We start from the raw sequence: 55539 nt of genomic DNA, 5'->3' as shown, positions 1-55539 counted from the left end.
AACCTGAAGGCCTACGGCGAATTCGCCAATGAAAATCGGCCAGCGGGCTGGAACATCTGGCTGACGTTCAATCTTTCGCCTGCGGCGCCAACGCCGCCCACGCCCTCAAGGCCCAGGTTCACGAAGTAGAAGTGCCGGCGCCAACGTCACGGCGACGAAGGCGGCGAATTCAGGCGATCGGGATTTTTCGCGAGTGTGTCCCGAGGAGACAGCGGAGAGCAATGCCTTCTAGTTAAATGTAGAAGCGACGCCGCAATCAAGCTCGACGTGCAAGCCTGTCGGCACCTGCGGCGATCGCCCGCGCGATGGTCCGCTCCTGGTCGACGCGCAGCAGCCGAAGCCCAGGCCCGGGAGCTGCATTCCCGTGTATCCGAGGATTGGGCGGTGTCCCGCTGGTGCAACGCAGCGAAGCAATGTCCGCTTTGCCCCTGGAGCGACTCGGTTACCTTTTGACAGCGAAACGACGCGATGGGCCACGTGTGGACGGCTCCTGGTTGGCAAGTAGAATCTTCACCTTGCGGCGTTGGTCGGAGCGGCCATGTGTTCGGCCTGTTTTCGCGGTTCACATGACCGCTGGCCATAATGCCCTCCGCGGATCAGGTCCCGGTCAAAAGCACGCATTCGAAGATGCTGTGGCCCTAGTGGGTTGTCCTGATCGCCGGATCGACCGGCGCTGCATTAAGTGCTGTTCGCCTTCCCAACCGTTACGTCACACCGGATATCCGGTGTAATCTCGTCTGGTCACACCGCGAGAGCGGCGGGTTCATTGTAACATTCGCCCTTCGCCATCATTGCCCAAGCCATCCGGGCGAGTTTGTTGGCGAGCGCAATGGCTGCAATCTTCGTGGGGCGCCGGGTCAACAGTCGAGTGAGCCAGGGCCGATGATCGGTGCCATGGATCTTGGCATAGCGGATCACAGCGAGCGCGCCGGCCGTGAACAGGCTGCGCAAATAGCGATCGCCTCGTTTGCTGATACTACCAAGCTTGTCCTTGCCCCCGCTCGAGTTCTGCTTCGGCACGAGCCCAACCCAAGCCGAGAAGTCTCGTCCCGATCGGAAGGCCCTGGGATCAGCGATGCTGGCGACCAGAGCTGTTGCCAGCGCCGGCCCGACGCCGGGGATTGCGTCCAGCCGTTTGCTCGTCGCGCTTGATCGATGCCAGGCGATGATGCGTCGGTCGAACTCCAGGATTTGGGCCTTCAATGCCCGTAATTGACTGCCGAGAGCAGCAAGACAAGCACGGGCCACCTCGGGGAGGCGGTGGTTGGCTTTATCGGCGACGACTTCCAGCAGTTGCTCGACACCCCTGCGCCCGACAGGGGCGACAATCCCGAACTCAGCGAGATAGGCGCGGATTGAGTTGATTACCGCAGTCTGCTGGCGAATGAAGAGATGGCGCGCTCGATGAAGCATCAGACAGCTCTGTTGCTCGACTGTCTTGGTCGGCACGAACCGCATGTTAGGCCTTGTGACCGCCTCGCAAATTGCCTCCGCGTCAGTGGCATCATTCTTCTGCCGCTTGACCTAGGGCTTCACATAAGCCGGATGCATTAATCGCACCGTATGCCCTAACGCCTGTAGCTCGCGGGACCAATGGTGCGATGATGCGCAAGCCTCGATCCCCACCAGGCACGGCGGCAGTTTCTGGAAAAATGCCAGGACGTGGCGGCGCCTCAACTGACGGCGCAGGACCACTTGGCCCGCTGCGTCAACACCGTGCGCTTGGAAGACCGACTTCGCAATATCCAGACCGATCGTCGAAATTGACTGCATAGGCTGCTCCTCCGAATCGTGGGAGCTCAAAACGGCGCCCAATCCTTGGCACCCTCGTGCCGGTGGAGGAGCCGTCCACAGCATCAAAAGGCGACACTCAACCCACCTTTCCAGCACCCCTGCGGGAGCCGATCAAACGGTCTCAAAAAGGGCTCCAACAAGGTGGTCTGCAAGCAAAAAAGTCGCGCCGACAGGAGTGGGCGCGACTCGGCATCGCCAGAATTCGATCAGGAATGAGGCCGTCGACTACTTCTCTTTGATAACGGTCGTGCTGCTAGTGCCGCTAGTGCTACCAACAGTGCCTTCATCGCAGACCTTGGTCTGCTTGATGCGGTCTTCAGCTTCCACGCGGCTCGTGAAGGCCATTGGACCGATCTGCGTCACGACTTCCTTGTCCGCGGGGCGCGTGGTGGTAATCGTGCAGTGACGGCTGGGTCCTTGTACGACGTAATACTCATCAGCCAGTGCTGGGGCGGCGCATCCGATGATTAGCGCGCCAGCAAGAAGAAGGGGTGCTTTCATTGTCGCCTCTCTATTCAAGTACTGGCCGAATAAAGGACGAGCGCGGTGAACAGAAATCCGCGTGCTACTGCGAACTCGACTAGATTGCCGCTCATCGTTCAATCCTCTCGGCGGTTCTGTAACTCGCCCGACGGTTTGGAGTTCCGAGATTTCTGGTGCAATGTAGGCCAGCACCAAACCAGCTGAATTTGGTTGCAATGGTACAAAGACCCTGAGTTCTGCTCCGGGTCTTGGTTGTGTAAAAACGCGGCGGCGACCGAATTGCGGAGAAAAGCATTCCTTCAGACGCTTCTTCAGAGTGTGCAAGGAGCATACTTGGCTGCAACGCGAGTTCACTTGAGAAGCAAATTCTCCACGCTTTGCATGATCCGACGTTTTCACACAGCCAGGGTCAAAAGCGTCGCTTGGGAAGTAGCTCCGTCACTTCCGGTCTACCCCGATAAGCGGACCATCTCAGGGCCCGGCTGGACTTCGCAAAAGGGCCAGATGCGGGACAAGCACCGCCTCGCTTGGGGACGGCATGGGCCGCCGAAAAGCACATCAAAGCGCATTATTTTCGAGGCGGGTGGACGCCGCCGCAATATTATAGCTTCCAGCCCCGACCTTCCCGAACAGGGGCACTTCTGGTGACGGCCCCCCATGATTGATACGCGAATCCAGTGGCTCAAAGAGCTTGAGCGTTTAAGCAGCATTGTCCGTGGCTATGGTCTGAGTGGAACGCAGAAGGACTCGATTTACGTCACGCGACAGGGAGGACAGTCGATCTTCCACGACAGTGATGCGTTTAATGTTGCGAATTCAGCGCCGCACAATGCGATTGTCGTGGATGCCGTCGATGCTTTGCAAGGTAAGATGCCAGAACCTGCCATCCGCGCTTTGTTGGGCGAACTCACCTACCGCAAGACTTATGGCGCATTCAGCGAGGTGATGGCTTACAAATGGTTTGGGGATGCGGGGGCTGCTTTCGTAGCCCAGGTCCCGTTAACGAAATTGGATGTGGTCAATCCGAACGGTTCGACACTCGATGGGCAGGTCACACTCGCAGGGGACAAAATCGCCTATTTCGACGTCAAAGGTTTTGGATTTGTTGCGCACAAAATCAAGCTCTTGCAGGAGCGGTTGGAAGCCCAGCTTCCGGGCCAGAGCGTCCTCATCGAAGGCGATTGGAACGTGTCCATCGATATGCTTCAGGATTTGCTCGACTATAACGGGTTCTCCAAGCTCCTGGGCGAGTTGCAAGTCACGCGCCGGGCCACGCGCGGTTCGCTTGAATTCCGTGCGCAGCAACAGCAGCGCGTCACGATTTCGGGCCACGCCAGCGACCCTCTGTCGCTCGCCCGGGAAAACCGCGATTATCCGTTGCGGTTCGCGGGGCAGTATGCGCGTAACAAGCCGTTTTTGCTGGCCTTCGTCATTCACCCATGGTTTAGCCAGGGCCAGCTCCATCAGAATTTCGGTGGATTCGTCGATGCCTTTACCGAAGAGTTGTCCAGGCTCGCCTTCGCGTCTTTCGCAAAGGACCAAACGCAATTGCTAGGTATGTCGCACGCCGAGTTGACGCGGCTGCTTTCAGGTCTCGTCTTCCTCAACGGTTGGCCGGTCGCCGGGACCGACGCGCCACGCCCCAATCCCTCTTGCCGAATCTATCTCAATGGAAATGCCAAGCATAAGCTGAGGGTCTCACATTTTGCGAAGTTTAAGAAGGCGTTAGGCGATGGTCTTGTCGTGAAACAAATTTCACGGTCGCGCTGGTCAAGTCCGCTCATGGCCGCGATAGCATTGCTAGCCATCGTCACAATCGGATCTATTGGCGCGTATCTCGCTTTCGGCCGTTGAATCGTATTGCCTTAGTCCGCTAATGGAATGGTCCGGCCGTGCTCCGGCCCTGCCAGTACGAGAAGCTGGCCAGGGGCGCTCAAGACAAGGAGCCCGCCATGTCTCGGAAACTCCACGCAGCAATCGCCGTGATCGGCATCGATATCGGCAAGAACTCATTCCACATCGTAGGTCATGATCACCGCGGTGCGATCGTGCTGCGGCAGAAGTGGTTACGCGGCCAGGTCGAAACGCGGCTTGCCAACCTGCCGCCGTGCTTGATCGGGATGGAGGCCTGCGTCGGCGCCCATCATCTCAGTCGCAGGCTCCAAATGCTTGGCCACGACGCGCGCCTGATGCCGGCGAAATATGTGCGCCCCTATTCGAAGGGACAGAAGAATGACTTCCGAGATGCGGAAGCCATCGCCGAGGCTGTCCAACGCCCGACCATGAAGTTCGTCGCAACCAAGACCGCCGATCAGCTCGACCTTCAGGCGCTGCACCGCGTCCGCGATCGATTGGTCGGTCAGCGGACCGGCGTCATCAATCAGATCCGTGCGTTCCTGCTGGAGCGGGGCATCGCCGTGCGGCAAGGCCCGCATTCCCTGCGGTCCGAGTTGCCAGGTATCCTCGCGACGCGCGCCGATGTGCTCTCGCCTCGCATGTTGCGCATCATCGAGGATCTGGCGGGAGACTGGCGCCGGCTGGATGCGCGTATCGAGGGTCTATCTGGCGAAATCGAAACACTGGCCCGTCAAGATAACGCCTGCGAGCGACTGATGACGGTGCCTGGCATTGGCCCGCTGATCTCGAGCGCAATGGTGGCCGCGATCGGCACCGGAGACGTGTTCTCGAAAGGCCGCGACTTCGGCGCCTGGCTTGGACTGGTGCCGAAGCAGATCTCGACCGGCGACCGCACCATCCTCGGCAAGATATCAAGGCGTGGCAACCGCTACCTGCGCGCGCTGTTCGTGCAAGCCGCGTGGGTCGTGCTGGTCAAGGTCAAGTGTTGGGAGCGCTATGGCCTCAAATCCTGGATCGAAACCGCCAAGAAACGATTGCACCACAACGTGCTGGCGATTGCGCTCGCCAACAAGCTCGCCCGGATCGCCTGGGCGGTTCTTCACAAGGGACGCGCCTTCGACTGCGTCAAGACGGAGGAGACGGCGTCCCGACCTGCTTGATCCTCGCGCCGTGCTCGGGCCGTCAAGGCGCGGCCTGGCAGCGGGAGAGCAAGACGTCCGGACAGCACGACGGCCGGCCTTGACGGCCCTTGCGCGCGGCGCGTCTGCGGGCGCAGGTCGGGACGAAGGAACGACCGCCAGGCACGAACAAAGGAACAGCGCGAAGTGAGGAGAGAGCTATCGATGACGTAACCAACATCCCTTACCCGCCGAGGTCTGCGAGAGGATGAGACGACGATGGAGGATCGGTCTTCCCGGCGCATGCGAACACTGGTGACCCAAATGGCCCCGTTCGAGGCCTGTCCGCTAATCAGCGCGCATGCGCGCTGATATCCATGATGGCTCGGAGCACCAGACGCTCCAATCAGAGGCCGGATACATTGATGCAAGACCGTATCTGCCAGGTTCACGAAACCTCTTGCAACGCGCGGCCGGACCATACATTTGGGTCAAAATCCGAAGAACTCGCTTTGAGCACAATTGGTCTGCTGTGCTCCCGGAAGCGGACTTCACATCCGGTTTAAGGCGGCCTTTCTTTTTGTGTGCACCCCCAGCGGCTTCTCGGGTCCCTTGGGAGCCTGAAGAACTGCGGCGACTTGGCGGCCTTGAGTTCAGATCGCGCAAATTGCGGGATTTGGAAACTCTAAAGAAACTGGAGCTATAAGAAGGTAATGGGCTCCGTAATTCCATTTCGCCGCCGGTCGAAATTGCCGATTGTCCTCGGGGCTATCAGTGCGGTGGTGTTCGCCTTTGCCACGACCATGACATTCCTGAACTGGCGAAGCAGTCCCGGTCACGAAGCGGCTAACGTCGAAATTATTCGCCCCGCTCCGAAGCCGGCCGGTCCAATCGAGGCGATTGACGGCGATACCGTGCGCATGAACGGCACCGTCTATCGATTGACAGGGTTCGATACGCCAGAGCGCGGCGACAAGGCGCAATGCGATGACGAGCGCCGCCGCGCCGAAGCCGCCACCGCACGCCTCCGGACTCTTCTTAGCAGCGGCAATGCAAGCCTGGAGCGCGTTGCGTGCGCCTGCCGTCCGGGACAGGAGGGCACCCCGAATTGTAATTACGGGCGGCTGTGTGGATCGCTAACGATCGGCGGGCGTGATGTCGGGCAAATCCTGATCGGGGAAGGTCTCGCACATCCCTACGTCTGCGGCGCGACGAGTTGCCCGAAACGTCGCGCTTGGTGCGGATAGCGGTGGTCCGCAAAGTTTGCGAGTTTGCCGAGATCGACGAACCGGAACATTCCGTCACCATGACGGATGACAGGTTTATTCCAGAACCTCGTATTCGAATGCGACGCCTTCCGGGTCGTTTTGCTCGAACCACCTCAGCAGCGTCCGCATTCGCGAACACCTTGATGTGGTCCTTGTCCCCGACCTGCTTGCTGGTGTCGACGTAAACAAAGACGGTCATTGGTCCCTCTTCAGCTTGCGGCGTCCCAATGATGGTCCTTTCGCGCCGGATTGAACGGTCGAACATGGTGACGGTTCAAGGCGGGCATCATGCCGATCCGGGCGAACATCGTCGGGCCATCGAGCTCGACCACCAGCATGAGCGCCTCGATTGCAGCCTGCCACTCCGGCGCCTTGGCTTCATTCTCGGGAAGGGCGGTGATGTAGTTCGCAGCGTCGCGCAGGGAGATGGTAGGCGTTCCAAGGCTCAGTGAACCATATCTCGATGGGAAATTGTGCCCGCCATACTGGCCAGACCATAAAATAGGCCGCCAGCGCGCCAAGCACGCACAGGTGCAGTGCACCCCGTTTAGAGACAACTTCGCCCGCCATGCGCGCTATCGAGCGTACGTGGTGGTTAAGCAAATAGAGGCTGCCGACCTCATCCAGTCATTGAAAATTTGTAAGGCTGTTTTTGGTAACGTCTTCTCGCGAGAAACGCTGCCACTGCCACGGCTACTACGGTGAACGATCCATGCCAATCCTTAAGAACCCCAAACATGAGCGCGTTGCCCAGGAGCTTGCCAAAGGACGCTCTGCTGCTCAGGCGCACATAGAGGCAGGCTACAAAGCCAATAGGCACAACGCCTCGGCTCTAGCCCGCACGCAACCCATTAAAACCCGGGTATCTGAACTGCTTGAGAAGCGCGAAAGGGCGGATGCGAAAGCCACCGACAAGGCCGTGGAGAAGCTGGCGCTGACCAAAGAGTGGGTCATGGGCAAGCTAATCGAGAACGTTGAGCGTGCGCTGCAAGCCCGGCGCGTGCGTGGCGAAGCGGGGGAAGAGCAGGGGGAATACCAGTACGAGGGAAGTGTTGCGAACCGCGCGCTGGAGCTACTTGGTAAAGAATTGGGCATGTTCATTAACCGCAAGGAGGTCGGCAAGCCGGGCGAATTCGAGGGTATGACGGACGAAGAACTCGATGCGCAAATTGAAGAGCTTCTCTCGCGCGGAACAACTGGCGAGGGCGCTCAGGGAACGGGAGCTACGCGGCCCAAAAAAGGAATACTGAAGCCTCACTGAGTTCTGAGGCAAGCGTCCCATGAGCCCAACGATGTCGGCCCCACCCTATCGCGCATGCGCAACGGGGTGAGGCGCTAGCGAGACTAGTCGCCTTCAGTCGTTGTCGGCATGCTGGTCGTGACCCCCGCCAGGCGGCAAGGTGCGGCCCGTCAACGTGTCCCAGAAGTCGCATTGGTGGGCCGTCTCGAAGTTCGTTACCGTGATCGGAGATGGTGGCACGAGCGACAGGTACACCTGATGGTTGCGACGAAAGCGGGGCCAGTGCGGTTGCCCGTGCCCGTTGGGATCGCCGCCCCTGGCGAATTCCGTCCAGTAGCCGACCATGCGGTCCGACAGCTTGTGCTGATTGGCGTCGAGCGGCGTCTGCGGGAGATTCAAACCAAATCCCGACGGGTTGGCGACCGGGAAGAGATACTGGATCTCCGAGGCGTGCGATGAGCCGTATGGGATGCTCATGGGCGGCAGGAAGTTCTGCGGCGCGTTCTCGTCGTTGAACTCGTACGCGAAGGTCGCGACGAACTGAGACGCAAGCTCATCCACGAACCGTGCCGGACAGGCGTAGTTCGTGTCCGTTCCCACCGCGCCGACCGCATGATCGAAGCTTGGGAATTGCGCAGGGACCTGATAATGGCTGGCCACCTGCGGCGCCGCCGCCGCGTTGCCGATCGTCGCTGCGATCGCCGACACATAGGTGGCGGCGGTGACCGGACCGCCGGCGAGGTCGAAGCCCGAGCCCACAAACAGGCGCCACTCGTCACGGTTCGTACCGTTCATCAGCGGTACGCGGTTGAATTGCCCCGAAGCGAGCGCGGCTCCGACCGACTGGGTCAGCACCTTGCCGTCGACGTTGGGTGGCGCCCCGCTGCCCAACAGTGTGAGAGACTGGTTGGCGAGAATGGTGGAAACCGAAAGGCCGCGCAGGCACGTAAGCACATCGGTGGGGTTCGGCTGATTGCACCCGACGGCCGCCGCGAACCTGGCTCCCCTCGCCTCGGTCTGCGCCAGCGTCGGCTGCGTCTGCATATAGGCGCCGCTCTCGACGATCGCGCGATGGAACAGCCCATGGGCCGTGGGCGACACGAGGTTGACGAACGTGCTAAGCCCACCCGCCGATTCGCCGAATATCGTTACCTTGTCCGGGTCGCCGCCGAACGCCCTGATGTTCCGGCGCACCCACTTCAGGGCCGCCTGCTGATCCTGGATGCCGTAGTTGCCGGATACGTGATCGGGAGAGTCGCCGGTCAGGGCCGGATGGGCCAGGAATCCGAGTGCCCCGAGCCGATAGTTGATGGTCACCACGACCACGCCGCGCTGCACAAGCTTGCTCGCATCGTATATGTCGCTCTCGCCGACCACGAGCGAGCCGCCGTGGATCCACACCATCACCGGGTGCGCGTCTTTGTCATCGTTGCCGCGCCCGCGGTCGTGGTCGCCGTTGCTGTTTGGAGCAAAGACGTTGAGGAACAGGCAGTCTTCGGTCGACGTCGGATTGCCGTACGCCCCCGCCGTCTGTGGACAATGGTTGCCGAATTGAGTCGCGTCCTGCGTGGCGACCGAAGGCCTCACCGGTTGCGGCGCCTTCCAGCGCAGGTTCCCGGTCACCGGCTGGGCATAGCGGATGCCGAGGAATTCCCGCATCGTACCCGTCGTGTCGAATTTACCCTCGAACGTGCCGTCCGGCGCCGTCACCCGCGCTGGTGCAGCGAGCAGCGGCGCGGCCCACGCCGCGGCGATGCCGAGCACAAGCGTCGAGCAGAGTACGTTCCACAGTGGCAGTCGCGGCCGCGCCGATTCTTGCGGCCGTTGAACGGAAACGAGTTTCTCTTTGAGCATTGTCTTCCTCCTACTGCATCCGCGTTCTTCTTTGCCCGAGCCTCGCAGAACGGACATGTCGCGGCATGGTTCTTGTTATGCGGAGTGTTCAACCGCAGATTGATCGTAAGAGGGAGCGACGACCAAGGTGTGACAGTCTAGCGAAAACGCCGATGCGCATCGGACGGATCACGCTGTAAATCCAGGGCTTGATGAAGCGGGCGAGCGGGGCGGCTTATTTCCGATTCGAGCGTTAAGCTCGACGTCGGAAGTGGCCCATCGCGTCACTTCGCGGCGAGGAGCAGACTTCGGCTGCGCAATAGGGAGCCGCTTGTCTAGCCGGCCGCGAGCCGCCACGTTCCTAGCTCCGGAAAATGACCTTGGTGTCCAACGAGACGCGCCTGTACAGGTCCTCGACGCCGTCATTGGCCAGGCGAATGCATCCAGTCGTAACGAGGTGACCGATCGTCTTCGGCGAGTTGGTACCGTTGATGAGCAGCCCAGGTTGATCGAGCAAGGAGCGCTCTCGCTCCGAGCGGATTGCCCCGGCCGCCCGCTTAATGCGGGGAGAGGCTCGGTCCCTCGATCCCGTGTGCGTCTAGGGCGTGTACAGATGTCGGCTTTTTGGAGCTAAGCAGAAATCTTCTGCTTGATCCGCGCATTGCCGGTTTTGACCCAAGTCGGACATCGGAGGCAGAGACAATGAGTGACTGCTTATCTGTTTGGCGGTCTGCGAACGGCCGAACTAGTGCATCGCAACCTTGATCATCGCGGGCGCGCTCGGCGGGAAGTGCATAGGCAGGCATGCCATTTTCTGGTATGTTTTTGCGAGGCGGATGCGCTCGCCGTGTGCGGTCGTAGAGGGTGGAGAGTTGATGGGCTAAACCAAGGGAGAACGACCATGAAACTTGCCACGATAGCATTGGCTTCAGCGTTCGCACTCTCAAGCACCTTCGCACTCGCCGGGACAAGTCAACATAAGCACCATAAGTACAAGTCGGGCGCCAGGACTTACCAAGGTACGGTCGGCATGGGTTCGACCCGGACAAATAACGGTTTGGGTCGGTATGGCGGCAGCCCAAACGACCGTGGAGGCCTGGTTGGCGGCGCCGACCCCGGCACCTACAAGCCCTAAGAGTAGCGCCGCGTCTCTGCGCCGTAGTGCGCTCTTCGACTGAAGTAGCGCTGTCCCTTACGTGCGCCCTGAAAAGAAACTGACGTTTGACGCGCCATTTCCGGTGGGCCTGACAAACAAGCCCATCGGAAGTGCTTCCGATGGGTTGGCTGCGGAACGCGCGCTGGCCCTGTCTTGTCGGCTTATGGCCCGTCAGCGAAGTGGTGGCACCTGCAATTGAGGTCCGCTTTGCGGGCCAATAGCGGACCAGATTTGCTCGTGCTGAGTTTTTCTCATTTAGACCCACAGCGGTCCAAAGCAGGTCGGACTGAAAGGCGGCTAGCCTGAGCCGCATTGATCTAGCTCAAGCTTGCACAGCGCAATTGGTCGCACTTTCGCTTCGGGTAGCGGAATCGTAACAGAACACGCGGAGGTGCCGATCGATTGATTTGGGATACCTTGCTGATTTGCCTACCGTTTTCTCCATCAGACCCTTGTAGTTCAAATGAAAGGACTGACCATGAGAAATGGACACGCGTTATGGCGTGGGCTGCTGGCTAGTGTTGCCGCGTTCGCGGTGACGAGCCTGCCCGCATCCGCACAACAGCAAAAGCGACCCAACGTCGTCATGCTGATGACAGACGACACTGGCTGGAACGATTTCGGTGCCTATAGCGGGGGTGGCGCTGCTCTCGGCCATCCAACCCCAAACATCGACCGGATCGCCAAGGAAGGCGCGACGTTCACGAACTGGTACGGTCAAGCAAGCTGCACGGCAGGCCGCGCGTCGTTCATTACCGGACGCATTCCGATCCGCTCAGCCCTCTCCATCGTGGTTGCCCCGGGCGACGAGAATGCGCTCAAAAAGGAGACGCCGACCATAGCCGAGTTTTTTCAGAAGAACGGCTACATGACTTACTTTTCCGGCAAGTGGCATCTCGGTGACAAGGCGGAGTCCTATCCGATCGAGCACGGCTTCGACGAGATGAAGGCATTCGCCGCGTATTATCCGGGCGTCTACACCTATGCCGACACGTCCAAGTGGTTCCATCCATGGTTTCCCTCGTACAACCCAGAGGTCGCGAAAGCTTATTTCGAAGTCGTGAACATGTACGAATGGGAGGGAACGGCGGGGCAACCGGCGAAGCGAGGCGAGTACATCACCTACGATCGCCTTGCCGACTTCGACGTCCGGCAGGCCGACTACGCAATTGATTACATCAAGAAGCACGCTAAGGACGCCAAGCCGTTCTTCATGGACGTCAATTTCATGAAGATGCACAACCCGACCAATGCCGCGGCGAAGTTTGCCGGGAAGTCCCGGTTGGGCGACTACTCGGACTCGTTGCTCGAACTCGACGATGATATCGGCCGGATCATGGACACGATCCGCGCGGAAGCTCCGGACACGATCGTCATCCTGACGGCTGATAACGGTGCGTGGCAGGATGCCTATCCCGACGCTGGCACCACGCCGTTCCGTGGCGAAAAGGGTTCAGCATTTGAAGGTGGTTGGCGCGTCCCGGCCTTGATGTGGTGGCCCGGACATCTCCCGGCCGGTACGCAGTATCATGAAATAATGTCGCATATCGACTGCTGGGCGACGCTCGCCAAGATGGTCGGCCTGACCCCGCCGTCGCAGGGCGCATGGACCGACAACAATGGTAAGCCGATCTACTTTGATAGCATCGACAACAGCGAGTACATCCTCGGTCGTGCGAAGCACTCAGCACGAAGGTCGTGGATTTACATCGACGGCGAAAGCTTCATGGGAGCACGCGCGGATGTCGGCGGTGATCCAACCAACCCAGATCTCAGCATTGCGTGGAAGTACTTGTGGACGGCCAAGGACACCTGGCTCGGTCCGGAACAGAACTTGGGCGCGATCGGCTCAGTTTACAATCTCACGATGGACCCGTTCGAGAAATATGACATGGTGTTCAACGGCGCGATGGCGGCACGCATGCCCACACAGTCGCCGGGTAAGTATGCCGGGCAGGACAACGGCTGGGTTCTGGCCCTGATCTTCCCAGTCGTGATGGAGTTCAACAAGTCGATCGTTGACTATCCAAGCATCAAACGGAAGCCGGGCGGAGCCTCGAACGACTGGAGACCCGATCTGCAACGCCCAGAAAACCCAGTCCCGATGCTGGACGTGAAACACCTGCCCAATATCAAGGGCGGCGGAGGGTAATATCGTTCGCGAAATAACTTGTGTACCCCCAAGCCAATTGTTGGCGAACTCTATCTAGCGGCGGCGGGTCGGCTTCATCGAACGGCTCGCCGCCGCGCCTTTGTGAGAGCGTTTCCGCTTGTGGCCCGATTCGGACTTCCGGCGATGTCCGCTTTCATGCCGCTGTTGAGGGCATAGCAGACATGGACCCCGTCCTGATCCGGAGCGCTCTGAGTTGTTAGTACACGCCCTTGGTAGATTGCCCTCGCGGTGGCAAGCTGTCCTTAGCCGCCGACAAGCACCACGACCCCAAAAAGGCACCATGACGGCAATGAAAGCCTTCGACCATTCGTGAGCCAGTGGGACGCAAGGTGGTCAGTCACCGCTCCACTCGGGCAACGAGCGGTGGGGTCGTATCGTTGGTTGGCCACGCCAGGAAAAACAAACTTATCCAGCAGGCAAGATTCAAGAAGATAAAGAGGCTGAGGAGAGAACGGCGACTCATTTGCGATCCCAAATTCCGAGGTAGCCCCAGATTTCCAATGCACACCGTAGCGATCAGGAGAGCGCCACCGCTGCGCCGGCTTTCAGTCGAACTTCCTGATCTGCTCCGGCGAAAAGATATGAACCGCGCCTTCATCGGGGCCTCGCTTCACTTCAGCACGCACCGAGGTCGCCCGGGAGCACGGGGCTGATTTCGAAGCGGCAAGCTCGGCGACCATGCTCAGGTGCCCGAGGCCATCACTGTGCGCCTGGCTGGTACTCTCGATCTCCACGCGCGAGGTGTTATGGTGGCGCACTAAGCTTGAGGCTTTCTCCAAGGCTTCTCCGATGTGCGCCGCGTTGACGATGCCGAAGAGTGCGCGCTTGCCGTCGCTAGTATCGAAGAGCCGGTAAGTGAATAGTCCGGGGGCCATGTCGCCCTCCTAGTCTATCTGTCCAGCGGAGGAGCGAGCCACGCTTGAGCGACGGCTCAAAGTGGTCACTGTGTGTTGCAGATGACCTCTGGCCCGAGTCGCTGACACCGCGTCGTGGTGTGCGGTGAGGCCGCTGACGCTGCTATCGCAGCGCCGGCCGCGGCGATTCCAAGCCTGTGCGCGTGCCGTGCTTCGCGGGTTTGCTGCTGGATCAGCCGGCAATTCGAATATTCCGGCGTTCCGAATCGGGTGCCAATTGACTGGCAATAGGCATCGTCCTGCTGGGCGAGTTTTTCAGGACCAGCAATTGCGTCGCCGACAATTGATCCAGCGCACGCGCCAAGAGTCGGGGCGAGCCCGACAAGAACGGAGAATACCAGGGTTCGCAAATTCAGCCCTCCGCGCTGAACCGGCTGGTGCCGGGTGGTTGAAATTCAGCAGCAGAGGTGCTGACCCCCAATATTGCCACCGCACCGGGAGCGACCCGGTGTTGCTACTAGTGGGTATTTTTGGAGCCACCCGGCGTAAGCCGTTTTACCTCTGCTGCCTTCTCTGCGCATCAGCGGATTTCACGCCACCAATGCGACGGCGGAACGTATTTCAGTAATTTGCCGCCGTAAAGCTGGCCACGGGAACTTGATCCGTGAGCTACCCACACTTCTTGCTAATCGCGCTCGCAAAGGAGGTGTGGTCGATCTTGTGCGACCCAAATCGTCGCCATCCCGCCGCTAACCAAGAGTGGGGCCGGCGCGGTCAAGGCACTCGCTTCCATCGACGTCCACGCTTTGGTTCGGCGCCCTTGGTCGCGCGGTTTGCAAGTCTATCCAGCATCGAGGCCACAGCCGAGGCGGAATAGGCTTTTCCGCGCGGCGTGGTGAATCCCTGAGATGCCAGCTCAGTGGAGATCTGGCGCAATGACAGCCGCGGGCGCAGCTCGCTCAACTCGCGGGCGCACCTCACCAGCTTGGGCTCCTTCTCGGCATAGGTCTTGCGGCCCTCGACTTTGCCGACCTCTTTCCGCTTGCGGTCTCGCGCCGCCCGCAACTTCGCGACCGTTGTGGCCTTGTCGAATTGCGCTATAGCGCCCAGAACCTGTCGGACGAGCACCGCTGTTGGCGTATCCTCAACGAAAAAGTCCGGGGCGCTGGCTGGAACCAGCATCACGCCGAGTCGCTTCAAGTAGTCATGGCCGGCGAGCTGCACGGCCAAGTCGCGGGCGAAGCGATCTGGGCTTTCAACGATGATTGTGCGGACGCCGTTGCTGGCGATCCGATCGAGCATAGCCGAGAAGCCAGGACGCGCTGTGACCGGATCGGCGCCCCTAACAGCAGCATCATAAAACCAATCAACGATCTCGTAGCCAGCCGCCCTAGCGTAGCCTGCGATGGCTGCCCTTTGGCGGCGTTCGCTGTCCTTACTCGCCCGTATTCGGTCACGTCCATAATTGCCGCGGTTGCCAAAGGACCATTGCTCTCGCTACTCCCAGGTTTGCGCTTGCGGGTTAGCTTTCCGATCATTTCATCGAGATTTCCCAGTTTTTTTGCAGTTGAAGAAAGAAGACCGCCCTTTGAAAGACGGTCGAAGAGGTCACGTAGAATCTCTTTTTTCAAGACGTCATTCGGATCATGACCGATCCTGACGTCCCGAAAATCTGGTTCTTCTGAATCCCAGTAGGTCCCGCCAAAGGCCTTTGGAACCTCGTTGCATCCTTGTGTGATCAATTCACCATCGAGAGAAAATAGAGCCGCCCCGACTTGCCGCGACAAGTCCGAAGAGCGGAGCGAGGCCGACTTGGCGGCATACATTCCGTATTCCTCTTTCGAAGGAGCAATATCTGTTCGTCCAAAAAACGCTTGGATGAAGCGAGTGAGCTTATCATCCATCAACTGCTTCGAAAGGCCGTCAATAAAAACGTCGGCCAAGTGAAACGTTTCACGAAGGCGCTGACCAAAATCGTTGTCTTCTTCATTGCTGTCTATATCGATCAGTTGGCTCGTCTTACTGCAAATTTCGTTGTTTGCAGTGGAGGGTGGCAATGTCTTCTTTAGCCGGTCCTCGATAAGTTTCGTGCGCTTCTCCGCCGATCCATAAGCGGAAATGAGAACGAACTGTTTCCCGTAGACGCGGCGAAGTAATGTAATTTCGTCAGGCCGCTTCAATTGTCGAATAACGTACGCGGTAGACTTAGCTGGAGGTTTTTGAGGATCACCAGAAAGTTCCTCACGCCGCCGAGAAATTGCTCGCAGGGCGACCCGCGCGAGAGCACCTGGATCAACAAATTCTCTGCAAAACTCGTTTGCATATTGGATTTTGTAATTCACATCTGAAAAGAAATCGGTCGCCGAAGGCTTTTTAGGCGGAGAGGTCAAAGTAACGTCGATCATCATCTCTTTGGTGAGAAGAATGATCTCAGATTCATATCGGACGGATTGCAGAGCGCTTTGCAGGCTGTTGCAAATCGCAGAGATGTCAACTCCAATTGGACCGGCAATGCCAAAGATCAATTCCGGTCCGGCCGGAGAATCGGGTACGTCAGTCATGTTGATAACCGCTCGTTAAAGAGATCAGTTCTACTGGAACTGTCGCCAGCGGGTTGACTTGATTCGAGATTTAGAGATTTCTTGGTTAATCAAGGCGGGAGAAATGCCATGGCCATCGTAACCCCTCGACGCCGTGAAATTGAGCTGGTCAAAGAAGCTGCTGAGCGAGTCGCGCACAGGACACGCTCGAAGTTCGTGTGGAATGACCCCCCGCCCGCGTCCGAAAATATCGTGGAGGATCAGCCAGCGGCAATCGGCGAAGTGTCGGCGGATTCCCCGATACACTTCAAGTGACGGTAAGCAGTACCAGAGCCTGCACAGTCGGGGGTCGGCACCAGCAATAGTGATTTGACGCCCGTCCGCCACCGCCTGGGCCCGTACATCCGGGCCGGGGACGTGCAGACGTGGAGGGGTGTGAATAAGGCGGAGCAAGGCAAGGGGAGGGCTCGTGCTTCCCGGGCTTCCTGGAGCCGCGACGGATGGCTGAGAAGGCGCTCACCGCCGTGGTGCAGGGAAGCTTCATAGCCCGCCTGCTATGCCGCCGGGTTTCATCCGCGTTTTAGCAGCACGAGTGTCGGAGTGCGCCGGTCTATTCGGGCGGGTTGTCGCGAACGATAGCAGAACCGTTTGCTACCATTTTGCTACCCAACTGCCCAAAACAGAGCGGGACAAGGCGGCACAAGCTGCGGCTTGAAGGCGAGAAAGGCCCGATGATTCAGGCCTTAGTGGTACTAGAACAAACTCCGAATGACAGTAGTGGCCGAACTCCAAAACCGGGGGTCGCAGGTTCGAGCCCTGCCACTCCTGCCAGCATGCCGATATCTTGACGTTTCACCGCTCCCGCAGTACATACCCGCCACCTGCAGCCGGCCCGCGATTAAAAGGCGGATATCCGGCGCGGCTTTAAATCCCCCGAACAACCGAGCCTGTTAACCGGCTCATCCTTCGCGAGAGGGCTGGGCGCTCAAGGACTGTTCGGATTCCTGAAACACTTGAATCGTCTGACGACGGACGCGGACTTTAAAGAATGGCTTTCAGCCCGTTCAAATTCCTGCAGGAAGTGCGCTCGGAGACCGCCAAGGTCACCTGGCCGACCCGTCGTGAGACGACGATCACCACGATCATGGTGTTCGTGATGGTCGCGCTGGCGTCGATCTTCTTCTTCGCCGCGGACCAGATCATCCGCTATCTTATTACCCTCATCCTGGGCATCCACTGATGAGCACGTTAACGCAATCCATGGACAAGCGCTGGTACATCGTCCACGCCTACTCGAACTTCGAGAAGAAGGTGGCGGAATCGATCCGCGAACAGGCCAAGCAGCGCGGGCTGGAAGAGCTGTTCGAACAGGTGCTGGTCCCGACCGAGAAGGTCACCGAAGTCCGCCGCGGCCGCAAGATCGACGCCGAGCGCAAGTTCTTCCCCGGCTATGTGCTGGTGAAGATGAAGCTCACCGACGAAGCCTTCCACCTGATCAAGAATACCCCGAAGGTGACCGGCTTCCTGGGCGCGGAAAACAAGCCGATGCCGATCTCGGAAGCCGAGGCCATGCGGATCCTGCACCAGGTGCAGGAGGGCGTGGAAAGACCGAAGGCGTCGGTGTCGTTCGAGATCGGCGAGAATGTGCGGGTGGCCGACGGGCCGTTCGCCTCGTTCTCGGGCGTGGTGGAAGAAATCGACGAGGCGCGCTCGCGCGTGAAGGTCGCTGTCTCGATCTTCGGCCGTGCCACCCCGGTCGAACTGGAATTCGGTCAGGTCGAGAAGGTCTGATTTGAAGAGGACGTGGGAGGAAGGGGGCGGTCGCCAGCCGCTCCCGGTCCGAACCACGGAACCTGAACCCGCCGGACAATGTCCGGCACAACAGGAGTGATACATGGCAAAGAAAGTGACCGGATACCTGAAGCTTCAGGTCCCGGCCGGTGCGGCGAACCCGTCGCCACCGATCGGCCCCGCGCTCGGTCAGCGCGGTCTCAACATCATGGAATTCTGCAAGGCGTTCAACGCCCAGACGCAGAAGGAAGAGAAGAACACCCCGATCCCGGTGGTCATCACCATCTATGCGGATCGTTCCTTCACCTTCGAGATGAAGACGCCGCCGATGTCTTACTTCTTGAAGCAAGCTGCCAAGATCCAGTCCGGCTCGAAGGCGCCGGGCCGCGACAAGGCCGGCCAGGTGACCAAAGCGCAGGTGCGCGAGATCGCCGAGAAGAAGATGAAGGATCTCAATTGCGACACCATCGAATCGGCCATGAAGATGGTCGAGGGCTCCGCCCGTTCGATGGGTCTAGAAGTTGCGGGGTAAGGCGCCATGGCAATCGGAAAGCGTTTGAAGAAGGCCCGCGAAGGTATTGACCGCGAAAAGCTTTACCCGCTCGCGGACGCCATCAAGCTGGTCAAGGAGCGGGCCAAGTCGAAATTCGACGAGACCATCGAGGTCGCGATCAATCTCGGCGTCGACCCGCGTCACGCCGACCAGATGGTGCGCGGCGTGGTGACCCTGCCGAACGGCACCGGCCGCACGCTCCGCGTCGGCGTGTTCGCCCGCGGCGCCAAGGCGGATGAGGCCAAGGCGGCGGGTGCCGACGTTGTCGGCGCCGAAGACCTGGTCGAGAAGGTGCAGGCCGGCAATATCGACTTCGACCGCTGCATCGCCACCCCCGACATGATGCCGCTGGTCGGCCGCCTCGGTAAGGTGCTTGGTCCGCGCGGCATGATGCCGAACCCGAAGATCGGCACCGTGACCATGGACGTCACCGGCGCCGTGAAGGGCGCCAAGGGCGGCTCGGTCGAGTTCCGCGTCGAGAAGGCCGGTATCATCCAGGCTGGCGTCGGCAAGGCCTCGTTCTCCGAGGACAAGCTGGTCGAGAACATCAAGGCGCTCGCGGACGCCGTGGTCAAGGCCAAGCCGGCCGGCGCCAAGGGCACCTACGTCCAGCGCGTGGCGGTTTCCTCCACCATGGGCCCGGGCGTGAAGGTCGAGCCGGGCACGCTGCTGGGCTAACCGCTGGCAAGGTGCATGAATAAAGAGGGCGGGATCGGGCAGCCGGTTCCGCCCTTCGCTTTACGGCGTGGCGTAGCTTGCAGGAAAGAACAACAATGCCCGATAAGGTCCTGATCTATTCGCGCTTTCCCAAGGCCCAGCTCCAGCGCTTCGGCGAGCGCTACGAACTGTTGAACGCCGCCGGCAAGCGGCTGAACGAGGCGTTCTCGGCTGCGGAACTCGCCGACATCCGGGCGCTGATCACCGCCGGCGGCAGCGGGCGGCTCGGGGCCGACGCCATGGACATAATGCCGAAGCTCGGCGCGATCATCTGCTACGGCACCGGCTATGACGGCATCGATCTTGCGGCCGCCGCGAAGCGCAACATCGCGGTCGGCAACAGTCCCGGCGCGAATGCGGCCTCGGTGGCCGACATTGCGGTGACGCTGATGCTGGCGGCGGTCCGCCGGCTGCTGGTCGCGGACAATTATGTGCGGAGCGGCGACTGGGCGGGGGCAAAACCATCGCCGATGATGCGGCCGCTGGCCGGCATGCGCGGCCGCAAGGTCGGCGTCTATGGCATGGGCGAGATCGGCCGCAAGATTGCCGCGCGCGTCGCCGCCTTCGAGACCGAAGTCGGCTATTTCAGCCGCAGCCGGCACGACGTGCCGTATCAGTATTTTTCGAGCCTCGAGGCGCTGGCCGACTGGTGCAGCGTCCTGATGATCGCGGTGCGGGCCGGGCCGGACAACAACCACGCCGTCAATGCCGACATCCTACGGCGGCTCGGCAGCGACGGTTTGGTCGTCAACATCTCACGCGGCTCCGTGATCGACGAGGCCGCGCTGGTTGCGGTACTGTCGGACCAGACGATCGCCGGCGCCGGCCTCGACGTCTACGCAACCGAGCCGCACGCGCCGGACGCGCTCACCGCGTTGCCGAACGTGGTACTGACGCCCCATATCGGCGGCCACACCCTGGAATCGCATGTGGCGATGCAGGACTGCGTGCTGGCCAATCTCGAGGCTTTTTTCGCCGGCAAACCGCTGCCTTATCCGGTTCGGCTCGCCTGATCTGTCCGCGGCCCGAATTTTGCTCTTGGCAAGCGCGGGCCGAGCCGCTAAATAGCGTCCTCCGGGCGTGCTGGCGGTCGCTGGCACGCTCGTGCTCGCATTCCGAAAACTTGGCTCGATAGGAGAGTTTTCCTTCCAGGCAATCCACTTGGATTGCTCGAAAGGAAGCGACCCCGTCGGCCCCGTTGGGATGAGGGCAGGGGCTGCGGCTTAAGCCGTTGGCCTCGATCCTGTCCGAGACTGCAGGCGCCCGCGACAAACTTCGGTTTTTCAACGGCTTAATCGCATGGCCTGCATAGACGGGTGAAAACCGGATTTGCTTCGCGCGGAGCCTTAAGCGGGCCTTGCAGAAGCCGACTTGGTTCGAACCTCGACAGCCCGCGGCCGAAAGGCCGACGGGAGGGCAGGCTTCAAGAATGTCGTCTTGCCCGGCGTGTCCCTCGGACTTCGGTCCCGAGGCATAAGGTTTGGGTGGGACGATGGGTGCAACCCGGCGGTCCCGCGCGAGCGAAAGACCGCCAACCGGAGAGAGCTTGCTGTGGAACGAGCGGCAAAGAAAGAGGCGGTCGAACAGCTCAACGAGGTCTTCAAGACCACGAGCGTTGCGATCGTTGCTCACTATTCCGGCCTCACCGTCGCCCAAATGCAGAAGCTGCGCATGCAGATGAAGCAGGCGGGCGCCTCGGTGAAGGTCTCGAAGAACCGTCTCGCCAAAATTGCTCTTGAAGGCACTGACGTCGCTGCCATCGGCTCCCTTCTGAAGGGGCCGACCGTGATCGCTACCTCCAACGATCCGGTTGCGGCGCCAAAGGTTGCCATTGATTTCGCCAAGGCGAACGAGAAGTTCGTCATCCTCGGCGGCTCGATGGGTAAAACCGTCCTGAATGTCGATGGCGTCAAGGCGCTTGCCTCGCTGCCGTCGCTGGACGAACTGCGTGGCAAGATCGTCGGCCTCATCGTGGCCCCGGCGACCAAGCTCGCCCAGCTCTCCAATGCGCCCGCGGCCAAGCTCGCGCGCGTCATTCAGGCTCATGCCTCAAAGGGCGAAGCGGCCTGACGCCCTTCGCAAAACTCAAACCCTGGTTCGAACCAAACGTTTAAGGAAACAGATCAATGGCTGACTTGCAGAAAATCGTCGACGACCTCTCGAGCCTCACCGTGCTCGAAGCGGCCGAACTCGCAAAGCTCCTGGAAGAGAAGTGGGGCGTGTCCGCCGCCGCTGCCGTGGCAGTGGCTGGTCCCGCCGCTGGTGGCGCCGCCGCCGCTCCGGCCGAAGAAAAGACCGAGTTCTCGGTCGTGCTGGCTGCGGCCGGCGACAAGAAGATCGAGGTCATCAAGGAAGTCCGCGCCATCACCGGCCTGGGCCTGAAGGAAGCCAAGGACCTTGTCGAAGGCGCTCCGAAGCCGGTCAAGGAAGGCGTCAACAAGGAAGAAGCCGACAAGATCAAGGCCCAGCTCGAGAAGGCTGGCGCGAAGGTCGAACTCAAGTAATGCGCGAGGCGGGGGTGCGCCCGGCGCGCCCCCCGCCATGCAAAAGGCGTGCGACGGGTTGTCGCGCTACGGGTTATACACAAAAAAGTGTGGGGATTCGTAGACTTAACCCTCGAATCTCCATGATCGCCGTCCCATATCGGGGTGGCAGCGGAAAACACGGTTGGCGGCGGGGGCGGCAGGGCTTCCACGGGAACCGTTGGGAGACAGGCAGATTTCGGGCTTTTTCAGTCCGTGAAGCGAGAAGTTTTGACGGGCGGGTGCGTCAAGCGCCCCGCGCGTCCTTTTGCGTTTTGAAGGTGACAAGAACGAATTGAGGATTTGGTTCCTGAATTTGGCCCTTGTTCCTTCGAAACGAATCGAAATTCAACCCGGGCGCGGTGGCAGCCGCGCTCCGGAAGGTACGCCCCAAAAGGGCGGCGAAAATGAGAGGCCCCGATGGCGCAGCAGACATTCACCGGTCGCAAACGCGTACGCAAGTTCTTTGGTCACATCAAGGAAGTCGCGGAGATGCCGAACCTCATTGAGGTTCAGAAGGCGTCCTACGACCAGTTTCTGATGGTCGATGAGCCCCAGGGGGGGCGGGCGGACGAAGGCCTGCAGGCCGTGTTCCGTTCCGTGTTCCCGATCTCGGACTTCTCCGGCACCTCAATGCTGGAGTTCGTGCGCTACGAGTTCGAGCCGCCGAAATATGACGTCGACGAGTGCCGCCAGCGCGGCATGACCTTCGCTGCGCCGCTCAAGGTGACGCTGCGCCTCATCGTGTTCGATATCGACGAGGAGACCGGTGCCAAGTCGGTCAAGGACATCAAGGAGCAGGACGTCTACATGGGCGACATCCCGCTCATGACCATGAACGGCACCTTCGTCGTCAACGGCACCGAGCGCGTCATCGTCTCCCAGATGCACCGCTCGCCGGGCGTGTTCTTCGACCACGACAAGGGCAAGACCCACTCCTCGGGCAAGCTCCTGTTCGCGGCGCGCGTGATCCCCTATCGCGGCTCCTGGCTCGACATCGAGTTCGACGCCAAGGACATCGTGTTCGCGCGCATCGATCGCCGCCGCAAGATTCCCGTGACCTCGCTGATGTACGCGCTCGGTCTCGACGGGGAGCAGATCCTTTCGACCTTCTACAAGAAGATCAGCTACAAGCGGACCAAGGAAGGCTGGCGCGTGCCGTTCGACGCCAACCGTTTCCGCGGCTATTCCACGGTCAACGACCTGATCGACGCCGACACCGGCAAGGTCGTGCTCGAGGCCGGCAAGAAGCTCACCGTTCGCCAAGCCCGCCTGTTGCAGGAGAAGGGCCTCAAGGCGTTGCGTCTGTCGGATGAGGAACTGGTCGGCAATTACCTCGCCGAGGACCTCGTCAATCCGAAGACCGGCGAGATCTACGCCGAAGCCGGCGAGGAGATCACCGAGAAGCTCCTGAAGTCGCTCAACGAGCAGGGCTACAAGGACCTGCCGCTGCTCGACATCGACCACGTCAACGTCGGCGCCTATATCCGCAACACCCTGTCGGCTGACAAGAACATGACGCGCGAGGACGCGCTGTTCGACATCTACCGCGTGATGCGTCCCGGCGAGCCGCCGACGCTGGATTCGGCGCAGGCCATGTTCCAGTCGCTGTTCTTCGATTCCGAGCGCTACGATCTCTCCGCGGTCGGCCGCGTCAAGATGAACATGCGCCTCGAGCTCGATGCGCCCGACACCCATCGCACGCTGCGCAAGGAAGACATCCTCGCCGTCATCAAGACGCTGGTCGACCTGCGCGACGGCAAGGGCGAGATCGACGACATCGACCATCTCGGCAACCGTCGCGTGCGCTCGGTCGGCGAACTCATGGAGAACCAGTACCGCATCGGCCTGCTCCGCATGGAGCGCGCGATCAAGGAGCGCATGTCGAGCGTCGATATCGACACCGTCATGCCGCAGGACCTGATCAACGCGAAACCGGCGGCGGCCGCCGTGCGTGAATTCTTCGGCTCCTCGCAGCTCTCGCAGTTCATGGACCAGACCAACCCGCTCTCGGAGATCACCCACAAGCGGCGCCTGTCGGCGCTTGGCCCGGGCGGTCTGACCCGCGAGCGCGCCGGCTTCGAGGTGCGCGACGTGCACCCGACGCATTACGGTCGTATCTGCCCGATCGAGACGCCGGAAGGTCCGAACATCGGCCTGATCAACTCGCTCGCGACGTTTGCGCGCGTCAACAAATACGGCTTCGTCGAGACGCCCTACCGAAAGATCAAGGAGGGTCGCGTCACCGACGAGGTGGTGTACCTGTCGGCGATGGAGGAGGGCCGCTACCGCGTCGCGCAAGCCAACGTGCCGCTGGATCCGAAGGGCCGCTTCACCGAAGACCTCGTGGTCTGCCGTCATGCCGGCGAAGTGTTGCCGGTGACCCCTGACAAGGTCGACTACATGGACGTGTCGCCGAAGCAGCTCGTTTCGGTGGCCGCCGCGCTGATTCCGTTCCTCGAGAACGACGACGCCAACCGCGCGCTCATGGGCTCGAACATGCAGCGCCAGGCGGTGCCGCTGGTTCGCGCCGAGGCGCCGTTCGTCGGCACCGGCATGGAAGGCGTGGTTGCCCGCGACTCGGGCGCCGCGATTGCGGCCCGCCGCTCGGGCGTGATCGACCAGATCGACGCCACCCGCGTCGTCATCCGCGCCACGGAAGATCTCGATCCGACCAAGTCGGGCGTCGATATCTACCGTCTGATGAAGTACCAGCGCTCCAACCAGTCGACCTGCATCAATCAGCGTCCGCTGGTGAAGGTGGGGGACATCGTCAAGAAGGGCGACATCATCGCTGACGGTCCGTCGACCGATCTCGGCGAGCTTGCGCTCGGCCGCAACGTGCTGGTCGCGTTCATGCCGTGGAACGGCTACAACTTCGAAGACTCGATCCTGCTCTCCGAGCGGATCGTGAAGGACGACGTCTTCACCTCGATCCACATCGAGGAGTTCGAGGTGATGGCCCGCGATACCAAGCTGGGTCCGGAGGAAATCACGCGCGACATTCCGAACGTTTCGGAAGAGGCGCTGAAGAACCTCGACGAAGCCGGCATCGTCTATATCGGCGCGGAAGTGCGCGCCGGCGACATCCTGGTCGGCAAGATCACGCCGAAGGGCGAAAGCCCGATGACGCCGGAAGAGAAGCTGCTCCGCGCCATCTTCGGCGAAAAGGCCTCCGACGTCCGCGACACCTCGCTCCGCGTGCCCCCGGGCGTGCAGGGCACGATCGTGGAAGTCCGCGTGTTCAACCGCCACGGCGTCGACAAGGACGAGCGTGCGCTGGCGATCGAGCGGGAGGAGATCGAGCGTCTCGCCAAGGACCGCGACGACGAGCAGGCGATCCTGGACCGCAACGTCTACAACCGTCTCGCCGAGCTCCTGGAGAACCGCCAGGGCATCTCCGGTCCGAAGGGCTTCAAGAAGGACACCAAGATCACCCGCGCGGTGCTCGATGAGTATCCGAAGTCGCAGTGGTGGCTGTTCGCCTCGCCCAACGACAAGCTGATGGCCGAGATCGAGGCGATGCGTAAGCAGTACGACGAGTCGAAGAAGGGGCTCGAGCAGCGCTTCCTCGACAAGGTCGAAAAGCTGCAGCGAGGCGACGAACTGCCGCCCGGCGTGATGAAGATGGTCAAGGTCTTCGTCGCGGTGAAGCGCAAGATCCAGCCCGGCGACAAGATGGCCGGCCGCCACGGCAACAAGGGCGTGGTGTCCAAGATCGTGCCGATCGAGGACATGCCGTTCCTCGAGGATGGTACGCATGCGGACATCGTGCTGAACCCGCTCGGCGTGCCCTCGCGCATGAACGTCGGCCAGATCCTCGAGACGCATCTCGGCTGGGCCTGCGCCGGCCTCGGCAGGCGCATCGGCCAGACCATCGACGCCTATTACCAGAGGCAGGATCTCAAGCCGCTGCGCGAGACCCTGAAGAGGATCTATGGCGACGATGAAACGATCCGCTCGCTGAACGACAACGAGCTGATCGAGCTGGGCCGCAATCTGAGCCATGGCGTGCCGATCGCAACCCCGGTGTTCGACGGCGCCAAGGAGGCCGACATCGAGGAGATGCTGAAGCTTGCCGGCTTCGACGCTTCCGGCCAGTCGACCGTCTATGACGGCCGCACCGGCGATCCCTTCGATCGCAAGGTGACGGTGGGCTACATCTACATGCTGAAGCTGCACCATCTGGTGGACGACAAGATCCACGCCCGCTCGATCGGCCCGTACTCGCTGGTCACCCAGCAACCGCTGGGCGGCAAGGCGCAGTTCGGCGGCCAGCGCTTCGGCGAAATGGAGGTGTGGGCGCTGGAAGCCTATGGCGCGGCCTACACGCTGCAGGAGATGCTGACCGTGAAGTCGGACGACGTCGCCGGCCGTACCAAGGTGTACGAGGCGATCGTGCGCGGCGACGACACGTTCGAGGCCGGTATCCCCGAGTCGTTCAACGTGCTGGTCAAGGAAATGCGCTCGCTCGGCCTCAACGTCGACCTGCACAATTCCAAGGTGGGACCGGCGCCGACGTCGGAAGCGGCCGAGTAATTTCGTGAAGGCGGCGGTGACGCCGCCTTTGCCGCCGTCATCGTCCGCCAACGGGTCCGGCAAAAGGCCGGCCCGATGACAAGCTCCGGCGGACGATCCAGTAACCCGCGGCTGCGGTGATTACTGGATGCCCCGCCTTCGCGGGGCATGACAGAAAAGGAATGCATGGGCCGACGAAAGTCGGCAGACGGAGAAGACCATGAACCAAGAGATTATGAATCTTTTCAATCCGACGACGCCGGCCCAGGTCTTCGACCAGATCCGGATTTCGATCGCGTCCCCGGAGAAGATTCTGTCCTGGTCCTACGGCGAGATCAAGAAGCCGGAGACCATCAACTACCGCACCTTCAAGCCGGAGCGGGACGGGCTGTTCTGCGCCCGCATCTTCGGGCCGATCAAGGACTACGAGTGCTTGTGCGGCAAGTACAAGCGGATGAAGTACAAGGGCATCATCTGCGAAAAGTGCTCGGTCGAGGTCACGCTGTCGCGCGTCCGGCGCGAGCGCATGGGCCATATCGAGCTCGCAGCGCCCGTCGCCCACATCTGGTTCCTGAAGTCGCTGCCGTCGCGCATCGGCCTTCTGCTCGACATGACGCTGAAGGATCTCGAGCGCATCCTGTACTTCGAGTACTACGTCGTGCTCGAGCCGGGTCTCACCGCGCTCAAGGACCGTCAGCTCCTGTCGGAAGACGAGTACCTGAGGGCGCAGGACGAATACGGCCAGGACAGCTTCACCGCCATGATCGGCGCCGAGGCGATCCGTGAATTGCTGAAGGGCCTCGAGCTGGAGAAGCTCGAGCTCTCGCTGCGCGCCGAGATGCAGGAGACCGACTCCGACATCAAGCACAAGAAGCTCGCCAAGCGGTTGAAGATCGTCGAGGCCTTCCGCGTCTCCGGCAACAAGCCGGAATGGATGATCATGACGGTCATTCCGGTGATTCCGCCGGATCTCCGCCCGCTGGTGCCGCTCGATGGCGGCCGCTTCGCGACGTCTGACCTCAACGACCTCTACCGCCGCGTCATCAACCGCAACAACCGCTTGAAGCGGCTGATGGAGCTGCGCGCGCCCGACATCATCATCCGCAACGAGAAGCGCATGCTGCAGGAGGCCGTCGACGCGCTGTTCGACAACGGCCGCCGCGGTCGCGTCATCACGGGCGCCAACAAGCGTCCGCTGAAGTCGCTCGCCGACATGCTCAAGGGCAAGCAGGGGCGCTTCCGTCAGAACCTGCTCGGCAAGCGCGTCGACTATTCCGGCCGTTCGGTGATCGTGGTCGGTCCCGAGCTGCGCCTGCATCAGTGCGGCCTGCCGAAGAAGATGGCGCTCGAACTGTTCAAGCCGTTCATCTATTCGCGGCTTGACGCCAAGGGCCTGTCGACGACCGTGAAGCAGGCGAAGAAGCTGGTCGAGAAGGAGCGGCCCGAGGTCTGGGATATCCTGGACGAGGTGATCCGCGAACATCCGGTGCTCTTGAACCGCGCGCCGACGCTGCATCGCCTGGGCATCCAGGCGTTCGAACCGGTGCTGATCGAGGGCAAGGCGATCCAGCTTCACCCGCTGGTCTGCGCCGCGTTCAACGCCGACTTCGACGGCGACCAGATGGCCGTGCACGTTCCGCTGTCGCTCGAAGCGCAGCTCGAAGCGCGCGTCCTGATGATGTCGACCAACAACATCCTGCACCCCGCGAACGGCCAGCCGATCATCGTGCCGTCGCAGGACATCGTGCTCGGCCTCTACTACGTCTCGATCATGCGCGAAGGCCTGCCCGGCGAGGGCAAGATGTTCGGCGACATGGCCGAGCTCGAGCATGCCCTGCACTCGAAGGTCATCCACCTCCACACCAAGATCAAGTACCGGTGGGAGGGCCTCGACGAGGAAGGCAAGAAGAGCAAGCGCTGGATCGAAACCACGGCGGGCCGCGTCATGCTCGGCAACCTGCTGCCGAAGCACCCGAGGACTTCGTACGACATCATCAACAAGCTGATGACCAAGCGCGAGATCTCTGGCGTGATCGACCAAGTCTACCGGCACTGCGGCCAGAAGGAGACGGTGATCTTCTGCGACCGCATCATGGCGCTCGGCTTCTACAACGCCTTCAAGGCCGGCATCTCGTTCGGCAAGGACGACATGGTCGTGCCGGCGTCGAAGTGGAAGATCGTTGACCAGACCCGTACGCTGGCGAAGGATTTCGAGCAGCAGTACAATGACGGCCTGATCACCCATGGCGAGAAGTACAACAAGGTCGTCGACGCCTGGTCGAAGGCTGGCGAAGAAGTCGCCAAGGCGATGATGAAGGAGATCTCCTCGACCAAGAAGACGGCCAGCGGGGCGGATGCCGACATCAACTCGATCTACATGATGGCGCATTCCGGTGCGCGTGGTTCGCCGGCGCAGATGCGCCAGCTCGCCGGCATGCGCGGCCTGATGGCGAAGCCGTCGGGCGAGATCATCGAGACGCCGATCATTTCCAACTTCAAGGAAGGCCTCTCGGTGCTCGAGTACTTCAACTCGACCCACGGTGCCCGCAAGGGCCTCGCGGACACCGCGTTGAAGACCGCGAACTCCGGGTACCTGACCCGCCGCCTGGTCGACGTGGCGCAGGACTGTATCATCACGTCCAGCGACTGCGGCACCCATCTCGGCATCAAGATGCGCGCCATCATCGATGCCGGCACGGTGGTCGCCTCGCTCGGCTCGCGCATCCTGGGCCGCGTGGCCTGCGATGACGTGCGCGATCCAGCGACCAACGACGTCCTGATCGCGCGCGGAACGCTGATGGAGGAGTCCCATGTGGACGCCGTCCAGAAGGCCGGCATCCAGGAGGTGAAGATCCGTTCGGCGCTGACCTGCGAGCTCATCAACGGCATCTGCGCCAAGTGCTACGGACGCGATCTCGCCCGCGGCACCCCGGTCAACCACGGCGAGGCGGTCGGCGTGATCGCGGCGCAGTCGATCGGCGAGCCGGGCACGCAGCTGACGATGCGTACGTTCCACATCGGCGGCGCGGCGCAGATCAACGAGCAGTCGTTCGTGGAGTCGAACTTCGACGGCAAGATCGTGATCAGGAACAAGGCGATCGCCCGCAACAGCGAAGGCCACCTGGTCGCGATGGTTCGCAACATGGTGGTTGCGATCGTCGATGCCGACGGCACCGAGCGTGCGACCCATCGCATCCAGTACGGCTCGCGCATGCATGTCGACGAGGGCGATATGGTCAAGCGCGGCCAGCGCATCGCCGAGTGGGATCCGTACACCCGTCCGGTGCTCACCGAGGTCGAGGGTACGATCGGGTTCGAGGACCTGGTCGAGGGCCAGTCGATCTCGGAGACGCTGGACGAATCCACCGGTATCGCCAAGCGCGTCGTCATCGACTGGCGATCGACGCGTGGCGGCGCGGATCTGCGCCCGGCCATCGTGGTCAAGGGCAAGGACGGCAAGGTGATGAAACTGGCGCGTGGTGGCGATGCCCGCTACATGCTGTCGGTCGACGCGATTCTGTCGGTTGACGTCGGTGCGCAGGTGAAGCCCGGCGACATCCTGGCGCGTATCTCGACCGAGAGCGCCAAGACCCGCGACATCACCGGCGGTCTGCCGCGCGTGGCCGAACTGTTCGAGGCGCGCAAGCCGAAGGATGCGGCGATCATCGCGGAAGTGGCGGGCACCATCCGCTTCGGCCGCGACTACAAGAACAAGCGCCGCATCTCGATCGAGCCGACCGACAAGACCGAGGAGCCGCGCGAGTACCTGATCCCGAAGGGCAAGCACATCCACCTTCAGGACGGCGACATCGTCGAAAAGGGCGATTTCATCGTCGAAGGCAATCCGGCGCCGCACGACATCCTGGCGATCAAGGGCATCGAGGAGCTCGCTGCCTACCTGGTCAACGAAATCCAGGAGGTCTACCGGCTGCAGGGCGTGCTCATCAACGACAAGCACATCGAGGTGATTGTCCGTCAGATGCTGCAGAAGGTGGAGGTCACCGATCAGGGCGACACCGACATGATCTCGGGTGAGCAGGTCGACAAGATCGAGTTCGACGCGCTCAACACCAAGGCCAAGGAAGAGGGCAAGAAGCCCGCGACCGGAACCCCGGTGCTGCTCGGCATTACCAAGGCGAGCCTGCAGACCCGCTCGTTCTTCTCGGCGGCCTCCTTCCAGGAGACCACCCGCGTGCTCACCGAAGCCGCCGTCAACGGCAAGGTGGACCCGCTGGAAGGCCTCAAGGAGAACGTCATTGTCGGCCGGCTGATCCCGGCAGGCACGGGCGCCTCGATGGCTCGGATCCGCGAAGTCGCCATGAAGCGCGACAAGCTGATCCTCGACGAGCGCGAGAAGCAGGCGGCGATCGTGCCGTCCGCACCCGAAGCGGAGCCGCTGGCGCTGCCGCCTGCGGAGTAACACCCCGCAAAACTACGGTACTCACGAAAAGGCCGGCTTTTTGCCGGCCTTTTTGCTGCTCTCCTCTTGTGCTGCGCTGCAGGAACGCGCTTTGTTCATCTTTCCTTCAGACAGAAAAGCGCTTCTGCTAAGAGCGGCCGCGGCCGGGTGCTTCGCCCGCCCGGAAGAACGGAATCCCCATGCTTGATCTCGCAATCGTTGGCGGCGGCCCCGGCGGGCTGATGAGCGCCTGGTACCTGAAGAGGAAGCTCGGCGACCTCTGCCGCGTCACCATTTACGAGGCGTCGGACCGGCTCGGCGGCAAGATCGTCACGCGCAAATTCGATACCGCACCCGCGACCTACGAGGCCGGCGTCGCCGAGATCTACGATTATTCGATGACCGGCCCGGATCCGCTGCGCGAACTGATCCAGCATTTCGGCCTGCAGACCATTCCGATGGATGCCGAGCAGGTCCAGATCGACGGCGAGCTCCTGAATGACGTGCCGGGCATGCGCCGCAAATTCGGCGCGAAGACCGCCGAGGCGATCGAAGCGTTCCGCAAGCGCTGCACCGAGATGATCTCGCCGGCCGAATACTACGAAGGCGTCGGCGCGCACGACAACGAGCATCCCTGGGCCCACAAGACCTGCGAGCAGTTGCTCGACGAGGAGGTCGAGGACCCGACTGCCAAGCGCTTCTTCAAGGTGATGGCGCGCTCCGACATCGCGACCGAGAGCCACAACACCAACGGGCTCAATGCGCTGAAGAATTTCGTGATGGATATCGACGGCTATATCGGCCTGTACTCGATCCAGAACGGCAATGAGCAGCTCGTCGAGTGCCTGCGCTCGGAAGTCGATGCCGACATCCAGCTCAATCACCGGGTGCTGAAAGTCGGCAAGGCCGGCAACGGCCGCTACCGCCTCAACATGATGAACGGGAAGGGGCCGGAGACGCGTGACTTCGACCTCGTGCTGGTCTGCCTGCCGCATTCCTGGCTCGCCACGCTCGGCTGGGACGGCGAGGAGTTGCGCCAGTCGATGGTCAAGCACATCTCCTATTTCGACCGCCCGGCGCACTACCTGCGCGTCTCGATCCTGTTCGACGAGCCGTTCTGGGGCGAGAAGATCCCAGGCTCCTGGTTCATGTCGGATGCGTTCGGCGGCTGCTGTGTCTACAACGAAGGCTCGCGCCACGACGTTGGCAGGCACGGCGTCCTGAACTGGCTGATTGCGGGTTCGGACGCGCTGGCCTTTGCCAATCTGACCGACCAGGAACTGATCGATGCTGCGTTGAAGTCGCTGCCGGCTTCCCTCGGCAATGCGCGCGAGCATTTCCTCGAGGGCAAGATCCACCGCTGGCTGAGCTCGGTGAACGCGCTGCCCGGCGGCCTGCCGGCGCGCGACGTCATGACCAACCATCGTCCCGAGCCGAAGGACCATCCCGGCATCGTCGTGGTCGGCGACTATCTGTTCGATTCCACCCTGAACGGCCTGCTCGATTCCTCCGATGCCGCGACCGACATCATCCTGACCGAGATGATCCGGCTGCGCCATGCCCGCGCCCAGGCCGAGCGGCCGCTGTCGGACAAGATCGACCGCGATTATTTCGAGAATTATCGCGGGCAGGGTCCGTACAGCGAGGCGTGGCGCCACTTCACCGATCCCGCGCTGCTGATGGAGATGATCCAGCTCGTCTGGGGCGAGGCCAAGGGCTACAAGCTCCTGGTGGCGGGCTCGGCCAGCGGCGAACTGGTCGGCGCGCTGCGCGAGCGCGGGGTTGACGCCTGGGGTGTCGAGAACAACCGCTTCATCCACGGCAAGACGCCGAAGGCGCTGCAGAAGTACAACAAGCTCGGCTCGGTCGTCGACCTGCCGCTCGAGGACAACGAATTCGACTTCGTGTTCGAGACCAGCCTCTGCCATCTCGGCGGAAAGCAGGTGGTGCGCGCGGCGCGCGAACTGCATCGCGTGGTCAAGACCGGCCTCGTGTTCGGCTCGGTGACCTCGGATCTCGCGCCCGGCTTGATCGACCGCTACGATCTGTTGCGTGGCGTCAAGAAGCTCGCCACCTGGTGGGAATGGTCGGAACTGTTCTTCGGCAACGGTTTTGATCTCGCCGCCCACCGTCGCGACTGCACCGAGGCGCTGTGGGCCGCGGCGCGCGCCGCCAACAAGGGCCCCGGCCAGTGGTACGGCGATTCCGACGCATTGCGCTATTCGTTCTTCGACAAGGTCGAGGACGAGGATTGACCCAAGGATTGACCTGAGGATTGACCGGCGCAATCGGCCGGTTCAATTGCTTTGCCCAATCCTTGCTGATCGCATAGAATCGTTGGCATAGCGCGTATCGCGCTGTCGCGCTCGATTTGCGGTCATGCCGGCCGTGCAGTATCGGTTGGTTTCATGGCATCGAAGCCCCCATCATCTGACGGTCACAATCCGGTTGCGACGGATGAACTCGAGCTGAAAAAGAAGCTCGGGGCGAATGCCGATTCCGCTACGTCTAGGCCCGGCGGGAAGCCTTCGTCGACATCACCGCCTCCCGATGATGATGACGAAGCCGACGACGAGAACGAAGTCGAGCTCGATGACGATGATGAGGACGAGGACCTCGTCGTCTTCACCGCCAAGGAAGCCGCCGGCGCGCTCGCCACGATCTACGGCTTCGTCAAGCCGTATCTCGCCAACTACAAGCAGATGCTGGTCTTCGTCAGCTTCGGCCTTGTGGTCGAGACGTTGTTCAACGTCATCATGCCGCTCAGCCTGAAGTTCCTGATCGACGATGCCCTTGGCGAGGAAGATTTTCAGGCGCTCTACAAGATCCTCGGCGTGCTCGCCGCCGCCGGGATCATCACCTCCATCATCGCGGTCTGGTACGAACGCTGGGACGCGCGGCTTGCCGCCTGCATCATTTCCGACGCGCGGACCAAACTGTTCGAGCACGTCCAGAACCTGCCGTCGGCCTATTTCGCCCGCACCAAGCGCGGCGAGATTCTGTCACGGTTCTCGATCGATCTTTCGGCCTTCGAGGGCTCGGTCAAGAGCTTCGCCAACAGCGCCGCCTTGCCGTTCCTGGAGCTCATTGCCGGCATCATCCTGATGCTGTTCCTGAGCTGGCAGCTCGCCGTGGTCGCGCTACTCGTGTTTCCGATCACCCTGATCGGGCCGCGGATCCTGACCCCGAAAGCGGTGCAGGCCAATTACGAGCAGAAGCTGAACGAGGCCGCGCTGCTCGGCACCGTGCAGGAGAATGTCGCAGCCCAGGCCGTGGTGAAGGCGTTCAACCTGCAGCGCCGCGCGCTCGGCTGGTTCACGATGCGCAACAACGACGTGCGGCGGAAGGCGGCCTCCGCGATGTTCCTGTCGACCATGGTGGAGCGCACCGTCACCATCGCGGTGCTGCTGTTGCACCTCGTGGTGCTCGCGATCGGCGCCTATCTCGCCACCAAGGGCCAGATCACCATCGGCACCTTCGTCACCTTCGAAAGCGCATTCTGGGAGGTGTCCTACAACATCGCGCACCTGATGCACTTCATCCCGGTGTCGATCCAGTCGGCGGCGGCGGTGCAGCACATCCAGGAACTCCTGGACGAGCCGACGCGCGGCGCCGACCGGCCGGGCGCGCCGGACCTGCCGCGCATCACCAATGACATCACCTTCGAGCGCGTGACCTTCCAGTACGAGGGCAGTCAGGAGCCGCTGCTGGATAATTTCAGCCTCAAGCTCAAGGTCGGCCAGCGCATCGCGATCGTCGGCCCCTCTGGCTCGGGCAAGAGCACGCTGCTCAATCTGATCCTGCGGCTTTACGTGCCCGACGAGGGCCGCGTCACCATCGACGGCGTCGATATCCGCAAGGTGACGCGCGGATCGCTCAGGCGGAGCATGGCGGTCGTGTTCCAGGAGAACATGCTGTTCAACATGTCGATCCGGGAGAACATCCGCCTCGGCAAGGAAGGCGCGAGCGACGAGGAAGTCGTGGACGCCGCGCGCAAGGCCGAGATCCATCGCTTCATCATGAGCCTGCCGCAGAAATATGACACCGTGGTCGGCGAGCGCGGCGACACGCTGTCGGGCGGCCAGCGCCAGCGCCTCGCGATCGCGCGCGCCATCATCCGCAATCCGTCCGTGCTGCTGCTCGACGAAGCCACCTCCGCCCTCGACCAGACCACGGAGGCCGCGATCAACCGCACGCTGTTCAGGGTCGCCGCGGGTCGCACCATGATCTGGTCGACGCACCGGCTGACTTCGGTGGTCGACATGGACGAGATCATCGTGATCTCCGGCGGTAAGGCGATCGAGCGCGGCACCCATGCCGAGCTGCTCGCCGCAAACGGCATCTACCGCAAGCTCTGGGACGATCAGGGCCATGTCGCGCACAATGCCGCCGCGCAGGCCGACGACGACGATGAAGACGACGACGAGGAGTGATCGCTCAGCTTGACGTCGCGATCCGGCCTTGCCGCGCTGGGCGAAACGCGCCGGCGGTGGAATAGCGGACGCCTTGCGCGAAGCGGACCACGAAGCGGCCCCAGCGTCCGGCGCGCCAGGTCAGGCCATGGTCGATCGATAGCGAGCGAAGGTGGTAGGCCTTGGCAAGCGATCGTGCCTCGCAGGCCTGCTTGACCGGATCGTCGTAGAACGCCTGGATCTTCCGCACGTCCATGCCGTCGCTCGAAAGCCACGCCGGGATGTGGACGTTGCACAGTCGCTCGACGTCGGTGAAGACCTTGTCGCTACCGGTGCCGGCGGCGGGGCAGGAGGTGGAGAACGCGTCGCCGACCAGGACGATGCCGGGCTGCAAATATCCTTCGGTGACGTAGAGATCGGCGGGCCTGATCCTGATCGGCCCGGAGACCATGAAGCCTCCGGTCATGCGCGCAAGCCCTGGCATTGTGCTGAGCATGGTTGCTTCCGGCGACTCCCTGAACTGCTGCAGCCATGGATCGGTCATGTCGCGGTAGACCATGAGATTGGCGCGCATCGTTCCGCCGATCGGGAACAACGTAAGATAGGCCATGCGCGCGCTCGGCCGGCCCGGCCAATAGGTCAGCGCTGGAAAATCGAACATCACGCGGCCGGCCGGCACGACATCGAAGCCTAGCGTGATCGAATGGCACGCGCTGGTGATGCGGCGCTGCATGCCGAGCGTGTGGCGCAGGCCGGTGTTCAGGCCGTTGGCGAGCACGACGAGCCGTGCCGAGATCTCCTGGTTGTTCGATAGCACGATCTTCTGCCGGTCGGCGCTGTTCGAAACAGCGTAGGCCTTGGCATGGATGATCTCGACATCACCGGGAATCTGCGCGCGCATGGTGTTGACCAGCGTGTCGTAGAGGATGCCGTGCTGATCGCTGGGCTTCTTGGCGACGACATAGCCGAACCGCGCCTCCCACACCTGGCCATCCAGCGTCGTGGCGCGCAGCGTCTCTTCGGCGAGGCCGGTCTTGCGCAACAGCTCGAGTTGGTCTCCGCCGAGCTTCTCGCAGCGCAGCTCGGGCGGGTAGTTCAGGTGCGGGTCGATCAGGCACGCCGAGATGCCCGCGCGTCCGAGCATCGCCGCGACGGTCGAACCGGCGAGCCCGCCGCCGATGATGGCAACATCCGTGTAGCGCATGCGTCTTGCCTCTGATCGCAAGGCTCCATGCATGGCCGAGAATCGCAAAGGAACCCTGAACTGGTGCTTCACAATCCAGTCAGTCCCGCGTCCGCTTAATTGAAAAGCAATGTCCCGCAAGGACGATCAGTGCGGTCGAAGAGCGCGAATTTCGATGATCACGGTAACGATTGATTCACCGAGGCTGGACATCGCCCCGCAATGGGACGAGCTGGTGCGGCGTGCGTCGTCGAACGTGTTCATGAATCCGGCCGCGCTTGCGGCGGTCGTTGCGACCGACTTTGCCAAGATACGCGTGTTGCTGGCCTGGGAGCAGGGCGCTGCGCGGCGCAGGCTCGTGGGCATCTGGGCGTTGCAGGTGCGGCAGACGGTGCGGCTGTGGCCAAAGGTATCGGAAGCGCTGCCCTACGAGTACGCTTTTCTCTCCAGCCCCGTCCTCGATCCGGCTTTCGCCGATCAGGTCGTTCCCGCGTTCCTCGCCGCCATCGAACAAGACCCGCTGCTGCCTGATGTCCTCAGCCTCACGTCGCTCGACGCGGAATGCCCGAGCTATGCCGCCATGTCGAAATGGCTGGCTGCGCGTGGCATCGAGCCGTTGATCGTTGCAACGAGCAGCCGACCTTTCGTGACGAAGGAATTCGGCGTGAAGCGTAGCGGCTCGACGCGGAAAAAACTGCGTCAGGACTGGAACAGATTGTCAGCGCTTGGCGCCGTCGATGTCGTCAACGACCGGTCGCCCGGCGCGGTCCGCCAGGCGTTCGAGACATTTCTGGCGATGGAAAAGGCAAGTTGGAAGGGCGAGCGGGGCACGGCGCTGCTGTCGGATGCTCGTGATGCCGCCTTCACCAGGCAGTTGGTGCACAATCTGGCCGACCGTCAGGCTTGCTCCGTCGCCTTGCTCCAGGTGAACGGCGAGGTGGCGGCCGCGCAGGTGCTGATGTATTGCGGCTCTACCGCCTACACCTGGAAGACAGCATACGATGCGCAGTTCGCGCGATATTCGCCCGGGCATCTGCTCGTCGACAGGGTGACGGATCAACTGCTCGCGCAGCCCGAGATCGAGGCGATCAATTCCTGCGCCGCCGAAGACAGCTTCATGGCCCAGCTATGGGCGGGCCGCCGCACCATGCTCGATCTGATCTTCGATGTCAGCGGAACGAAGTCGCTGGGCTACCGGATGGAAGCGGGCCGGCTGCTCGGCTACCATTCCTACGGCGTCTGCGGCAGCGCCTCCGGCAGCGTCGTCCGGCGTCCTCCGCCAGCAAGCCGCCGCAGGGCGCCTCGGCCAAGCCACGACAGGAAGCGGCCGCCGCGCTGCGCACGCCAGTAAAGGCTGGTGTCCGTCGACACCCGGCGGAAGTCGAAGGCCTTGGCCATTGACCAGGCGTCGCAAGCCTTCTTGACGGGATCGTCGTAGTACGCGGCGATCTTGTCCACGCCCATGCCTTCGCTGGCAAGCCACGCCGGGATATGGACATTGCAGAGCTGGGCGACGTCCGTGAACACCTTGTCGGTGCCTGTACCGGTGACCGGGCAGGTGACCGAGAAGGCATCGCCGACGAGGACGATGCCCGGCCGCCGATAATTGGTGCTGACAGAAAGATCGGCCGGACGCACCTTGATATCGCCGGCAACGGCGAACTCGCCGGTGATCCGGGAGAGTCTGGGCAACGCGGCATTGAGCGTTCTGACCGGGCTCACCCGCATCTCGCGCAGCCAGGGATCATCGGCCTCACGATAGACGAACAGATTGGCGCGCATCCGGCGCTCTTCGACCGGAAACAGCGTCAGATAGGGAATGCGGTCGCTGGGCCGCTCCGAGAAATAGGTCAAGGCCGGGAAGGGGAACGCCGGCCGGCCGACGGGGACGAGATCGAAACCGAGCGAGATTGAATGGCAGGGGCTGGTAATCTGTCGTTCGATGCCGATCATGCGGCGCAGCCCGACATTCAGCCCGTTGGCAAGCACGACCAGCCGGGCCGAAACCGTCTCGCCGCCGCCGAGCGTCACCTCCTGCCGCTCGGCGCTGATCGCAACATTGGTGACCTTGTCGCAGATGAACTCGGCGGGGGCGGCGATCTCAGCCCGAATCGCGTTGACGAGCTCGTCATACATGATGCCGTATTGGTCGATCGGCGCCCTGTCGAGCAGTCGGCCGAAGCGGGCGATCCAGTTTTCGCGTGCGTGAGTCGCGCGCGAAAGCACCGCCTCCGCCAATCCGGTCTGCGCGAATCGCTCGATCTGCCCGCCGCCGGCCAGCTTCTCGACGCGGAAATCGAACGGATAGACGTCGTGCGGGTCGATCAGGATGGTCGGAATGCCGGCACGGCCGAGCATGGAGGCTGCCGTGGAGCCGGCCAGCCCCCCGCCGATGATCGCGATGTCGGTATAGCGCATGGGAAATCCCGGTCTCCAAGCGGGTTCTTTGCGCCCGCAATGGCAAACAAAGGCTTATTTTGCGCGATATCTCTGGATGAGAGCCGCGCAAGAGCTGCCTCAGGATATTTATGTCCGGGTAAAAAAAGTCGGCCGACTCGCCCGGAGGAAGGGCGCCGAGCCCTGCATTTTCACTCGCGCTGAGCGCGCGAAAGTGCCAAATCCATATGCGGCAGAGGCGTTTCTCGTATTGTCGTTTTGCTTGACTTCACTATCTACCGCTTATACAAGGCGCGAACTTAACGACAGGCGGTGAGCTACGCCAGCGTCGGAACGGAACACCCTATCAGACCTACTGGGACTGAGGCGGGCACCAACCTCGACGAATGCCGCTCAAACGCTGTCGATGATAGCTAGGCAATGCCAGGGCGATCTTTGTTCTCTTGAGCGCGTTCTCTTGAGAGTGAACTCGGATGCATGACCTCGGTTCTCAACCGGACAGCGAACGCTGATCGGTCGTGATCGCGGTCCTCTGTGGCGTCAAGCGCTTTCCGCTCAGCAACGAGTGGTAGGCGCGATTTCGTTTTGCGCGAATGGTTTTCGTGTGAGGCGGCCGGACGGGCGGCTCGTTCCCGTGAAGAATTTGCGGAGCCAGTGAGGTTCCGCGCGAACTTGAAGGGTGAAGGCTGACATGCCGACGATCAACCAGCTGATCGCAAAACCACGGGAAGTGCAGAAGTCGCGCAAGAAGGTGCCGGCGCTGCAGCAGTCGCCGCAGAAGCGCGGCGTGTGCACGCGCGTCTACACGACGACTCCGAAGAAGCCGAACTCGGCGCTTCGCAAGGTCGCTAAGGTGCGTCTGACCAACGGGTTCGAGGTGATCGGCTACATCCCCGGCGAGGGTCATAACCTTCAGGAGCACTCGGTGGTCATGATCCGCGGCGGCCGCGTCAAGGACTTGCCGGGCGTGCGCTACCACATCCTCCGCGGCGTGCTGGATACCCAGGGCGTCAAGAACCGTAAGCAGCGTCGTTCGAAGTACGGCGCCAAGCGTCCGAAGTAAGCGGGAACAGGTAAGATGTCGCGTCGTCACTCTGCAGAAAAGCGTGAAGTGCTTCCGGACCCGAAGTTCGGAAACATCATCATCACAAAGTTCATGAACTCGGTCATGTACGCCGGCAAGAAGTCGGTCGCCGAGAACATCGTCTATGGCGCGCTCACCATGATCGAGGCCAAGACCAAGCAGAATCCGCTCGGCGTGTTCGAGCAGGCGCTCGAGAACGTCATGCCGACCATCGAGGTGCGTTCCCGCCGCGTCGGTGGTGCGACCTATCAGGTGCCGGTGGAAGTCCGTTCGGTGCGCCGGCAGGCGCTCGGCATCCGCTGGCTGATTTCGGCCGCGCGCGAGCGCAACGAGAAGACCATGACGGAGCGGCTCTCGGCGGAGTTGCTTGATGCGTCGAACAATCGGGGGAACGCCGTCAAGAAGCGTGAAGACGTGCACCGGATGGCGGAAGCCAACCGCGCCTTCTCGCACTATCGCTGGTAAGGCGAACAACGGAATTTAAGGAACAGCTCCATGCCCCGCCAACATGCCATCGAGGACTATCGCAACTTCGGTATCATGGCGCATATCGACGCCGGCAAGACCACGACGACCGAGCGCATCCTCTATTACACCGGCAAGAGCCACAAGATCGGCGAAGTGCACGAAGGTGCCGCGACGATGGACTGGATGGAGCAGGAGCAGGAGCGTGGCATCACCATCACCTCGGCTGCGACCACCGCGTTCTGGAACGGTAAGCGGCTGAACATCATCGACACCCCCGGCCACGTCGACTTCACCATTGAAGTTGAGCGCAGCTTGCGCGTGCTCGACGGCGCCGTGTGCGTGCTCGACTCCAACCAGGGCGTCGAGCCGCAGACCGAGACGGTCTGGCGCCAGGGCGACAAGTACAAGGTTCCGCGCATCGTCTTCGCCAACAAGATGGACAAGACCGGCGCCGACTTCTTCAAGTGCCTGTCCGACATCGTCGACCGCCTCGGTGCCAAGCCGATCGCGATCCAGCTTCCGATCGGCGCCGAGAACAACTTCAAGGGTCTCGTCGATCTCGTGAAGATGAAGGGCATCGTCTGGAACGATGAATCCCTCGGTGCGAAGTTCGACTATGTCGACATTCCGGAAGACCTCGTCGACCAGGCTAAGGAATACCGCGAGAAGATGGTGGAAGCCGCCGTCGAGCTCGACGACGACGCATTGGCCGCCTTCCTCGATGGCAACGAGCCCGACGAAGCGACGCTGAAGCGGCTGATCCGCAAGGCGGTGCTGACCGGCGCGTTCTATCCCGTGCTGTGCGGCTCCGCGTTCAAGAACAAGGGTGTGCAGCCGCTGCTTGACGCCGTCGTCGACTACCTGCCGTCGCCGATCGACGTGCCCGCGATCAAGGGCACCGACGAGGACGGCAACGAAGTCGTGCGCAAGGCGGACGACAAGGAGCCGCTGGCGCTGCTCGCGTTCAAGATCATGGACGACCCGTTCGTCGGCACTATCACCTTCTGCCGCATCTATTCGGGCATCCTGCAGAGCGGCACCGGCGTGGTGAACTCGACCCGCGAGAAGAAGGAGCGGATCGGGCGCATGTTGCTGATGCATGCGAACAACCGCGAGGACATCAAGGAAGCCTATGCCGGCGACATCGTCGCGCTGGCGGGCCTCAAGGAAGCGCGCACCGGTGACACGCTGTGCGATCCCAACAAGCCGGTGATCCTGGAAAAGATGGAATTCCCGGACCCGGTGATCGAGATCGCGATCGAGCCGAAGTCGAAGGCCGACCAGGAAAAGCTAGGCGTCGCGCTCGCGAAGCTCGCCGCTGAGGATCCGTCGTTCCGGGTGACGACCGACCACGAGTCCGGTCAGACCATCCTGAAGGGCATGGGCGAACTGCATCTCGACATCAAGGTCGACATCCTGAAGCGCACCTACAAGGTCGACGCCAACATCGGTGCGCCGCAGGTGGCGTTCCGTGAGCGCGTGACCAAGCGGGTCGAGCACAGCTACACCCACAAGAAGCAGACCGGCGGCACCGGCCAGTTCGCGGCCGTGACGCTGATCGTCGAGCCGAACGAGGCCGGCAAGGGCTACGAGTTCGAATCGAAGATCGTCGGTGGCGCGGTGCCGAAGGAATACATCCCCGGCGTCGAGAAGGGTCTCGAGAGCGTGCTGGGCTCGGGCGTCGTCGCCGGCTTCCCGATTGTCGACGTCAAGGTGCAGCTCATCGACGGCAAGTATCACGACGTCGACTCGTCGGCACTGGCCTTCGAAATCGCAACGCGCGCCTGTTTCCGTGAAGCGCTGCAGATGGGCAAGTCCGTCCTGCTCGAGCCGATCATGAAGGTCGAGGTGGTGACGCCGGAAGACTACACCGGCTCCGTCATCGGCGACCTGAACTCCCGGCGCGGCCAGATCCAGGGCCAAGACATGCGCGGCAATGCCAACGTCATCAATGCGATGGTGCCGCTCATGAACATGTTCGGTTACGTGAACAACCTGCGCTCGATGAGCCAGGGTCGCGCGACCTTCACCATGCAGTTCGATCACTACGCCGAAGCGCCGGCGAACGTGTCGGCTGAAGTCCAGAAGAAGTTTGCCTGATTATCGTTGGTTGGCAGCTAACGATTGAACGGAGAGTCAAATGGCCAAAGCAAAATTTGAGCGTAACAAACCGCACTGCAACATCGGCACCATCGGTCACGTCGACCATGGCAAGACCTCGCTGACCGCCGCGATCACCAAGATCCTGGCGGAAACCGGCGGTGCGACGTTCACCGCCTACGACCAGATCGACAAGGCCCCGGAAGAGAAGGCGCGCGGCATCACGATCTCGACCGCTCACGTCGAGTACGAGACCAAGAACCGCCACTACGCCCACGTCGACTGCCCCGGCCACGCCGACTACGTGAAGAACATGATCACCGGCGCCGCCCAGATGGACGGTGCGATCCTCGTCGTGTCGGCTGCCGACGGCCCGATGCCGCAGACCCGCGAGCACATCCTGCTCGCCCGCCAGGTCGGCGTTCCCGCGCTCGTCGTGTTCCTCAACAAGTGCGACATGGTCGACGATCCGGAGCTGCTCGAGCTCGTCGAGCTCGAAGTGCGCGAGCTGCTCTCGAAGTACGACTTCCCCGGCGACAAGATCCCGATCGTCAAGGGTTCGGCGCTGGCCGCTCTGGAAGACAGCGACAAGAAGCTCGGCCATGACGCGGTTCTCGAGCTGATGCGCAATGTCGACGAGTACATTCCGCAGCCGGAGCGTCCGATCGACCAGCCCTTCCTGATGCCGGTCGAAGACGTGTTCTCGATCTCGGGCCGCGGCACCGTGGTGACCGGCCGTGTCGAGCGCGGCATCGTCAAGGTCGGCGACGAAATCGAGATCGTCGGTCTGCGCGACACTCAGAAGACCACCGTCACCGGCGTCGAAATGTTCCGCAAGCTGCTCGATCAGGGCCAGGCAGGCGACAACATCGGTGCGCTGCTCCGCGGTACCAAGCGCGAGGAAGTCGAGCGTGGCCAGGTGCTGTGCAAGCCGGGTTCGGTCAAGCCGCACACCAAGTTCAAGGCCGAAGCGTACATCCTCACCAAGGAAGAGGGCGGCCGTCACACCCCGTTCTTCACCAACTACCGCCCGCAGTTCTACTTCCGCACCACCGACGTGACCGGTGTCGTGCATCTGCCTGAGGGCACCGAGATGGTGATGCCGGGCGACAACATCGCGATGGAAGTGCACCTGATCGTGCCGATCGCGATGGAGGAGAAGCTGCGCTTCGCCATCCGCGAGGGCGGCCGCACCGTCGGCGCCGGCGTCGTCGCCTCGATCCTCGAGTAAGAAGCGAATAGGGAATGGCGAGTGGCGAATAGGAATTTCTATTCGCTACTCGCTACTCGCCACTCACCAAAGAAAGTACGGCAATGAACGGCCAGAATATCCGCATCCGTCTCAAGGCGTTCGACCATCGTATTCTCGATACGTCGACCCGCGAGATCGTGAACACGGCGAAACGCACCGGTGCCCAGGTTCGCGGTCCTATTCCGCTGCCGACCCGCATCGAGAAGTTCACCGTCAACCGTTCGCCGCACGTCGACAAGAAGAGCCGCGAACAGTTCGAGATGCGCACCCACAAGCGCCTTCTCGACATCGTCGATCCGACCCCGCAGACCGTCGATGCTCTCATGAAGCTCGATCTGGCCGCCGGTGTCGACGTCGAGATCAAGCTCTAAGTTTTGGATTGAAGTCCGCGCGAGTGGACGAAAGAGAACAGGAACCACGCCGATGCGCTCCGGAGTGATCGCACAAAAGGTCGGGATGACGCGGGTCTTTACAGAGGCCGGCGAACATATCCCCGTGACCGTGCTGAAGCTCGGCAACTGCCAGGTGCTGGGCCACCGCACCACTGAAACGAACGGTTATGTTGCGCTGCAGCTCGGCTCGGGCTCGCGCAAGACCGTGTACATGCCGAAGGCCGAGCGCGGCCAGTTCGCCGTCGCCAAGGTCGAGCCGAAGCGCAAGGTCGCGGAATTCCGCGTCTCCGAGGATGCGCTGATTCCGGTCGGCGCCGAGATCCAGGCCGATCACTTCGTGGTCGGTCAGTTCGTCGACGTTACCGGCACCTCGATCGGTAAGGGCTTTGCCGGCGGCATGAAGCGCTGGAATTTCGGCGGTCTGCGCGCCACCCACGGCGTGTCGATCTCGCACCGTTCGATCGGTTCGACCGGCGGCCGTCAGGATCCCGGCAAGACCTGGAAGAACAAGAAGATGCCCGGCCATATGGGTGTCGATCGAATCACCACGCTCAACCTTCGCGTCGTCCAGACCGATGTCGAGCGTGGCCTGATCCTGGTCGAAGGCGCCGTTCCCGGCTCCAAGGGCGGCTGGATCAGGGTGCGCGACGCCATCAAGAAGCCGCTGCCGAAGGAAGCTCCGAAGCCCGGCAAGTTCAAGGTTGCGGGCGAGCAGGCTGCCGAGGCGCCGGCCGAGCAGGAGGGTGCGTGAGATGGAACTGAAAGTCACCACCCTTGAGGGCAAGGAAGCCGGCTCGGTCCAGCTTTCCGACGCCATTTTCGGCCTCGAGCCGCGCGCCGACATCATTCAGCGATGCGTGCAGTGGCAGCTCAACAAGCGCCAGGCCGGCACGCACAAGGCCAAGGGTCGCGCCGAGATCTGGCGCACCGGCAAGAAGATGTACAAGCAGAAGGGCACCGGCGGTGCCCGTCACGGCTCGGCGCGCGTGCCGCAGTTCCGTGGCGGCGGCCGCGCCTTCGGTCCGGTGGTTCGCTCGCATGCGACCGACCTGCCGAAGAAGGTGCGTGCGCTCGCGCTCAAGCATGCTTTGTCGGCCAAGGCCAAGGACGGCGGCCTTGTCGTGCTTGACAGCGCCGACATCAAGGAAGCCAAGACCAAGGCGCTGGTCGGTCACTTCTCCGGCCTCGGGCTCACCAATGCGCTGATCATCGACGGCGCCGAGCTCAACAACGGTTTCGCGACCGCGGCCCGCAACATTCCGAATATCGACGTGCTGCCGATCCAGGGTATCAACGTCTACGACATCCTGCGCCGCCAGAAGCTGGTCCTGACCAAGGCGGCCGTCGATGCGCTGGAGGCGCGCTTCAAATGAAGAATATCGATCCGCGCCACTACGACGTCATCGTCGCGCCCGTTGTGACCGAAAAGGCGACGCTCGCCTCCGAGCACAACAAGGTGCTGTTCAAGGTAGCCTCCAAGGCCACCAAGCCGCAGATCAAGGAAGCGGTCGAGAAGCTCTTCGACGTCAAGGTCAAGAGCGTGAACACACTGGTGCGCAAAGGCAAGACCAAGGTGTTCCGCGGCAATTTCGGTTCGCAGTCGGACACCAAGCGCGCGATCGTGACCCTGGAAGAGGGCCACCGCATCGACGTGACTACCGGACTATAAGGGCGTAACGACGATGGCATTGAAAACCTACAATCCAACGACGCCGGGCCAGCGCCAGCTGGTGATGGTCGATCGTTCGGCGCTCTATAAGGGCAAGCCGGTCAAGGCGCTCACCGAGGGCAAGCAATCGAACGGTGGCCGCAACAATACCGGCCGCATCACCGTGCGCTTCCGCGGCGGCGGCCACAAGAAGGCCTATCGCAATGTCGACTTCCGCCGCGACAAGGTGGATGTGCCGGCGATCGTCGAGCGGCTGGAATATGACCCGAACCGCACCGCCTTCATCGCGCTGATCAAGTATCAGGACGGCGAGCAGGCCTACATCCTGGCGCCGCAGCGGCTCGCCGCAGGCGACACGGTGGTGGCCGGCAGCTATGTCGACGTCAAGCCGGGCAACGTGATGCCGCTCGGCAACATGCCGGTCGGCACGATCGTCCACAACATCGAGCTGAAGATCGGCAAGGGTGGTCAGCTTGCGCGCTCCGCCGGCACCTATGCCCAGATCGTCGGCCGCGACCAGGACTACGTCATCATCCGCCTGAACTCGGGCGAGCAGCGCCTGGTGCACGGCCGTTGCCGCGGCGCGATCGGCGCGGTGTCGAATCCCGATCACATGAACATCTCGATCGGCAAGGCCGGCCGCACCCGCTGGCTCGGCTGGCGCCCGCACAACCGCGGTGTCGTCATGAACCCGATCGACCACCCGCATGGCGGCGGTGAAGGCCGCACCTCGGGCGGCCGCCACCCGGTGACACCGTGGGGCAAGCCGACCAAGGGCAAGAAGACGCGCTCGAACAAGTCGACCAACAAATTCATTCTCCTAAGCCGCCACAAGCGGAAGAAGTAAGGAACGCCGGACATGGTTCGTTCAGTCTGGAAAGGCCCGTTCGTCGAGGCATCGCTGCTCAAGAAGGCAGATGCCGCGCGCGCGTCCGGCCGTCACGACGTTATCAAGATCTGGAGTCGCCGCTCGACCATCCTGCCGCAGTTCGTGGGCCTGACCTTCGGCGTCTACAACGGTCAGAAGCACGTGCCGGTTTCGGTGAACGAGGAAATGGTGGGTCACAAGTTCGGCGAGTTCTCGCCGACACGTACCTTCCACGGCCACTCTGGCGACAAGAAAGCCAAGAGGGCTTGAGGATTAAGCGATGAGCAAACCAAAGCGCGAACGTGTCCTCGCGGACAATGAGGCCAAGGCCGTCGCCCGGATGCTGCGCGTCAGCCCGCAGAAGCTGAACCTTGTCGCGCAGATGATCCGTGGCCGCAAGGCTTCGGCTGCACTCGCCGACCTGCAGTTCTCGCGCAAGCGGATCGCGGTCGACGTCAAGAAGTGCCTGGAATCGGCGATTGCCAATGCTGAGAACAACCACGACCTCGAGGTCGACGATCTCGTCGTCGCCGAGGCTCATGTCGGCAATGGCCTCGTCATGAAGCGTTTTGCCCCGCGCGGCCGTGGCCGTTCGGGCCGTGTCTACAAACCGTTCTCGCATCTCACGATCGTGGTTCGTGAGGTCGAGGCCGAGGCGAGCGCTTAAAGAAGAAGCGCAGGAGAATAAGATGGGTCAAAAGATCAATCCGATCGGGCTGCGTCTCGGCATCAACCGGACCTGGGATTCGCGTTGGTTTGCCGGCAAGGCTGAATACGGCAAGCTGCTGCATGAGGACGTCAAGATCCGCGAGATCCTGCACAAGGAGCTCAAGCAGGCCGCAGTGGCGCGCATCGTGATCGAGCGCCCGCACAAGAAGTGCCGGGTGACGATCCACTCGGCGCGTCCGGGCGTCGTGATCGGCAAGAAGGGCGCCGACATCGACAAGCTGCGCAAGAAGGTTGCCGACATCACGGCTTCCGACGTCGTCATCAACATCGTCGAAATCCGCAAGCCGGAGCTCGATGCGACGCTGGTCGCTGAATCGATCGCGCAGCAGCTCGAGCGCCGCGTTGCGTTCCGCCGCGCCATGAAGCGGGCGGTGCAGTCGGCGATGCGTCTTGGCGCCGAGGGCATCCGTATCAACTGCTCGGGTCGGTTGGGCGGCGCTGAAATCGCGCGCATGGAATGGTACCGCGAGGGCCGGGTGCCGCTGCACACGCTGCGCGCCGACGTCGACTACGGCGTTGCCACCGCGTTCACCACCTTCGGCACCTGCGGCGTCAAGGTCTGGATCTTCAAGGGCGAAATCCTCGAGCACGATCCGATGGCCCAGGACAAGCGGATGGCCGAGGGCGAGAGCCCGCGGTCCCGTCGCGACGCCGCCTAACGGCAAATGAGAGTTTGAGGGCTTAACGCCATGATGCAACCAAAGAAAACGAAGTTCCGGAAGGCGCATAAGGGCCGCATCCACGGCGTTGCGACTTCGGGCGCGACGTTGTCCTTCGGCCAGTTCGGCCTGAAGGCGCTCGAGCCGGAACGCGTCACCGCGCGCCAGATCGAGGCCGCTCGCCGCGCGCTGACCCGCCACATGAAGCGCGCCGGCCGCGTCTGGATCCGCGTGTTCCCTGATTTGCCGGTGTCGAAGAAGCCCGCCGAAGTGCGCATGGGCTCCGGCAAGGGCGCGCCGGAATTGTGGGTGGCCCGCGTCAAGCCCGGTCGTGTGCTGTTCGAGATCGACGGCGTCACCAACCAGGTCGCGCGCGAGGCGCTGACCTTGGCCGCCGCCAAGCTGCCGATCAAGACGCGCTTCGTCGCGCGCATCGCGGAGTAACCGAGATGGCCCAGATGAAAGTCGAGGATATCCGCGCGATGAGCGCCGACCAGATGGAGGACGCGATCCTCAATCTGAAGAAGGAGCGGTTCAACCTGCGCTTCCAGCGCGCCACCGGTCAGCTCGAGAACACCTCGCGGCTGAAGGAAGCGCGCCGCGACATCGCCCGTATCAAGACCATCGCCGCGCAGCAGCGCGCGAAGAAGAAGTAAGAGGCCGGACATGCCGAAACGTACGCTACAGGGCGTGGTCGTCAGCGACAAGCAAGCCAAGACGGTGGTGGTGCGCGTCGATCGCCGCTTCACCCATCCGATCTACAAGAAGACGATCCGCCGTTCGAAGAACTATCACGCGCACGACGAGAGCGACCAGTTCAAGCCGGGCGACACGGTGTGGATCGAGGAATCGAAGCCGATCTCGAAGTTGAAGCGCTGGATCGTGATCCGGGGCGAGCAGAAGCAAACGGCCTGACGCGCATTCGGCTTCGAAGCCGGAGAATGTCAGGAAAATTTTGAGCGCAAGTGAAGCGCAGAAAGAGGACGAGGTGCATCAATGATTCAGATGCAGACCAACCTCGACGTGGCCGATAATTCAGGCGCACGCCGTGTCATGTGCATCAAGGTGCTTGGAGGCTCCAAGCGCCGCTATGCCACCGTGGGCGACATTATCGTTGTGTCGATCAAGGAAGCCATTCCGCGTGGCAAGGTGAAGAAGGGCGACGTCATGAAGGCGGTCGTGGTGCGGGTCCGCAAGGACATTCGCCGCCCCGACGGCTCGGTCATCCGCTTCGACCGCAATGCCGCCGTGCTGGTCAACAACCAGTCCGAGCCGGTCGGCACCCGTATCTTCGGGCCGGTGCCGCGCGAGCTGCGCGCCAAGAACCACATGAAGATCATCTCGCTTGCGCCGGAGGTGCTGTGATGGCTGCCAAGATCCGCAAGGGTGACAGGGTCATCGTGCTGACCGGCCGCGACAAGGGCCGCACCGGCGAAGTGTTCGAAGTGCGTCCGGCCGAAAACACCGCGCTGGTGCGCGGCGTCAACATGGTGAAGCGTCACCAGAAGCAGACCCAGAACCAGGAGGGCGGCATCATCTCCAAGGAGGCGCCGGTCCACCTCTCCAACGTCGCGTATGTCGGCAAGGACGGAAAGCCGACCCGCATCGGGTTCAAGATTCAGGCTGATGGCAAGAAGGTTCGCATTGCCAAGAGCTCGGGAGCAGAGATCGATGGCTGAGACCGCTTATGTGCCGCGCTTGCGCACGGAATATGACAGGAAGATTCGCGGCCTGCTGACCGAGAAGTTCGGTTACGAGAACGCGATGCAGGTGCCACGGCTGGACAAGGTCGTGCTCAACATGGGCGTCGGCGATTCCGTCAACGACCGCAAGAAGGCCGAGACCGCTGCCGCCGAGCTGACGCAGATCGCCGGCCAGAAGGCGATCGTGACCTATTCGCGGGTTGCGATTGCGACCTTCAAGCTGCGCGAGAACCAGCCGATCGGCTGCAAGGTCACGCTCCGCAAGGCGCGCATGTACGAGTTCATCGATCGCCTGGTCACCGTCGCGCTGCCGCGCGTGCGCGATTTCCGCGGGCTGAACCCGAAGAGCTTCGATGGCCGCGGCAACTATTCGCTCGGCATCAAGGAGCACATCATTTTCCCCGAGATCGACTTCGACAAGGTCTCGGAAGCGCGGGGCATGGACATCACCGTGTGTACCACGGCCAAGACCGACGACGAGGCTCGCGCCTTGTTGACCGCTTTCAATTTCCCGTTCCGGCAGTGAGACGCTGACGAACAGCCTCTCAAACGCGGAAACGTAAGGAGCCACGCATGGCAAAGAAGAGTGCAGTCGAGAAGAACAACCGGCGCAAGCGGATGGCCAAGAACGCCGCCGCGAGCCGCGCCCGGTTGAAGGCGATCATCGCCGACAAGACCAAGCCGATGGAAGAGCGTTTCGCGGCGACCTTGAAGCTTGCGGAAATGCCGCGCAACTCGTCGGCGACCCGGATCCGGAATCGTTGCGAGCTGACGGGCCGCCCGCGCTCGAACTATCGCAAGAACAAGTTGTCCCGCATCGCGCTGCGCGAGCTCGGCTCCAAGGGCCTGATCCCGGGCCTCGTGAAGTCGAGCTGGTAAGGAGGGTCGGAAGATGTCAACGCACGATCCGATCTCTGATCTCATCACCCGCATCCGCAACGCGCAGATGCGCTCGAAGTCGAAGGTCTCGAGCCCGGGCTCGAAGATGCGCCAGAACGTGCTCGAGGTGCTGAAGGCGGAAGGCTATATCCGCGGTTACGCCAGCGTCGAGCATTCGTCCGGCCGCAGCGAGCTCGAGATCGAGTTGAAATATTTCGACGGCGAGCCGGTCATCCGCGAGATCGAGCGCGTGTCGAAGCCGGGCCGCCGGGTCTACACGTCGGTGAAGAACCTGCCGCGCGTGAACAACGGTCTCGGCATCTCCGTTTTGTCGACGCCGAAGGGAATCATGGCTGACCACGAAGCGCGCGACGCGAACGTGGGCGGCGAAGTTCTCTTCACGGTGTTCTGAGGAAGGATTGAGCCATGTCACGTATTGGCAAGAGGCCTGTGGCGATCCCGTCGGGTGTGACGGCGACTGTCGACGGGCAGACGGTGAAGGTGAAGGGGCCGAAGGGCCAGCTTCAGTTCGTCGTGCATAACGACGTCGAGGTGAAGTTCGAGAACGGCCAGGTCAAGGTCGCTCCGCGGGTGGACACCAACCGCGCGCAGGCGATGTACGGCACCGCGCGTGCTCAGGTCGCCAACCTGGTCGAAGGCGTCACCAAGGGTTTTGAGAAGAAGCTCGAGATCACGGGCGTCGGCTACCGCGCCGCGATGCAGGGCAAGAACCTGCAGCTCGCGCTCGGCTACAGCCACGACGTCATCTACCCGATCCCGGAGGGCATCTCGATCGCGGTGCCGAAGCCGACCGAAATCACGGTCTCGGGCATCGATTCGCAGCGCGTGGGGCAGGTTGCGGCCGAGATCCGCGCCTATCGTCCGCCGGAGCCCTACAAGGGCAAGGGCGTGAAGTACGCCAACGAATTCATCTTCCGCAAGGAAGGCAAGAAGAAGTAACGGAGCCGGTCATGTCACTGAAGGTTACCAATGCCCGGCGCAAGCAACGCGTACGCTTGGCGCTGCGCCGTTCCGGGGGCGGGCGTCCGCGTCTGTCGGTGTTCCGCTCGTCCAAGCACATCTACGCCCAGGTGATCGACGATCAGAAGGGCGAGACGCTGGCGTCGGCCTCGTCGCTCGAGAAGTCGATGCGCGATGGCAGCAACACGGGTGCGAATATCGATGCAGCCAAGGCCGTCGGCAAGCTGCTCGCCGAGCGCGCCACGCAGAAGGGCGTCAAGGAAGTCGTGTTCGACCGCGGCGCCTATCTCTATCACGGGCGCGTCAAGGCGCTTGCCGATGCGGCCCGCGAAGGCGGACTGAGCTTCTGAGCAAGTTTCGAGCGGATATTAGGACTGAGGCATAAGCCTTTCTAGAGATTGGAAAACACCATGGCAGAACGCGAACGCGGCGGACGCGAACGGAGCAGGGAGCGCGAGGAGCGCGACAGCGAGTTCGTCGACAAGCTCGTGCACATCAATCGCGTGGCAAAGGTCGTGAAGGGCGGCAAGCGCTTCGGCTTTGCGGCGCTGGTCGTGATCGGCGACCAGAAGGGCCGGGTCGGTTTCGGCCACGGTAAGGCGCGCGAAGTGCCGGAAGCGATCCGCAAGGCAACCGAGTCCGCCAAGCGCAACCTGACCCGCGTGGCGCTGCGCGAAGGCCGCACGCTGCATCACGACATCGCCGGCCGTCACGGCGCCGGCCGCGTCTACCTGCGTGCCGCGCCGGCCGGTACCGGCATCATCGCTGGCGGCCCGATGCGTGCGGTGTTCGAGACGCTCGGCATTCAGGACGTGGTTGCGAAGTCGATCGGCTCGTCGAATCCCTACAACATGGTTCGCGCCACCTTCGACGCGCTCAAGAACCAGGATTCGCCGCGATCGGTCGCTGCGCGCCGCAACATCAAGGTATCCACCCTGCAGGCCCGCCGCGTCGGTGGCGATGCAGAAGTGGTGGCTGAATAACTCGCGCTAAGCCAGCGCGCTATCTGGAGTTTCAAGAGATGGCCCAGGCCGCAAAGACGATCAAGGTCGAGCAGATCGGCAGCCCGATTCGCCGCCATCATTCGCAGCGTTCGACGCTGATCGGCCTCAAGCTCAACAAGATCGGCCGGGTTGCCGAGCATCAGGACACTCCTGAGGTTCGCGGCATGATCAGCAAGGTTCAACACCTCGTCCGCGTCGTCGGCGAGGGTTAAGACAGACAAGGAGAAGGGCGATGAAGCTCAGCGAGATCGCCGACAATCCCGGTTCGCGCAAGAAGCGCATGCGCATCGGCCGCGGTATCGGTTCGGGCAAGGGCAAGACCGGCGGCCGTGGCGGCAAGGGCCAGACCGCGCGTACCGGCGTGCGCATCAAGGGCTTTGAAGGCGGCCAGATGCCGCTGCATCGCCGCCTGCCCAAGCGCGGGTTCAACAACATCTTCAGGCTCGATTTCGCGGAAGTTAATCTCGACCGATTGCAGCAGGCGGTCGACGCCAAGCAGCTCGACGCCGGAGCGGTCGTGAACGCGGAAGCGCTGGTGAAGTCGGGCGTGCTGCGCCGCGCCAAGGACGGCGTGCGGCTGCTCGGCCGCGGCGAGCTCACGGCCAAGCTCAACATCGAGGTGCATGGCGCCTCCAAGTCCGCGGTCGCCGCGGTGGAGAAGGCCGGCGGCACGGTGAAGATCCTGGCGCCCGCCAAGAAGGACGAAGGCGAGGCGGCGTAACATCTGCGTCATTGCCTGGCTCGCGCAGGCAGGGACGGCAGAGAACGTTGGACTTATCGAAGCCGAGCACCAAATAATGTCCGGTGTCCGCCGATGATCCCGTGGGGGACGTCGGCGGGGGCTCCGGGAGAAAGCCGAAACATGGTCTCAGCAGCGGAACAACTCGCGTCCAACCTCAATTTCGCAGCGCTCGGCAAGGCCGAAGAGCTGAAGAAGCGCATCTGGTTCACGCTGGGTGCGCTGCTTGTTTATCGGCTCGGCACTTACATCCCGCTACCCGGCATCGACCCCAACGTGTGGGAGCAGGTGTTCCGCTCCCAGGCCGGCGGCATCCTCGGCATGTTCAATATGTTCGCCGGCGGCGGCATCCACCGCATGGCGATCTTCGCGCTGAACATCATGCCGTACATCTCGGCATCGATCATCATCCAGCTCCTGACCACCGTCTCGCCGCAACTCGAGGCGCTGAAGAAGGAAGGCGAGGCCGGACGCAAGACGCTGAACCAGTACACCCGCTACCTCACCGTGATCCTGGCCCTGTTCCAGTCTTACGGCATCGCGGTGGGCCTCGAGGGCGCCGGCAACGTCGTCACCGACCCCGGCATGTTCTTCCGTCTTTCGACAGCGATCACGCTGACTGGCGGCACCATGTTCCTGATGTGGCTGGGTGAGCAGATCACCTCGCGCGGCATCGGCAACGGCATTTCGCTGATCATTCTGTCCGGCATCGTCGCGGAACTGCCGGCGGCGCTGGCCAACATGCTCGAACTCGGCCGCCAGGGCGCGATGTCGACCGGCCTGATTTTGGTCGTGATCGTGATGGCGGTCGCCGTGATCGCCTTCATTGTCTTCATGGAGCGCGCGCAACGCCGGCTCCTGATCCAGTATCCGAAGCGCCAGGTCGGCAACAAGATGTTCGAGGGCCAGTCCTCGCATCTGCCGCTCAAGCTCAACACCTCCGGCGTGATCCCGCCGATCTTCGCGTCCTCGCTGCTGCTGCTGCCGACCACGGTCGCGAACTTCAATGCCGGCAAGGGCCCGGAATGGATGCAGTGGATCACCACCCAGCTCAGCCACGGCCGGCCGCTGTTCCTGATTCTCTACCTCGCCCTGATCGTGTTCTTCGCCTTCTTCTACACGGCGATCGTGTTCAACCCGACCGAGACCGCCGACAACCTGAAGAAGCATGGTGGCTTCATCCCGGGCATTCGGCCTGGCGAGCGCACGGCGGAGTACATCGACTATGTGCTGTCGCGCGTCACAGTGGTTGGCGCGATCTATATTGCGATCGTATGTCTCATCCCGGAGATTCTGATTTCCTACGCCTCCGTGCCGTTCTACTTTGGCGGTACCTCGCTTCTGATCGTGGTCAGCGTGACCATGGATACGGTGGCACAGGTTCAGGGCTATCTGCTTGCCCATCAGTATGAAGGGCTGATCAGAAAGTCCAAGCTCAGGGGCCGTCGCCGCTGATAGAGCGGAATGCGGGCGGCGTAAAAGTCAAAACCAAGGGTGTGCGGATCGCGCTCACCAAGCCGGGGGGCGAAAAATCATGAGATTGATCCTTTTGGGGCCGCCGGGCTCGGGCAAGGGGACCCAGGCCCAGCGGCTGGTTCAGAAACACGGTATTGTCCAGCTCTCGACTGGCGAGATGCTGCGCGCCGCGGTTGCCGCCGACACGCCGATCGGGCTGCAGGCCAAGGACATCATGGCCGCGGGCGGGCTGGTGCCCGACGAGATCGTGATCGGCATCATCTCCGATCGGATCGATCAGCCCGACGCCAAGAACGGCTTCATCCTCGACGGCTTTCCGCGCACGGTTCCGCAGGCCGAGGCGCTGGATGACCTCTTGAAGAAGAAGCGCCTCAAGCTCGACGCCGTGGTCGAGCTTCGCGTCAATGAGAACGCGCTGCTCGAGCGGGTGGAGAAGCGCGCCACCGAGACGCGGGCGCGCGGCGAGGAAGTCCGCGCCGACGATACGCCGGAAGTGCTGACCAAGCGGCTGGCAAGCTACCGCGCCCAGACTGAACCCCTGATTCACTACTATTCCGAGCGCCGCAAGCTGCTGACTGTAGATGGCATGATGACCATCGAGCACGTTACGGGTGAAATCAACCGGATCCTGGAGGCGCTCGGCGCCACGGAACCCAAGGCGGCACGGCGAGCCTCTCCAGCCAAGCGCTCCGCCTCTGGAGCCGCCCGAAAGGGAGCCAAGGCGCCCG

General features: G+C 62.1%; 51 protein-coding genes and 3 pseudogenes. 45 read left to right on the top strand and 9 right to left on the bottom strand.

All coding sequences use genetic code 11. The features are described from left to right. Positions 1-741: 741 nt before the first annotated feature. Together CWO89_RS04910 and CWO89_RS04905 are read right to left on the bottom strand one after the other, a co-directional pair. Positions 742-1773, bottom strand: a pseudogene (locus CWO89_RS04910) (IS110 family RNA-guided transposase). 246 nt (positions 1774-2019) lie between these two features. Continuing rightward, the gene (locus CWO89_RS04905) at positions 2020-2295 is read right to left on the bottom strand and encodes a hypothetical protein (protein ID WP_130577519.1); all 276 of its coding nucleotides are present in this window, start codon (positions 2293-2295) and stop codon (positions 2020-2022) included. A 639-nt stretch (positions 2296-2934) separates the two neighbouring features. Between CWO89_RS04905 and CWO89_RS04900 the strand changes: the two genes are divergently transcribed. From CWO89_RS04900 to CWO89_RS04890, 3 genes are all read left to right on the top strand, one after another. Further along, positions 2935-4131 carry a hypothetical protein gene (locus tag CWO89_RS04900; RefSeq protein ID WP_130577518.1) on the top strand — a complete coding sequence of 399 codons (1197 nt, stop codon included), beginning with the start codon at positions 2935-2937 and terminating at the stop codon, positions 4129-4131. A 98-nt stretch (positions 4132-4229) separates the two neighbouring features. Further along, on the top strand, positions 4230-5294 hold the full coding sequence (locus CWO89_RS04895; RefSeq protein WP_130577517.1) for an IS110 family RNA-guided transposase: 1065 nt from the start codon (positions 4230-4232) through the stop codon (positions 5292-5294). Positions 5295-6034: 740 nt separating this feature from the next. Continuing rightward, positions 6035-6499, top strand: a complete 465-nt coding sequence (locus CWO89_RS04890) for a thermonuclease family protein (RefSeq protein WP_130577516.1) — start codon at positions 6035-6037, stop codon at positions 6497-6499. Positions 6500-6729: 230 nt separating this feature from the next. Here CWO89_RS04890 and CWO89_RS04885 read toward each other — a convergent pair whose 3' ends face one another. Then, positions 6730-7041, bottom strand: a complete 312-nt coding sequence (locus CWO89_RS04885; protein WP_245475722.1) for a hypothetical protein — start codon at positions 7039-7041, stop codon at positions 6730-6732. A 191-nt stretch (positions 7042-7232) separates the two neighbouring features. Between CWO89_RS04885 and CWO89_RS04880 the strand changes: the two genes are divergently transcribed. After that, complete coding sequence (locus CWO89_RS04880) at positions 7233-7781, top strand: terminase small subunit (RefSeq protein ID WP_130577515.1); 549 nt, start codon at positions 7233-7235, stop codon at positions 7779-7781. Between the two features lie 93 nt (positions 7782-7874). Here CWO89_RS04880 and CWO89_RS04875 read toward each other — a convergent pair whose 3' ends face one another. Both CWO89_RS04875 and CWO89_RS45705 read right to left on the bottom strand, forming a co-directional pair. After that, positions 7875-9614, bottom strand: a complete 1740-nt coding sequence (locus CWO89_RS04875) for a carboxylesterase/lipase family protein (protein WP_165421008.1) — start codon at positions 9612-9614, stop codon at positions 7875-7877. A 340-nt stretch (positions 9615-9954) separates the two neighbouring features. Continuing rightward, positions 9955-10150, bottom strand: a pseudogene (locus CWO89_RS45705) (L,D-transpeptidase); the annotation flags it as partial. A gap of 1062 nt (positions 10151-11212) precedes the next feature. On the opposite strand from CWO89_RS45705, the gene CWO89_RS04870 reads away from it, so the two are divergent. Next, positions 11213-12901: an arylsulfatase gene (locus CWO89_RS04870; protein WP_207234395.1), complete on the top strand. Its 1689-nt coding sequence runs from the start codon at positions 11213-11215 to the stop codon at positions 12899-12901. 566 nt (positions 12902-13467) lie between these two features. Here CWO89_RS04870 and CWO89_RS04865 read toward each other — a convergent pair. Then, positions 13468-13797: a hypothetical protein gene (locus CWO89_RS04865; RefSeq protein ID WP_130577513.1), complete on the bottom strand. Its 330-nt coding sequence runs from the start codon at positions 13795-13797 to the stop codon at positions 13468-13470. A gap of 753 nt (positions 13798-14550) precedes the next feature. Continuing rightward, positions 14551-15183 carry a recombinase family protein gene (locus tag CWO89_RS04860; protein ID WP_245475723.1) on the bottom strand — a complete coding sequence of 211 codons (633 nt, stop codon included), beginning with the start codon at positions 15181-15183 and terminating at the stop codon, positions 14551-14553. A gap of 1262 nt (positions 15184-16445) precedes the next feature. On the opposite strand from CWO89_RS04860, the gene CWO89_RS04855 reads away from it, so the two are divergent. The 12 genes from CWO89_RS04855 (at position 16446) to CWO89_RS04800 (ending at position 35249) form a co-directional block, all read left to right on the top strand. Further along, positions 16446-16631, top strand: a complete 186-nt coding sequence (locus CWO89_RS04855; RefSeq protein ID WP_130577511.1) for a hypothetical protein — start codon at positions 16446-16448, stop codon at positions 16629-16631. A gap of 733 nt (positions 16632-17364) precedes the next feature. Continuing rightward, positions 17365-17556, top strand: coding sequence for a preprotein translocase subunit SecE (gene secE / locus CWO89_RS04850; RefSeq protein ID WP_016840554.1), 192 nt, complete (start codon positions 17365-17367; stop codon positions 17554-17556). Between the two features lie 20 nt (positions 17557-17576). Continuing rightward, positions 17577-18107 (top strand): transcription termination/antitermination protein NusG, encoded by a 531-nt coding sequence (gene nusG / locus CWO89_RS04845; RefSeq protein WP_130577520.1) that lies wholly within the window; start codon positions 17577-17579, stop codon positions 18105-18107. A 103-nt stretch (positions 18108-18210) separates the two neighbouring features. After that, positions 18211-18639, top strand: coding sequence for a 50S ribosomal protein L11 (gene rplK, locus CWO89_RS04840; RefSeq protein ID WP_130577510.1), 429 nt, complete (start codon positions 18211-18213; stop codon positions 18637-18639). Between the two features lie 6 nt (positions 18640-18645). Then, complete coding sequence (gene rplA, locus CWO89_RS04835) at positions 18646-19338, top strand: 50S ribosomal protein L1 (protein WP_130577509.1); 693 nt, start codon at positions 18646-18648, stop codon at positions 19336-19338. A gap of 95 nt (positions 19339-19433) precedes the next feature. Further along, complete coding sequence (locus tag CWO89_RS04830; protein ID WP_130577508.1) at positions 19434-20390, top strand: 2-hydroxyacid dehydrogenase; 957 nt, start codon at positions 19434-19436, stop codon at positions 20388-20390. A gap of 538 nt (positions 20391-20928) precedes the next feature. Then, positions 20929-21447 carry a 50S ribosomal protein L10 gene (rplJ, locus tag CWO89_RS04825; protein WP_130577507.1) on the top strand — a complete coding sequence of 173 codons (519 nt, stop codon included), beginning with the start codon at positions 20929-20931 and terminating at the stop codon, positions 21445-21447. A 56-nt stretch (positions 21448-21503) separates the two neighbouring features. Next, positions 21504-21881 carry a 50S ribosomal protein L7/L12 gene (gene rplL / locus CWO89_RS04820; protein WP_130577506.1) on the top strand — a complete coding sequence of 126 codons (378 nt, stop codon included), beginning with the start codon at positions 21504-21506 and terminating at the stop codon, positions 21879-21881. A gap of 438 nt (positions 21882-22319) precedes the next feature. Then, the gene (gene rpoB, locus CWO89_RS04815; protein ID WP_130577505.1) at positions 22320-26438 is read left to right on the top strand and encodes a DNA-directed RNA polymerase subunit beta; all 4119 of its coding nucleotides are present in this window, start codon (positions 22320-22322) and stop codon (positions 26436-26438) included. A gap of 199 nt (positions 26439-26637) precedes the next feature. After that, positions 26638-30837 carry a DNA-directed RNA polymerase subunit beta' gene (rpoC, locus tag CWO89_RS04810; RefSeq protein WP_130577504.1) on the top strand — a complete coding sequence of 1400 codons (4200 nt, stop codon included), beginning with the start codon at positions 26638-26640 and terminating at the stop codon, positions 30835-30837. A gap of 179 nt (positions 30838-31016) precedes the next feature. After that, complete coding sequence (locus tag CWO89_RS04805) at positions 31017-33071, top strand: FAD-dependent oxidoreductase (protein ID WP_130577503.1); 2055 nt, start codon at positions 31017-31019, stop codon at positions 33069-33071. A gap of 153 nt (positions 33072-33224) precedes the next feature. Then, positions 33225-35249 carry an ABC transporter ATP-binding protein gene (locus CWO89_RS04800; RefSeq protein ID WP_130577502.1) on the top strand — a complete coding sequence of 675 codons (2025 nt, stop codon included), beginning with the start codon at positions 33225-33227 and terminating at the stop codon, positions 35247-35249. Between the two features lie 4 nt (positions 35250-35253). Here CWO89_RS04800 and CWO89_RS04795 read toward each other — a convergent pair whose 3' ends face one another. Further along, positions 35254-36432: an FAD-dependent oxidoreductase gene (locus tag CWO89_RS04795; RefSeq protein ID WP_130577501.1), complete on the bottom strand. Its 1179-nt coding sequence runs from the start codon at positions 36430-36432 to the stop codon at positions 35254-35256. 109 nt (positions 36433-36541) lie between these two features. On the opposite strand from CWO89_RS04795, the pseudogene CWO89_RS49065 reads away from it, so the two are divergent. Next, a pseudogene (locus CWO89_RS49065) lies at positions 36542-37423 on the top strand (GNAT family N-acetyltransferase); the annotation flags it as partial. 218 nt (positions 37424-37641) lie between these two features. Here the strand turns inward: CWO89_RS49065 and CWO89_RS04785 are convergent. After that, a complete protein-coding gene (locus tag CWO89_RS04785; RefSeq protein ID WP_130577500.1) occupies positions 37642-38829 on the bottom strand; it encodes an FAD-dependent oxidoreductase in 1188 nt (395 codons plus the stop codon). A gap of 670 nt (positions 38830-39499) precedes the next feature. Between CWO89_RS04785 and rpsL the strand changes: the two genes are divergently transcribed. The 27 genes from rpsL to CWO89_RS04650 all read left to right on the top strand — a co-directional run. After that, positions 39500-39871 carry a 30S ribosomal protein S12 gene (gene rpsL / locus CWO89_RS04780; protein ID WP_028168167.1) on the top strand — a complete coding sequence of 124 codons (372 nt, stop codon included), beginning with the start codon at positions 39500-39502 and terminating at the stop codon, positions 39869-39871. A gap of 15 nt (positions 39872-39886) precedes the next feature. After that, positions 39887-40357: a 30S ribosomal protein S7 gene (gene rpsG, locus CWO89_RS04775; RefSeq protein ID WP_028168166.1), complete on the top strand. Its 471-nt coding sequence runs from the start codon at positions 39887-39889 to the stop codon at positions 40355-40357. 30 nt (positions 40358-40387) lie between these two features. Then, positions 40388-42460, top strand: coding sequence for an elongation factor G (gene fusA / locus CWO89_RS04770; protein WP_130577499.1), 2073 nt, complete (start codon positions 40388-40390; stop codon positions 42458-42460). A 40-nt stretch (positions 42461-42500) separates the two neighbouring features. Further along, positions 42501-43691, top strand: a complete 1191-nt coding sequence (gene tuf, locus CWO89_RS04765; protein WP_027583251.1) for an elongation factor Tu — start codon at positions 42501-42503, stop codon at positions 43689-43691. A gap of 83 nt (positions 43692-43774) precedes the next feature. Then, positions 43775-44083, top strand: coding sequence for a 30S ribosomal protein S10 (rpsJ, locus tag CWO89_RS04760; protein ID WP_002712302.1), 309 nt, complete (start codon positions 43775-43777; stop codon positions 44081-44083). Between the two features lie 52 nt (positions 44084-44135). Then, the gene (gene rplC / locus CWO89_RS04755) at positions 44136-44855 is read left to right on the top strand and encodes a 50S ribosomal protein L3 (RefSeq protein ID WP_130225562.1); all 720 of its coding nucleotides are present in this window, start codon (positions 44136-44138) and stop codon (positions 44853-44855) included. A gap of 1 nt (position 44856) precedes the next feature. After that, positions 44857-45477, top strand: coding sequence for a 50S ribosomal protein L4 (gene rplD, locus CWO89_RS04750; protein WP_130577498.1), 621 nt, complete (start codon positions 44857-44859; stop codon positions 45475-45477). Next, positions 45474-45773, top strand: a complete 300-nt coding sequence (locus tag CWO89_RS04745; protein ID WP_028168161.1) for a 50S ribosomal protein L23 — start codon at positions 45474-45476, stop codon at positions 45771-45773. The genes rplD and CWO89_RS04745 overlap by 4 nt, the downstream gene beginning before the upstream one ends. 13 nt (positions 45774-45786) lie before the next feature. Beyond that, positions 45787-46620: a 50S ribosomal protein L2 gene (gene rplB, locus CWO89_RS04740; protein ID WP_028168160.1), complete on the top strand. Its 834-nt coding sequence runs from the start codon at positions 45787-45789 to the stop codon at positions 46618-46620. Positions 46621-46632: 12 nt separating this feature from the next. Continuing rightward, the gene (gene rpsS, locus CWO89_RS04735; protein WP_027583256.1) at positions 46633-46911 is read left to right on the top strand and encodes a 30S ribosomal protein S19; all 279 of its coding nucleotides are present in this window, start codon (positions 46633-46635) and stop codon (positions 46909-46911) included. Positions 46912-46921: 10 nt separating this feature from the next. Further along, the gene (gene rplV / locus CWO89_RS04730) at positions 46922-47308 is read left to right on the top strand and encodes a 50S ribosomal protein L22 (protein ID WP_028168159.1); all 387 of its coding nucleotides are present in this window, start codon (positions 46922-46924) and stop codon (positions 47306-47308) included. A 22-nt stretch (positions 47309-47330) separates the two neighbouring features. Next, positions 47331-48029 carry a 30S ribosomal protein S3 gene (rpsC, locus tag CWO89_RS04725; protein ID WP_130577497.1) on the top strand — a complete coding sequence of 233 codons (699 nt, stop codon included), beginning with the start codon at positions 47331-47333 and terminating at the stop codon, positions 48027-48029. Between the two features lie 30 nt (positions 48030-48059). Next, positions 48060-48473 (top strand): 50S ribosomal protein L16, encoded by a 414-nt coding sequence (gene rplP, locus CWO89_RS04720; protein WP_028168157.1) that lies wholly within the window; start codon positions 48060-48062, stop codon positions 48471-48473. A 5-nt stretch (positions 48474-48478) separates the two neighbouring features. After that, complete coding sequence (gene rpmC, locus CWO89_RS04715) at positions 48479-48685, top strand: 50S ribosomal protein L29 (protein WP_130577496.1); 207 nt, start codon at positions 48479-48481, stop codon at positions 48683-48685. A 10-nt stretch (positions 48686-48695) separates the two neighbouring features. Then, entirely contained in the window at positions 48696-48944 is a 249-nt protein-coding gene (gene rpsQ / locus CWO89_RS04710) for a 30S ribosomal protein S17 (RefSeq protein WP_027583261.1), read from the top strand. An 81-nt stretch (positions 48945-49025) separates the two neighbouring features. Further along, positions 49026-49394: a 50S ribosomal protein L14 gene (gene rplN, locus CWO89_RS04705; protein WP_028168155.1), complete on the top strand. Its 369-nt coding sequence runs from the start codon at positions 49026-49028 to the stop codon at positions 49392-49394. Continuing rightward, a complete protein-coding gene (gene rplX, locus CWO89_RS04700) occupies positions 49394-49708 on the top strand; it encodes a 50S ribosomal protein L24 (RefSeq protein WP_028168154.1) in 315 nt (104 codons plus the stop codon). The genes rplN and rplX overlap by 1 nt, the downstream gene beginning before the upstream one ends. After that, positions 49701-50258 carry a 50S ribosomal protein L5 gene (gene rplE / locus CWO89_RS04695; RefSeq protein ID WP_130577495.1) on the top strand — a complete coding sequence of 186 codons (558 nt, stop codon included), beginning with the start codon at positions 49701-49703 and terminating at the stop codon, positions 50256-50258. Before rplX ends, rplE begins: the two co-directional genes overlap by 8 nt. Before the next feature lie 47 nt (positions 50259-50305). After that, the gene (rpsN, locus tag CWO89_RS04690) at positions 50306-50611 is read left to right on the top strand and encodes a 30S ribosomal protein S14 (protein WP_130577494.1); all 306 of its coding nucleotides are present in this window, start codon (positions 50306-50308) and stop codon (positions 50609-50611) included. Positions 50612-50624: 13 nt separating this feature from the next. Continuing rightward, positions 50625-51023 (top strand): 30S ribosomal protein S8, encoded by a 399-nt coding sequence (gene rpsH, locus CWO89_RS04685; RefSeq protein WP_130577493.1) that lies wholly within the window; start codon positions 50625-50627, stop codon positions 51021-51023. Between the two features lie 14 nt (positions 51024-51037). Beyond that, the gene (gene rplF / locus CWO89_RS04680; protein WP_130577492.1) at positions 51038-51571 is read left to right on the top strand and encodes a 50S ribosomal protein L6; all 534 of its coding nucleotides are present in this window, start codon (positions 51038-51040) and stop codon (positions 51569-51571) included. Positions 51572-51582: 11 nt separating this feature from the next. After that, positions 51583-51942 carry a 50S ribosomal protein L18 gene (rplR, locus tag CWO89_RS04675; RefSeq protein WP_130577491.1) on the top strand — a complete coding sequence of 120 codons (360 nt, stop codon included), beginning with the start codon at positions 51583-51585 and terminating at the stop codon, positions 51940-51942. A 60-nt stretch (positions 51943-52002) separates the two neighbouring features. Beyond that, a complete protein-coding gene (gene rpsE, locus CWO89_RS04670; RefSeq protein ID WP_027583269.1) occupies positions 52003-52575 on the top strand; it encodes a 30S ribosomal protein S5 in 573 nt (190 codons plus the stop codon). Positions 52576-52613: 38 nt separating this feature from the next. Continuing rightward, positions 52614-52808 (top strand): 50S ribosomal protein L30, encoded by a 195-nt coding sequence (gene rpmD / locus CWO89_RS04665; RefSeq protein ID WP_028168147.1) that lies wholly within the window; start codon positions 52614-52616, stop codon positions 52806-52808. 20 nt (positions 52809-52828) lie between these two features. Further along, positions 52829-53317: a 50S ribosomal protein L15 gene (gene rplO, locus CWO89_RS04660; RefSeq protein ID WP_130577490.1), complete on the top strand. Its 489-nt coding sequence runs from the start codon at positions 52829-52831 to the stop codon at positions 53315-53317. 141 nt (positions 53318-53458) lie between these two features. Beyond that, entirely contained in the window at positions 53459-54790 is a 1332-nt protein-coding gene (gene secY / locus CWO89_RS04655) for a preprotein translocase subunit SecY (RefSeq protein ID WP_130577489.1), read from the top strand. A gap of 79 nt (positions 54791-54869) precedes the next feature. Then, positions 54870-55539, top strand: a 670-nt coding sequence (locus tag CWO89_RS04650) for an adenylate kinase (RefSeq protein ID WP_130577488.1), incomplete at its 3' end; no start/stop codon positions are given.

This window comes from Bradyrhizobium sp. Leo170 (genome assembly GCF_004296405.1).
Taxonomy (GTDB): domain Bacteria; phylum Pseudomonadota; class Alphaproteobacteria; order Rhizobiales; family Xanthobacteraceae; genus Bradyrhizobium.
This window is presented reverse-complemented; position numbering and strand designations above follow the sequence as displayed.

Excerpts from the sequence above, each read along its gene's own strand:
- CWO89_RS04905 (WP_130577519.1), bottom strand. The coding sequence starts at position 2,295 with ATGAAAGCACCCCTTCTTCTTGCTGGCGCGCTAATCATCGGATGCGCC.
- CWO89_RS04900 (WP_130577518.1), top strand. The coding sequence starts at position 2,935 with ATGATTGATACGCGAATCCAGTGGCTCAAAGAGCTTGAGCGTTTAAGC.
- CWO89_RS04895 (WP_130577517.1), top strand. The coding sequence starts at position 4,230 with ATGTCTCGGAAACTCCACGCAGCAATCGCCGTGATCGGCATCGATATC.
- CWO89_RS04880 (WP_130577515.1), top strand. The coding sequence starts at position 7,233 with ATGCCAATCCTTAAGAACCCCAAACATGAGCGCGTTGCCCAGGAGCTT.
- CWO89_RS04875 (WP_165421008.1), bottom strand. The coding sequence starts at position 9,614 with ATGCTCAAAGAGAAACTCGTTTCCGTTCAACGGCCGCAAGAATCGGCG.
- CWO89_RS04870 (WP_207234395.1), top strand. The coding sequence starts at position 11,213 with ATGAAAGGACTGACCATGAGAAATGGACACGCGTTATGGCGTGGGCTG.
- CWO89_RS04865 (WP_130577513.1), bottom strand. The coding sequence starts at position 13,797 with ATGGCCCCCGGACTATTCACTTACCGGCTCTTCGATACTAGCGACGGC.
- CWO89_RS04855 (WP_130577511.1), top strand. The coding sequence starts at position 16,446 with ATGGCCATCGTAACCCCTCGACGCCGTGAAATTGAGCTGGTCAAAGAA.
- secE (WP_016840554.1), top strand. The coding sequence starts at position 17,365 with ATGGCTTTCAGCCCGTTCAAATTCCTGCAGGAAGTGCGCTCGGAGACC.
- nusG (WP_130577520.1), top strand. The coding sequence starts at position 17,577 with ATGGACAAGCGCTGGTACATCGTCCACGCCTACTCGAACTTCGAGAAG.
- rplK (WP_130577510.1), top strand. The coding sequence starts at position 18,211 with ATGGCAAAGAAAGTGACCGGATACCTGAAGCTTCAGGTCCCGGCCGGT.
- rplA (WP_130577509.1), top strand. The coding sequence starts at position 18,646 with ATGGCAATCGGAAAGCGTTTGAAGAAGGCCCGCGAAGGTATTGACCGC.
- CWO89_RS04830 (WP_130577508.1), top strand. The coding sequence starts at position 19,434 with ATGCCCGATAAGGTCCTGATCTATTCGCGCTTTCCCAAGGCCCAGCTC.
- rplL (WP_130577506.1), top strand. The coding sequence starts at position 21,504 with ATGGCTGACTTGCAGAAAATCGTCGACGACCTCTCGAGCCTCACCGTG.
- rpoB (WP_130577505.1), top strand. The coding sequence starts at position 22,320 with ATGGCGCAGCAGACATTCACCGGTCGCAAACGCGTACGCAAGTTCTTT.
- rpoC (WP_130577504.1), top strand. The coding sequence starts at position 26,638 with ATGAACCAAGAGATTATGAATCTTTTCAATCCGACGACGCCGGCCCAG.
- CWO89_RS04805 (WP_130577503.1), top strand. The coding sequence starts at position 31,017 with ATGCTTGATCTCGCAATCGTTGGCGGCGGCCCCGGCGGGCTGATGAGC.
- CWO89_RS04800 (WP_130577502.1), top strand. The coding sequence starts at position 33,225 with ATGGCATCGAAGCCCCCATCATCTGACGGTCACAATCCGGTTGCGACG.
- CWO89_RS04795 (WP_130577501.1), bottom strand. The coding sequence starts at position 36,432 with ATGCGCTACACGGATGTTGCCATCATCGGCGGCGGGCTCGCCGGTTCG.
- CWO89_RS04785 (WP_130577500.1), bottom strand. The coding sequence starts at position 38,829 with ATGCGCTATACCGACATCGCGATCATCGGCGGGGGGCTGGCCGGCTCC.
- rpsL (WP_028168167.1), top strand. The coding sequence starts at position 39,500 with ATGCCGACGATCAACCAGCTGATCGCAAAACCACGGGAAGTGCAGAAG.
- rpsG (WP_028168166.1), top strand. The coding sequence starts at position 39,887 with ATGTCGCGTCGTCACTCTGCAGAAAAGCGTGAAGTGCTTCCGGACCCG.
- fusA (WP_130577499.1), top strand. The coding sequence starts at position 40,388 with ATGCCCCGCCAACATGCCATCGAGGACTATCGCAACTTCGGTATCATG.
- tuf (WP_027583251.1), top strand. The coding sequence starts at position 42,501 with ATGGCCAAAGCAAAATTTGAGCGTAACAAACCGCACTGCAACATCGGC.
- rpsJ (WP_002712302.1), top strand. The coding sequence starts at position 43,775 with ATGAACGGCCAGAATATCCGCATCCGTCTCAAGGCGTTCGACCATCGT.
- rplC (WP_130225562.1), top strand. The coding sequence starts at position 44,136 with ATGCGCTCCGGAGTGATCGCACAAAAGGTCGGGATGACGCGGGTCTTT.
- rplD (WP_130577498.1), top strand. The coding sequence starts at position 44,857 with ATGGAACTGAAAGTCACCACCCTTGAGGGCAAGGAAGCCGGCTCGGTC.
- CWO89_RS04745 (WP_028168161.1), top strand. The coding sequence starts at position 45,474 with ATGAAGAATATCGATCCGCGCCACTACGACGTCATCGTCGCGCCCGTT.
- rplB (WP_028168160.1), top strand. The coding sequence starts at position 45,787 with ATGGCATTGAAAACCTACAATCCAACGACGCCGGGCCAGCGCCAGCTG.
- rpsS (WP_027583256.1), top strand. The coding sequence starts at position 46,633 with ATGGTTCGTTCAGTCTGGAAAGGCCCGTTCGTCGAGGCATCGCTGCTC.
- rplV (WP_028168159.1), top strand. The coding sequence starts at position 46,922 with ATGAGCAAACCAAAGCGCGAACGTGTCCTCGCGGACAATGAGGCCAAG.
- rpsC (WP_130577497.1), top strand. The coding sequence starts at position 47,331 with ATGGGTCAAAAGATCAATCCGATCGGGCTGCGTCTCGGCATCAACCGG.
- rplP (WP_028168157.1), top strand. The coding sequence starts at position 48,060 with ATGATGCAACCAAAGAAAACGAAGTTCCGGAAGGCGCATAAGGGCCGC.
- rpmC (WP_130577496.1), top strand. The coding sequence starts at position 48,479 with ATGGCCCAGATGAAAGTCGAGGATATCCGCGCGATGAGCGCCGACCAG.
- rpsQ (WP_027583261.1), top strand. The coding sequence starts at position 48,696 with ATGCCGAAACGTACGCTACAGGGCGTGGTCGTCAGCGACAAGCAAGCC.
- rplN (WP_028168155.1), top strand. The coding sequence starts at position 49,026 with ATGATTCAGATGCAGACCAACCTCGACGTGGCCGATAATTCAGGCGCA.
- rplX (WP_028168154.1), top strand. The coding sequence starts at position 49,394 with ATGGCTGCCAAGATCCGCAAGGGTGACAGGGTCATCGTGCTGACCGGC.
- rplE (WP_130577495.1), top strand. The coding sequence starts at position 49,701 with ATGGCTGAGACCGCTTATGTGCCGCGCTTGCGCACGGAATATGACAGG.
- rpsN (WP_130577494.1), top strand. The coding sequence starts at position 50,306 with ATGGCAAAGAAGAGTGCAGTCGAGAAGAACAACCGGCGCAAGCGGATG.
- rpsH (WP_130577493.1), top strand. The coding sequence starts at position 50,625 with ATGTCAACGCACGATCCGATCTCTGATCTCATCACCCGCATCCGCAAC.
- rplF (WP_130577492.1), top strand. The coding sequence starts at position 51,038 with ATGTCACGTATTGGCAAGAGGCCTGTGGCGATCCCGTCGGGTGTGACG.
- rplR (WP_130577491.1), top strand. The coding sequence starts at position 51,583 with ATGTCACTGAAGGTTACCAATGCCCGGCGCAAGCAACGCGTACGCTTG.
- rpsE (WP_027583269.1), top strand. The coding sequence starts at position 52,003 with ATGGCAGAACGCGAACGCGGCGGACGCGAACGGAGCAGGGAGCGCGAG.
- rpmD (WP_028168147.1), top strand. The coding sequence starts at position 52,614 with ATGGCCCAGGCCGCAAAGACGATCAAGGTCGAGCAGATCGGCAGCCCG.
- rplO (WP_130577490.1), top strand. The coding sequence starts at position 52,829 with ATGAAGCTCAGCGAGATCGCCGACAATCCCGGTTCGCGCAAGAAGCGC.
- secY (WP_130577489.1), top strand. The coding sequence starts at position 53,459 with ATGGTCTCAGCAGCGGAACAACTCGCGTCCAACCTCAATTTCGCAGCG.